General features: G+C 68.6%; 52 protein-coding genes, 3 tRNA genes and 4 pseudogenes (2 of these 59 only partly in view). 22 read left to right on the top strand and 37 right to left on the bottom strand.

Annotated features, from left to right (window positions below; all coding sequences use genetic code 11):
• The 5 genes from ACQEV8_RS26685 to ACQEV8_RS26665 all read right to left on the bottom strand — a co-directional run.
• A protein-coding gene (locus ACQEV8_RS26685) for a barstar family protein (RefSeq protein ID WP_432964932.1) crosses the window boundary here: on the bottom strand, nt 1–116 show its beginning. Its footprint begins 292 nt before the window's first position; only the first 116 of its 408 coding nucleotides appear in the window; its start codon is at nt 114–116; the stop codon falls past the left edge of the window.
• Between the two features lie 560 nt (nt 117–676).
• Nucleotides 677–1,300: a hypothetical protein gene (locus tag ACQEV8_RS26680; protein WP_432964929.1), complete on the bottom strand. Its 624-nt coding sequence runs from the start codon at nt 1,298–1,300 to the stop codon at nt 677–679.
• A gap of 14 nt (nt 1,301–1,314) precedes the next feature.
• On the bottom strand, nt 1,315–5,862 hold the full coding sequence (locus tag ACQEV8_RS26675; RefSeq protein WP_432964926.1) for a DUF6531 domain-containing protein: 4,548 nt from the start codon (nt 5,860–5,862) through the stop codon (nt 1,315–1,317).
• Between the two features lie 116 nt (nt 5,863–5,978).
• The gene (locus ACQEV8_RS26670) at nt 5,979–6,302 is read right to left on the bottom strand and encodes a hypothetical protein (protein ID WP_432964923.1); all 324 of its coding nucleotides are present in this window, start codon (nt 6,300–6,302) and stop codon (nt 5,979–5,981) included.
• A 142-nt stretch (nt 6,303–6,444) separates the two neighbouring features.
• Nucleotides 6,445–7,092, bottom strand: coding sequence for a hypothetical protein (locus ACQEV8_RS26665; RefSeq protein WP_432964920.1), 648 nt, complete (start codon nt 7,090–7,092; stop codon nt 6,445–6,447).
• Between the two features lie 207 nt (nt 7,093–7,299).
• On the opposite strand from ACQEV8_RS26665, the gene ACQEV8_RS26660 reads away from it, so the two are divergent.
• Entirely contained in the window at nt 7,300–7,512 is a 213-nt protein-coding gene (locus ACQEV8_RS26660) for a hypothetical protein (protein WP_432964917.1), read from the top strand.
• A gap of 26 nt (nt 7,513–7,538) precedes the next feature.
• Nucleotides 7,539–7,691, top strand: a complete 153-nt coding sequence (locus ACQEV8_RS26655) for a hypothetical protein (protein ID WP_432964914.1) — start codon at nt 7,539–7,541, stop codon at nt 7,689–7,691.
• A gap of 137 nt (nt 7,692–7,828) precedes the next feature.
• Here the strand turns inward: ACQEV8_RS26655 and ACQEV8_RS26650 are convergent, their stop codons facing one another.
• A complete protein-coding gene (locus ACQEV8_RS26650) occupies nt 7,829–8,002 on the bottom strand; it encodes a hypothetical protein (protein WP_432964911.1) in 174 nt (57 codons plus the stop codon).
• Between the two features lie 481 nt (nt 8,003–8,483).
• Between ACQEV8_RS26650 and ACQEV8_RS26645 the strand changes: the two genes are divergently transcribed.
• Both ACQEV8_RS26645 and ACQEV8_RS26640 read left to right on the top strand, forming a co-directional pair.
• Nucleotides 8,484–9,917 (top strand): S41 family peptidase, encoded by a 1,434-nt coding sequence (locus tag ACQEV8_RS26645; RefSeq protein WP_432964908.1) that lies wholly within the window; start codon nt 8,484–8,486, stop codon nt 9,915–9,917.
• A gap of 35 nt (nt 9,918–9,952) precedes the next feature.
• Nucleotides 9,953–10,608 (top strand): annotated as a pseudogene (locus ACQEV8_RS26640) (histidine phosphatase family protein).
• Here the strand turns inward: ACQEV8_RS26640 and ACQEV8_RS26635 are convergent.
• Complete coding sequence (locus ACQEV8_RS26635) at nt 10,605–10,802, bottom strand: DUF397 domain-containing protein (protein ID WP_432964905.1); 198 nt, start codon at nt 10,800–10,802, stop codon at nt 10,605–10,607. The pseudogene ACQEV8_RS26640 and the gene ACQEV8_RS26635 overlap by 4 nt on opposite strands.
• A complete protein-coding gene (locus ACQEV8_RS26630) occupies nt 10,799–11,677 on the bottom strand; it encodes a helix-turn-helix domain-containing protein (RefSeq protein ID WP_432964902.1) in 879 nt (292 codons plus the stop codon). The genes ACQEV8_RS26635 and ACQEV8_RS26630 overlap by 4 nt, the downstream gene beginning before the upstream one ends.
• 154 nt (nt 11,678–11,831) lie before the next feature.
• Between ACQEV8_RS26630 and ACQEV8_RS26625 the strand changes: the two genes are divergently transcribed.
• The 3 genes from ACQEV8_RS26625 to ACQEV8_RS26615 all read left to right on the top strand — a co-directional run bounded on the left by ACQEV8_RS26625 (nt 11,832) and on the right by ACQEV8_RS26615 (nt 13,978).
• Nucleotides 11,832–12,251 (top strand): ATP-binding protein, encoded by a 420-nt coding sequence (locus tag ACQEV8_RS26625; protein ID WP_432964899.1) that lies wholly within the window; start codon nt 11,832–11,834, stop codon nt 12,249–12,251.
• 202 nt (nt 12,252–12,453) lie between these two features.
• The gene (locus ACQEV8_RS26620; protein WP_432964896.1) at nt 12,454–13,311 is read left to right on the top strand and encodes a helix-turn-helix domain-containing protein; all 858 of its coding nucleotides are present in this window, start codon (nt 12,454–12,456) and stop codon (nt 13,309–13,311) included.
• 52 nt (nt 13,312–13,363) lie between these two features.
• Nucleotides 13,364–13,978 (top strand): Uma2 family endonuclease, encoded by a 615-nt coding sequence (locus ACQEV8_RS26615; RefSeq protein ID WP_432964893.1) that lies wholly within the window; start codon nt 13,364–13,366, stop codon nt 13,976–13,978.
• Between the two features lie 103 nt (nt 13,979–14,081).
• Here the strand turns inward: ACQEV8_RS26615 and tuf are convergent, their stop codons facing one another.
• From tuf to ACQEV8_RS26590, 5 genes are all read right to left on the bottom strand, one after another.
• Complete coding sequence (tuf, locus tag ACQEV8_RS26610; RefSeq protein ID WP_193482362.1) at nt 14,082–15,275, bottom strand: elongation factor Tu; 1,194 nt, start codon at nt 15,273–15,275, stop codon at nt 14,082–14,084.
• Between the two features lie 156 nt (nt 15,276–15,431).
• Complete coding sequence (gene fusA / locus ACQEV8_RS26605) at nt 15,432–17,558, bottom strand: elongation factor G (RefSeq protein WP_184591469.1); 2,127 nt, start codon at nt 17,556–17,558, stop codon at nt 15,432–15,434.
• Between the two features lie 39 nt (nt 17,559–17,597).
• The gene (rpsG, locus tag ACQEV8_RS26600) at nt 17,598–18,068 is read right to left on the bottom strand and encodes a 30S ribosomal protein S7 (RefSeq protein WP_003992340.1); all 471 of its coding nucleotides are present in this window, start codon (nt 18,066–18,068) and stop codon (nt 17,598–17,600) included.
• A 2-nt stretch (nt 18,069–18,070) separates the two neighbouring features.
• Nucleotides 18,071–18,442 carry a 30S ribosomal protein S12 gene (rpsL, locus tag ACQEV8_RS26595; protein WP_003948652.1) on the bottom strand — a complete coding sequence of 124 codons (372 nt, stop codon included), beginning with the start codon at nt 18,440–18,442 and terminating at the stop codon, nt 18,071–18,073.
• Between the two features lie 301 nt (nt 18,443–18,743).
• On the bottom strand, nt 18,744–19,265 hold the full coding sequence (locus tag ACQEV8_RS26590; RefSeq protein WP_432964889.1) for a DUF1707 and DUF4190 domain-containing protein: 522 nt from the start codon (nt 19,263–19,265) through the stop codon (nt 18,744–18,746).
• A gap of 203 nt (nt 19,266–19,468) precedes the next feature.
• Here ACQEV8_RS26590 and ACQEV8_RS26585 point away from each other — a divergent pair.
• A pseudogene (locus ACQEV8_RS26585) lies at nt 19,469–20,173 on the top strand (Crp/Fnr family transcriptional regulator).
• A gap of 177 nt (nt 20,174–20,350) precedes the next feature.
• Here ACQEV8_RS26585 and ACQEV8_RS26580 read toward each other — a convergent pair.
• Entirely contained in the window at nt 20,351–20,806 is a 456-nt protein-coding gene (locus ACQEV8_RS26580; protein ID WP_432964886.1) for a hypothetical protein, read from the bottom strand.
• 38 nt (nt 20,807–20,844) lie between these two features.
• Between ACQEV8_RS26580 and ACQEV8_RS26575 the strand changes: the two genes are divergently transcribed.
• The 5 genes from ACQEV8_RS26575 to ACQEV8_RS26555 are packed head-to-tail and all read left to right on the top strand — an operon-like array spanning nt 20,845 to nt 25,573.
• Nucleotides 20,845–21,039 (top strand): hypothetical protein, encoded by a 195-nt coding sequence (locus tag ACQEV8_RS26575; protein ID WP_432964883.1) that lies wholly within the window; start codon nt 20,845–20,847, stop codon nt 21,037–21,039.
• Nucleotides 21,036–23,147 carry a hypothetical protein gene (locus ACQEV8_RS26570; RefSeq protein ID WP_432964880.1) on the top strand — a complete coding sequence of 704 codons (2,112 nt, stop codon included), beginning with the start codon at nt 21,036–21,038 and terminating at the stop codon, nt 23,145–23,147. The genes ACQEV8_RS26575 and ACQEV8_RS26570 overlap by 4 nt, the downstream gene beginning before the upstream one ends.
• A 20-nt stretch (nt 23,148–23,167) precedes the next feature.
• The gene (locus tag ACQEV8_RS26565) at nt 23,168–24,076 is read left to right on the top strand and encodes a hypothetical protein (RefSeq protein WP_432964877.1); all 909 of its coding nucleotides are present in this window, start codon (nt 23,168–23,170) and stop codon (nt 24,074–24,076) included.
• Nucleotides 24,073–24,579 carry a Pycsar system effector family protein gene (locus ACQEV8_RS26560; RefSeq protein ID WP_432964874.1) on the top strand — a complete coding sequence of 169 codons (507 nt, stop codon included), beginning with the start codon at nt 24,073–24,075 and terminating at the stop codon, nt 24,577–24,579. Before ACQEV8_RS26565 ends, ACQEV8_RS26560 begins: the two co-directional genes overlap by 4 nt.
• Before the next feature lie 43 nt (nt 24,580–24,622).
• Nucleotides 24,623–25,573, top strand: coding sequence for a M48 family metalloprotease (locus ACQEV8_RS26555; protein WP_432964871.1), 951 nt, complete (start codon nt 24,623–24,625; stop codon nt 25,571–25,573).
• 54 nt (nt 25,574–25,627) lie between these two features.
• On the opposite strand, the gene ACQEV8_RS26550 is transcribed toward ACQEV8_RS26555, so the two are convergent.
• The 12 genes and pseudogenes from ACQEV8_RS26550 to ACQEV8_RS26495 all read right to left on the bottom strand — a co-directional run bounded on the left by ACQEV8_RS26550 (nt 25,628) and on the right by ACQEV8_RS26495 (nt 39,694).
• The gene (locus tag ACQEV8_RS26550; protein ID WP_432964868.1) at nt 25,628–29,527 is read right to left on the bottom strand and encodes a DNA-directed RNA polymerase subunit beta'; all 3,900 of its coding nucleotides are present in this window, start codon (nt 29,525–29,527) and stop codon (nt 25,628–25,630) included.
• Between the two features lie 94 nt (nt 29,528–29,621).
• Nucleotides 29,622–30,557, bottom strand: a complete 936-nt coding sequence (locus tag ACQEV8_RS26545) for a hypothetical protein (protein ID WP_432964865.1) — start codon at nt 30,555–30,557, stop codon at nt 29,622–29,624.
• A pseudogene (gene rpoB, locus ACQEV8_RS26540) lies at nt 30,554–33,135 on the bottom strand (DNA-directed RNA polymerase subunit beta). Before rpoB ends, ACQEV8_RS26545 begins: the two are co-directional and overlap by 4 nt.
• A gap of 543 nt (nt 33,136–33,678) precedes the next feature.
• A complete protein-coding gene (gene rplL / locus ACQEV8_RS26535; RefSeq protein ID WP_375913375.1) occupies nt 33,679–34,068 on the bottom strand; it encodes a 50S ribosomal protein L7/L12 in 390 nt (129 codons plus the stop codon).
• Between the two features lie 114 nt (nt 34,069–34,182).
• Nucleotides 34,183–34,713: a 50S ribosomal protein L10 gene (gene rplJ, locus ACQEV8_RS26530; protein ID WP_432964862.1), complete on the bottom strand. Its 531-nt coding sequence runs from the start codon at nt 34,711–34,713 to the stop codon at nt 34,183–34,185.
• Nucleotides 34,714–35,006: 293 nt separating this feature from the next.
• The gene (locus ACQEV8_RS26525; RefSeq protein WP_432964859.1) at nt 35,007–35,837 is read right to left on the bottom strand and encodes a DUF1396 domain-containing protein; all 831 of its coding nucleotides are present in this window, start codon (nt 35,835–35,837) and stop codon (nt 35,007–35,009) included.
• A 93-nt stretch (nt 35,838–35,930) separates the two neighbouring features.
• Entirely contained in the window at nt 35,931–36,797 is an 867-nt protein-coding gene (locus ACQEV8_RS26520; RefSeq protein ID WP_432964856.1) for a hypothetical protein, read from the bottom strand.
• 128 nt (nt 36,798–36,925) lie between these two features.
• Entirely contained in the window at nt 36,926–37,651 is a 726-nt protein-coding gene (gene rplA, locus ACQEV8_RS26515) for a 50S ribosomal protein L1 (protein ID WP_352389250.1), read from the bottom strand.
• A gap of 76 nt (nt 37,652–37,727) precedes the next feature.
• Nucleotides 37,728–38,162, bottom strand: a complete 435-nt coding sequence (gene rplK / locus ACQEV8_RS26510; RefSeq protein WP_031141270.1) for a 50S ribosomal protein L11 — start codon at nt 38,160–38,162, stop codon at nt 37,728–37,730.
• A gap of 161 nt (nt 38,163–38,323) precedes the next feature.
• Nucleotides 38,324–39,148 carry a transcription termination/antitermination protein NusG gene (gene nusG, locus ACQEV8_RS26505; RefSeq protein ID WP_432964851.1) on the bottom strand — a complete coding sequence of 275 codons (825 nt, stop codon included), beginning with the start codon at nt 39,146–39,148 and terminating at the stop codon, nt 38,324–38,326.
• A gap of 80 nt (nt 39,149–39,228) precedes the next feature.
• Nucleotides 39,229–39,513: a preprotein translocase subunit SecE gene (gene secE, locus ACQEV8_RS26500; RefSeq protein WP_104785540.1), complete on the bottom strand. Its 285-nt coding sequence runs from the start codon at nt 39,511–39,513 to the stop codon at nt 39,229–39,231.
• Between the two features lie 108 nt (nt 39,514–39,621).
• Nucleotides 39,622–39,694, bottom strand: a tRNA-Trp gene (locus ACQEV8_RS26495).
• A 306-nt stretch (nt 39,695–40,000) separates the two neighbouring features.
• On the opposite strand from ACQEV8_RS26495, the gene ACQEV8_RS26490 reads away from it, so the two are divergent.
• Complete coding sequence (locus tag ACQEV8_RS26490) at nt 40,001–41,227, top strand: pyridoxal phosphate-dependent aminotransferase (RefSeq protein ID WP_432964847.1); 1,227 nt, start codon at nt 40,001–40,003, stop codon at nt 41,225–41,227.
• A gap of 144 nt (nt 41,228–41,371) precedes the next feature.
• Entirely contained in the window at nt 41,372–42,403 is a 1,032-nt protein-coding gene (locus ACQEV8_RS26485) for an adenosine deaminase (RefSeq protein ID WP_432964844.1), read from the top strand.
• Between the two features lie 31 nt (nt 42,404–42,434).
• On the opposite strand, the gene ACQEV8_RS26480 is transcribed toward ACQEV8_RS26485, so the two are convergent.
• The 9 genes from ACQEV8_RS26480 to ACQEV8_RS26440 form a co-directional block, all read right to left on the bottom strand.
• Nucleotides 42,435–43,493 carry a UDP-N-acetylmuramate dehydrogenase gene (locus tag ACQEV8_RS26480; protein WP_432964841.1) on the bottom strand — a complete coding sequence of 353 codons (1,059 nt, stop codon included), beginning with the start codon at nt 43,491–43,493 and terminating at the stop codon, nt 42,435–42,437.
• A gap of 92 nt (nt 43,494–43,585) precedes the next feature.
• On the bottom strand, nt 43,586–43,966 hold the full coding sequence (locus ACQEV8_RS26475; RefSeq protein ID WP_432964838.1) for a DUF3291 domain-containing protein: 381 nt from the start codon (nt 43,964–43,966) through the stop codon (nt 43,586–43,588).
• Nucleotides 43,967–44,015: 49 nt separating this feature from the next.
• Entirely contained in the window at nt 44,016–45,452 is a 1,437-nt protein-coding gene (locus ACQEV8_RS26470; RefSeq protein ID WP_432964835.1) for an MFS transporter, read from the bottom strand.
• Between the two features lie 91 nt (nt 45,453–45,543).
• Nucleotides 45,544–46,098, bottom strand: coding sequence for a TetR/AcrR family transcriptional regulator (locus ACQEV8_RS26465; RefSeq protein ID WP_432964832.1), 555 nt, complete (start codon nt 46,096–46,098; stop codon nt 45,544–45,546).
• Nucleotides 46,099–46,232: 134 nt separating this feature from the next.
• A complete protein-coding gene (locus ACQEV8_RS26460; RefSeq protein WP_193482592.1) occupies nt 46,233–46,661 on the bottom strand; it encodes a MaoC family dehydratase in 429 nt (142 codons plus the stop codon).
• 8 nt (nt 46,662–46,669) lie between these two features.
• Nucleotides 46,670–47,122, bottom strand: coding sequence for a MaoC family dehydratase N-terminal domain-containing protein (locus tag ACQEV8_RS26455; protein WP_215119497.1), 453 nt, complete (start codon nt 47,120–47,122; stop codon nt 46,670–46,672).
• Between the two features lie 100 nt (nt 47,123–47,222).
• Nucleotides 47,223–47,387 carry a 50S ribosomal protein L33 gene (rpmG, locus tag ACQEV8_RS26450; RefSeq protein WP_003948671.1) on the bottom strand — a complete coding sequence of 55 codons (165 nt, stop codon included), beginning with the start codon at nt 47,385–47,387 and terminating at the stop codon, nt 47,223–47,225.
• Nucleotides 47,388–47,476: 89 nt separating this feature from the next.
• A tRNA-Met gene (locus ACQEV8_RS26445) sits at nt 47,477–47,549 on the bottom strand.
• 46 nt (nt 47,550–47,595) lie between these two features.
• A tRNA-Thr gene (locus ACQEV8_RS26440) sits at nt 47,596–47,668 on the bottom strand.
• Between the two features lie 282 nt (nt 47,669–47,950).
• Between ACQEV8_RS26440 and ACQEV8_RS26435 the strand changes: the two genes are divergently transcribed.
• Both ACQEV8_RS26435 and ACQEV8_RS26430 read left to right on the top strand, forming a co-directional pair.
• Complete coding sequence (locus ACQEV8_RS26435) at nt 47,951–49,204, top strand: amidohydrolase family protein (RefSeq protein ID WP_432964828.1); 1,254 nt, start codon at nt 47,951–47,953, stop codon at nt 49,202–49,204.
• A gap of 114 nt (nt 49,205–49,318) precedes the next feature.
• Nucleotides 49,319–49,975, top strand: a complete 657-nt coding sequence (locus tag ACQEV8_RS26430; RefSeq protein ID WP_432964825.1) for an NAD(P)H-binding protein — start codon at nt 49,319–49,321, stop codon at nt 49,973–49,975.
• Between the two features lie 21 nt (nt 49,976–49,996).
• Here the strand turns inward: ACQEV8_RS26430 and ACQEV8_RS26425 are convergent, their stop codons facing one another.
• Complete coding sequence (locus tag ACQEV8_RS26425) at nt 49,997–50,209, bottom strand: hypothetical protein (RefSeq protein ID WP_391103481.1); 213 nt, start codon at nt 50,207–50,209, stop codon at nt 49,997–49,999.
• A gap of 200 nt (nt 50,210–50,409) precedes the next feature.
• Here ACQEV8_RS26425 and ACQEV8_RS26420 point away from each other — a divergent pair, with 200 nt between their 5' ends.
• From ACQEV8_RS26420 to ACQEV8_RS26405, 4 genes are all read left to right on the top strand, one after another.
• Nucleotides 50,410–52,767 carry an MFS transporter gene (locus ACQEV8_RS26420; protein ID WP_432964821.1) on the top strand — a complete coding sequence of 786 codons (2,358 nt, stop codon included), beginning with the start codon at nt 50,410–50,412 and terminating at the stop codon, nt 52,765–52,767.
• A gap of 548 nt (nt 52,768–53,315) precedes the next feature.
• On the top strand, nt 53,316–53,444 hold the full coding sequence (locus tag ACQEV8_RS26415; protein ID WP_432964818.1) for a hypothetical protein: 129 nt from the start codon (nt 53,316–53,318) through the stop codon (nt 53,442–53,444).
• Nucleotides 53,445–53,556: 112 nt separating this feature from the next.
• Entirely contained in the window at nt 53,557–54,390 is an 834-nt protein-coding gene (locus ACQEV8_RS26410; protein WP_432964815.1) for an NmrA/HSCARG family protein, read from the top strand.
• A gap of 181 nt (nt 54,391–54,571) precedes the next feature.
• Nucleotides 54,572–54,925 carry a nuclear transport factor 2 family protein gene (locus tag ACQEV8_RS26405; protein ID WP_432973004.1) on the top strand — a complete coding sequence of 118 codons (354 nt, stop codon included), beginning with the start codon at nt 54,572–54,574 and terminating at the stop codon, nt 54,923–54,925.
• A 108-nt stretch (nt 54,926–55,033) separates the two neighbouring features.
• Here ACQEV8_RS26405 and ACQEV8_RS26400 read toward each other — a convergent pair whose 3' ends face one another.
• The gene (locus tag ACQEV8_RS26400; RefSeq protein WP_432964812.1) at nt 55,034–55,549 is read right to left on the bottom strand and encodes a transposase; all 516 of its coding nucleotides are present in this window, start codon (nt 55,547–55,549) and stop codon (nt 55,034–55,036) included.
• Between the two features lie 179 nt (nt 55,550–55,728).
• On the opposite strand from ACQEV8_RS26400, the pseudogene ACQEV8_RS26395 reads away from it, so the two are divergent.
• Nucleotides 55,729–56,223 (top strand): annotated as a pseudogene (locus ACQEV8_RS26395) (tyrosine-type recombinase/integrase); its annotated part runs 204 nt beyond the window's last position; the annotation flags it as partial.

The raw sequence follows: 56,223 nt of genomic DNA, 5'->3' as shown, positions 1-56,223 counted from the left end.
ACCTCAACGCACAGGTCGTCCAGGCAGTCCACCAAGGCGTCCCAGTTCCTGCCGAAATAGCCTGGAAAGCGCAGCCTGTCCGCGAATGAACGAAAAATCGCCTCCTCGGTCAGCAAGTCCCGGGAATCGAAGTGATGGACAAGCCCCCTTTCGTCTCGAGCTCTGACAACTGCCGCTGGACCTCCGCCTCTCCTCGCGGAACGAAGATGGCCCAGGGCGCCGAGGTCTCGGTGATGTCGAAAACCGTCATCGCTCGATCGTCCTGTGAATTCGCCGACGTAGTAGAACGTTCCATAGTGGTCCGGTGTGTAAGCCGCATGCCCTCCGGGGACGACCAGCGGTCTTGCCGTCGCCATGTTCGGTCGGGATGCGGGCCTTGAGCACGCGCATGGCGTCGGCGACCGCGCTGTCGCCGTCCTCGACATACCTGCCGTCGGTTCCCGGCGTGGACCCGGCCAGTGAGCCCGAGATGACGAATCGCGGCGTGTCGGGGATCCCGCCTCCCGGACGGAGACGGACGACTGCCGGTGTCGCCACTGGCGTACCGGTCTGTGTGGTCGTCTGCTCACAGAGGATCGTGCCGTCCCGACAGAAGCCGGTTCGTTCCTCCGCAAACACGCCGCCCTCGGCGAATCGCAGTGTCGCAGTGCGCCGCCCAGGTCTGGAAGGTGCTCTGTCACATGCCCCAGGGGTCAGGGTGCGGCTTGCGGTCCGGGTCCTGGGACCAGGTCAGACGCTTCTCGATCTGATCCCCGGTGAGGCTGACGAGCCGGTCGACCGCCCAGCCGTTCCACTGGATCGCACCAGGAAACTGCGGCAGCCGGAAGGCGGGCAGACGCGTCGGCAGCGCCTCGGCACGGTACACGGGCTTCTTGACTTCCCCGTCCAGCCTCTTCGGCTTCGACGACCTGCGCAGATCAAGGCAGTCGACCACCTGTTCCACCAGGTAGACGAAGTGCTCATCGCCCTTGGCACCCTTGATGTCGACCGGCACCAGACGACCGGCCGACAACAGCGCATCCCCCAGGCCGTCGGCGAGACGCCGGCTGAGCACGGGAGCGCCCGGCCTGCCGGAGGGGAACTCGCTCTTGGGCCAGCGCCGCTCGCCCATCCACTCGGCACTCAGCCGGGCGGGCGGTTCCGCACCGGCGCCGGCACTCTGCCAGCGCATGAGCTGACGCACACCGACGTTGTCGAGATGCAACTGCTGGTACTCACTGAGGCTCGGCAGGAGTCGGTACACCGACAGCGGCTCGCCGGGCACGTCGGTCATCGCGTCACCATCCTTGTCCGTCGTCACGTCGAAACAGTCCATCACGGTGCCGTCCACACCGCGTTCGCCGCCGGTTGCCCGCTCGCCAGCTCCCGCTCGACCTGCTGTCCGATGGACCGAAGTTCCGAACGCAGTGCGCCTCGGATGGCACGGGCTCCGTATCCGGCCGTCGTCATCCGGTCGACCGTGGTCTCGAGATGCGTGTTGAGGCGCAGCAGGAACGGCTTGCGGTGGGTGAAGTTGTGCGGCCGTGGATGTCCCAGCGGGATCCCGTTCACCGCGTCATTGATGTCGACCCCGTATTTCTCCAGCAGGGCCCGGCTCTCCGCCGCCCTGTTGCGCTTCATACCGGACGGCACAATGTGGGCGGCAGCCTCGCCAGCTCCCTTTGCGCGCCCCTCTCTCGCCAGGTTCTTCGCCAGCAGATCGGCGTTCTCCGCACAGGTCAGCAGCCCGAGGTAGTCGAGCCACGACAGCGGGTTCGGAACGTACGCCCTGGGGTTCGGGCCCGCGTCCAGCCCAAGTGGGTCCGAACTGATGTAGGCCGCGTTGATCGGGTCGTAGTACCGGAAGAAGTTGTAGTGGAGCTGCGTCTCGGGGTCGAAGTACTGACCGGGGAAGCGCAACGGGGTGGAGGTGTCGTACGCCCCGTCCGGGGCCGTGAGTCCCCAGAGTGTGGCGTCGGAGCGCCAGGCGATCTCGCCGGCCTCCGAGACCAGCTCGGTCGGGGTGCCGACCAGATCGGTCACGATGGCGAAGAACCGTTCGTCGACGATCTCCTGAGGTGCGTCGGCGACAGTGGTGCGCTCCGTCTGGGTCAGCGGGCGGGTGCCGTCTCGTTCCCAGGTCACTGTGGTCACCTCGGGTGCCCCTGCGCCCACGGTGGTCTGCTCCACAAGATGTGGGCCGTCCCAGGTGAAACGGGTCTCCTCAGCGACGCCTCGCCCGTCTGGGGTCAGTCGCTGCTTGGCAATCCGGCGCCCCAGCGGGTCGTACAGATACCGCCAGACCGTTCCGTCGGGGGTGATGACCGAGGTGAGACGATCGTCGGCGTCCCAGGTGTAGCGCCAGATGTCGGGCTTGCGTGACAGCCGTGTCCTGCGGCGCAGGACGACGCGTCCGGCGGCGTCGTACTCGTAGTGGACATCGCCCGCGCGCAGCACTCGGTTGCCCTGGTACAGGCGCTCGCCGCGGGCCTCCGGGGCACCATAGCGGTCCGGCCAAGCTGCCCGGGTCTGGTTGCCCCGTGCGTCGTAGGCGTAGGACTCCGTCCACTCCCCCGTGTGAACGCTGAGAACGCGTCCCGCCGGGTCGAGGCCGAAGGTACGGCGCCCGGTCGTGCGGTCCTCGTACGCGGTGACGTGGCCGTCGGGGCGGTACGTGTAGCTGCGCTGCGTGAGCGGTGACGCGCTGCCCATCGAGGTCAGCTGGTGCGTGCGGAGCCGGTCTCCCGCGTCCCAGGTCTGGGTGAGCGTAAGCGCCTCGTCGATCTCCCGGGTCGTCTCACGGCCGAGGCCGTCGTGGTCGAAGGCGAGGGTGTGGCCGACGGAGGTGAGCCGGGTACGGTGCCCGGCGGCGTCGTACGAGTACGTCGTGACGGCACCGCTCGGCGTGGTCCGGCGGGTCGGCCGGCCGAGGACGTCGTAAGTTGTGGCGAGGACCCGCCCGTCGATGGTCTCGGTGGTGATGCGCCCCCCGAGGTCGTAGTCGTACGCGAGCGTGGCGTCCGGCCCTCCGGCCCGCACGAGTCGGCCTGAGCGGTCATGGAGGTACGTCGTCGCCCGGCCGTCCAGTACCGCCCGGATCCGGTTGCCGACCTCGTCGTAGGAGAACGCGGCTGTCTGCCCGACTGCGTTGACGCGGCTGAGCAGTTGGCGGGCGGGGTCGTAGGCATAGGTGAGCGTGCGCCCGTCGAAGTCCGTCTCCGCCACCAGGTTGCCGACCGCGTCATAACGGTAATCCCAGGTCAGGCCACGTGCGTCGGTCACGTGGAGGAGCCGCAGCTCCTTGTCGTGGGTGAAGGTGTGACGGACGCCGTCCGGTGTCGTGCGCGAGGTGAGCAGGTCGAAGGCACCATAGGTGCAGGAGGTGGTACGGCCGAGCGCGTCGGTGTGGGTGAGCTGGTTGCCCTCGCCGTCGTACGTCCATCGCTGGACGCTGCCATCGGAGTCGTGCCGGGAGGTGAGGAGACCTTCCACCGACCAGGTCCGTCTGGTCCGGCCGCCCAAGGGGTCGACGACGGTGACGCACCGGCCGAACGGGTCGTACGTGTACATCGAGACGGCACCGCGCGGATCGGTGGCCGAAGTCGCCAGCCCGGCGGGGTTGTTGATGAAACGGTAGACCGCGCCCGTCGCATCCGTCAGGGAGATCAGCGCGCCGGTCGACTCGCGGGTGAATACAGTGGTGGCTCCGTCGGCGGTCGTCAGCGACGTGCAGTTGCCGCGTTCGTCCCACTCCTGACGGAGAACGCCGCCGTCGTACTCGGTGATCTCCACCGGCAGCCCGAGCTCGTTGTAGCGGGTGGCCGAGACTGAGCCGTCGGGCAGCCTCACAGCGGTGGGGCGTCCCGCGTCGTCCCACTCCACACGGAGCTCACGACCCAGTTGGTCGGTGCGACTGAGCAGTCGGTTCCGGTCGTCCCACTCCTGGGTGACCGTGTGGCCGAGCGCGTCGGTCTCCGCGATCAGCTGGTAGGCGCCGTTGAACTGGTAGAGCGTGGCATGCCCCAGCGAGTCGACGGCGACAGTGCGCCGGGCCTCGTCGTCGTAAGCGAAGGTGTAGGAGAGGAACCCGTCCTGGCCGTGACCGGCCACACAGCGGCCCTGCCCGTCGTACTCGAAGCGGTACCGGACTTCGTTGCGGTCCTCCCATCCCGTGATGCGCCGGTTGTCGTCGTAGGCGAAGCGCAGGGGCAGGCCGGAGGAGTTGCGGACGGCTGCAAGGTTGCCGCGCGCGTCGTAGTCGTAGCGGACCAGCGTCGGCCGGTCAGGATGGCTGCCCAGGGCCAGCTCCGTGATCCTGCCGTTCTCGCAGGTGACGCCGATGCGGTAGCCGCCGTGGTGGACAACCTCCTCGGGCGTCCCGTCCGGCCGGTAGGTCACGTCGATCGCGTTGCCATTGCGGTCGCGGATCTCCGCCAGCGGAAGTACGTCGGGCGCTCGGCCGAGCAACGGCCGAAAACGCAGGGTGTGACCGGTTTCGGGCTGGTGCACGACCAGCTCACCCTCGGCGCTCCCGTCCCAGCTCAGCGGCCAGGCTGGGCCTGTCACCGGCAGGACCGGGGCATCCGCTTCGGGAACCGGGTAATGCAGCACCATGCCATCGACCGCGGTGAACCGCACACCACTCGCGTCGAGCAGGAGGCGCTGGTCGAGCGTGCAGGTCCAGCTCACCCCCAATAGTCGGCCGCTGCGGACACAGCTACGGTGATGGCGCTCAAGGACGAGCGGGAGTACACCGTCCAGTGTCACGTCCGTGGCGGACATGACCATCTCCCCTGTCGCCAGGTCGATGGGGTCGCCACGAGTGATGAGCTTCTTCATCTGCCGGCCGAAGGCGCTTGCCCCCTTGCCGAGGCCCTTGACTCCCATGGCCATGCCTTTGAGCCCGGTCTTGCCGAAAGCCTTCAGCCCCTTGGCGAGACCGCCGAGGGTGGTCAGCCCCTTCATCCCCGGTATGCAGTCCAGCGCGGCCAGACCCACGTCCCATAGAGACGCCTGCCCCTTGGAGTACTTATAGAGGGTGTCGGCGAGCACGACGAGGGCGGCGACCAGCACGATCGCGCCCAGGATCGGCCCGCCGATGATCATCGCGACGATGCCGACGACCGCGACGACGACTTTGCAGACCGCGACGATGGTGTCCCAGTTGTCGGTGAACCAGTCGCCGACCTCCTCCCACCACGACCGGTTCTGGATGCCGGCGTCCGAGGCCTCGTCGATCTTCGACTTCGCCTCACGGGCCGCCTCATCACGCATCGTGCGGGCGTCCGCGGCCATCTTCTTCGCCGCCGCCAGGGCATCCTGGGCGTCGGAGACGTCCGACTGCGCCTTGGACTGGGCCGACTTGGCGTGCTGCACATCACGGGTGGCGGCGCGGACCTTCGCCTCGTCCGGCTTGTCTGCATCCGACTTGCTGCCCGTCGGGTCGTCCTTGTACTTGTCCGCCTCCTTGCCGGCCCGCGTCACCCACGAGTCGGCCGAGGTCAGCTTCGACTGAGCCGAGGAGAGGGTGTCACGGGCCTCGCGGCCCTTGACCAGCGCCTTGTCCGCCAGCGACTGCGCACGCTCCAGCTTCGGCCAGAAGTCCGCCAGCGCGTCACCGCACATCTCGTACGACTTCTTCAGCTTCCTGAGGTTCTTCGGGACATCCGCGAAGTCCTCCTTGAAGACATCCGCCGACTTGCCTGCCCACTCCAGGAGCGTGCCCTCACCCGCCATGCCCTTGACCAGACGCAGAGCATCGGAGACATCGTCGGCGAAGTCGTGCAGATGCTTCGCAAGCGAACGCACCCGCTGCGGATCACCAGGGGTCGGGTCCTTGTCCAAGTCCAGGACATGCCAGTCCGTCGGCCTGTGTCCCGCCATACCGCAACCCCCGTCACGCGCACATCAACGTCAACAGCCGTATGCACACGTGAACTTACAAGGCACAAGCGTTCGACGGAAAGGCGGGCGTCGAAGCGGCAGCAGCAAGGCGGAGATCAGGAACCGCGACGGCGGACGGCCTGCCAGGCGTTTTCGACGACGGACAGACACCGCAGCGACCAGGCGTCCAGCCTGTCCCGTACTCCCACAAACACCCACCGCCACTGGAACCAGGGCGGAAGCTTCCGGAACGGTACGAAGGTGAGTGTGTCCCTGATGGGGTGCTCCGCGACTCCGCCGGGGCCTTCCGCGCGCAGGGCCGCATACAGCTCCGGGGTCAACTCCCCGTTGAGGCGGGCGGCGTGCCCCGCCGCCGTGAAAGCGAACCCCCGCTGCTCCGCGTCCCGCAGCCGCATCGCCCGGACGATCCGTGGAGACACCTCTGGCAGCGAACAGTGGAATGTCAAGCCGATCACCGCCGTCCCGAGAAGGGCCTCGCCACGCGAGAACGCAGCGTCCCACTCCTCCGGGTCGTCGAGCCCCAGCAGACCCTGGCCGCTCTCCCAGTCCCGCCCAGGGACATCAGCCCATGAACCGGAACGTCGACGTGATCGCGTCGAAGATGTCGAAGAACGAGTCCGCGAGGTCGAGGACCTGGCTGCTGCCGGCGACCAGGGCCACCTTGCCCTCCTGGCCCGGTACGGGGATGTACGTCTGCATCAGCACAGCCCGGATCGTGCGGTTCAGGGCGTCGCCGGGTACGGCGATGTCCTCGATGCCGTGCGTGCGGGCGGCGGGGCCGACCCCTGGGATGTCGACCGTCGTCACCTTGCGCCAGGAGTCGCCCTCGCGCTTGGCCTCCTTCACCGCGAGCTGGCTCGCGATGACAGAGGGGTCGTTCGAGAGCGGCTCGCCCTGCTCGTTGCGTCCGCCGACCAGGGAGACGGTCACCGAGCCGGTTATCGGCGTATCACCGCCGAAGTTCTCCGCCATGCAACCGCAGTACAGCGCGCCCGACTTCCAGGCATCGGCGGCGGCCTTCTGGAGGAAGTCGACGTAGCTGCCGCGGTACTGCTCCAGCTCGGGGCGCTGCTGCACCCGTTCGCTCACCATCCGCCGGATCGAGTCGTCCCGCGACTCCGGCCGTACGTCGAACTCCCACCACGACTCCGGCACCTTGATCCGGAAACCGCCCCGCTCGACGGTCAGTGTCTCCATGTAGCGGGCCATGTAGCAGGCCTCCCCGTTCGTGCGATCACTCGATCAGTCGACCACTCCTGCGCTTATCGTCCCATTGCGCGAAGGCGGGATGCGCTTTCGGTCAATCAGGCGCCAGCCCAACAGGCCTTCGGTATCCCTCTCGCGCCTTGAAGGCCACGAATGCCACTACTTGTGGTCTTGTGCCCCGGCCTCAACCGGAAGGGGCGGGGAGAGGCAGTGTCGCGCTTCAATCGTGAGGTGTACGGTTCCCGCTCCGCCATGCGCCGAAATGCCGCCGGGGCCATCGCGGCGGGGGGATGCGCGATCGTCGTGGGGTTGGTCGTCGTGGCCGGAGGAAACGACGGCGGGTGGGTCGTCGCCGCGATCGGTACGGCCGCGGTGCTGCTGGTAACCCTGCTCCCCCGTGTCGCGGGACGACGCCGTGACTGACCTGACCACGTGAGTCGAGGAGAACCATGCATCAGCTGAGCATCGCGGGCCCGAACGGCGGCTCCTGGTACCTGGCTCGTGGCGGAAGCCTTCCGGGCGGGATGACGACGGCCCTGGTGCTCGCCGTCATCGCCGTCGTCTGCCTCACCGCCGCTTACCTCATGAAACGAAAGCGGTGACGAGACGTCGTCACCTTGGCCTCCGAGGGCTCGGGACGGCTCCCCGACCGGGCGTTCCCGGGTCGTGGTCCGGTGCTGTCGGGCCCCATGGCGGGCAGAGCCACTGCCGCTCCTGGGCCCTCGGCCGACTCACTGAGCTACTCCACCGTCCAGAAGGGCGAGTCCTTCGGCGGGGCCGGGCGCACGGGAAGCCTGCCGAGATCGATGCCCGCGTCCGCGACCGGGTCCCCGACCGGGCTCCGGAACGGGGCGTCCGGGTCCGGGCCGTAGTACAGGCCGTATGCCCAGTACTCAGGGAGCTCGTGGCCCATGAGCCGGAGGTCGAGGGCGACCCACTCCCGCGTCCCGTATGCCGCGTTGACCCTGGCGACCGCTCCGTCCGGGGGACACCGACGCGCTCCACCAGCACCTCCACCATCTCGCGGAAGTAGCGGAGCATCTCCTCGTCGAGCGGCAGAACGAACTCCGTGCCGGTCATGCCGGCCGTGGGACACGCCCCGTACTCGGCGAGCCACCGTAGGCGCCTGACCTCCGCCACGAGTCGCGGCACCACCTCCCTGGCCCTGGTGGCCAGTACCGGGTCCGGGGTCGAGGCCGAGCACCATTCCTCGATCGCGTCCAGTCGAGGTGATCATCATGAGTCGGTTCTGAAGTCATGCTCAAGTGTCACGGCCTGGCAGTGGGCAACCGGCCGGGGGCTGCCCCACCCCCGTCCACCAGCCCGCCGGATGGCCCACCCCCGCTGCCCCGGGCACCGTAGAAACATACGACCACGCAACGGGGGAACCGATCATGCGAACCGCCACAGCCACCGCCCTCACCCTGGCCCTCGCCGCGGCAGCGGCAGCACCCGCCACTGCCACCTCCACCCCCGGCGGGTCCAGCACCGACGGCCTCTGGCGCATGGACGGCTACGGCACCGTCCTCTCCCTCGACGGCGACACCCTCCAGGAGTTCCAGACGACATCCGTCAGCTGCGTCGAGGGCGACACCGCCCGGCGCACCGGCCCGGGCGCGTACACGACCGACGACGGCACCGCCCTGACCGTCCGCCCCGACCCGGGCCGGGACCGTGCCACCCTCGGTGCGGACAGTTCGGTCGGGCACCGCGCGCTCCGGCGGATCAAGGAACTGCCCGCAGACTGCACCCGCCCCACCCCCAAGGACCCCCGCACCTCCTTCGACGTCTTCTGGCACTCCTTCGCCGAGAACTACCCCTTCTTCGCCGCGAAGGACGTCGACTGGCAGGACATGCGGGACCGCTACCGACCCAAGGTGCAGAAGGACACGACCCGCAAGGAGCTCTTCGGGATCTTCAGCGACATGGTGCGACCTCTCTACGACGCCCATGTCGCCGTCGAGGACGAGGACGAGGACAGTGTCTTCGCCCAGGTCCGCCCGGGCACCGAGATGCCCACGGAGGCGCTGGACACCAAGGTCAAGAAGTTCGTCGTCGAACGAGACCTCAAGGGCTCCCCGTACCGCCAGGACTTCGCGAACGGCCGCATCACCTACGCGGACCTGCCCCGCGGCACCGGCCGCGCCGACCTGGGCTACCTCCGCATCTCCGGCTTCGGCGGCTACACCTCCGAGGACGCCCCCTACACCGCCCACGTCGCCGAACTCGACAAGGCTCTGGACACCATCCTGACCAAGGACCGCACCCGGCGGCTCAAAGGCCTGATCATCGACCTGCGCATCAACGGCGGCGGCTCCGACGCCCTCGGCATCCGCATCGCCGAGCGCCTCACCGACAAGCCCTACGTCGCCTACGCCAAACGCGCCCGGAACCACCCCATCGACCCCACCCGTCACACCCGCCCCGAGCCCATCCCTGTCACACCTGCCGACGGGCGGCCCCGCTACACCGGCCCCATCGCCGTACTCACCGGAGGCTCCACCGTCAGCGCGGGCGAGACCTTCACCCAGGCCCTCATCGACCGCCCCGGCGGCACCATCCGCGTCGGTCAGCCCACCCAGGGCGTCTTCTCCGACGTCATGGAACGCAACCTGCCCAACGGCATGACGGCGATCCTCCCGAACGAGGAGTTCCTGAACAGGTCGGGCCGGACCTACGACGGCTCCGGCATCCCGCCCCACCTGACCGAACCGGTGTTCACCAAGGAGGAGTTCGCGAAGAAGCGCGACTCGGCGTTCGACCGCGCGGTCGATGTTCTGCGGGACCGTGGCGCCGCAGCACCCGCACCTACACCCACAGCCCACTGATTCTGACGAAGTCCAGGAGTGCCAGAGTGGGAAGCATGCGTCTGCTCCTCATTCGCCATGGCCAGACCCCTTCCAACCTCAAGCACCTCCTGGACACCGCGGCGCCGGGACCGGCGCTGACCCCGCTGGGGCAGCAGCAGGCAGCGGCCCTTCCGGCAGCGCTCGCCGACGAGGAGATCGGCGCCCTCTACGCCTCCACCCTGCTCCGCACGCAGCTCACCGCCGCGCCACTGGCGACCCGGACCGGGCTTGAGGTCCGCGTACGGGACGGCATCCGGGAACTGTCCGCCGGCGACCTGGAGATGCGGGGCGACGACCTCGCCATCGAGACGTACCTGAGCACCGCCTTCGCCTGGTCCGCGGGGAACACCGAGCCGCGCATGCCGGGCGGGGAGAACGGAGTGGAGGCCCTACGACGTTTCGACGCCGTGGTCGAGGAGGCCTCGGGTACGGGTGCCGAGACAGTGGCCCTGGTCAGCCATGGTGCCGTCATCCGTATGTGGGTGGCGGCACGGGCCGGGAACATCGACGTCGACTTCGCGGCCGCGCACGCACTGCAGAACACCGGAGTCGTCATCCTCACCGGCACCCCACCGAGGGCTGGCGAGTGCGGGAGTGGGCCGGCCGTTCCATCGGCCCCGAGGCCGGTGCCCCTGAAGAGAGCGGGCCTGCGGGAGAAGCCGTCGACTAACGTCCCGGTTCGGGGACGCCGGACACGAATCCCGCCCACGCGGTGAGGGAGAGTGCGAGTCGGGGGCCCTGGTTCTGCTTGGAGTCCCGGACGTGGATGGTGTGGGGGGCTATGGCGATCTCGACGCAGGAGTCGCCGTCAGGGCCACTGCTGTAGCTGCTCTTGAACCACGCCAGTTCAGCGTTGCGGATCATGTCTCTCCCAGCAGTTGCTCGATAAGAGCCAGCGACTCCCGTGGAGGAAGGGCCTGAGCTCGGATGGTGCCATAGCGCAGTTCGAGGACCCGGATGTGCCTCGGATCAGTGGTCGGCCTACCGATGAAGGCGCCGTCGGACCTGCCCACCGCAGTGCCGTCCCCGAATTTCAGCACCTCGATCCTCCCGTTCAGACCGGGATGGGCCTCGCTGCTCGTCGGCATCACCTGAAGCCTGACATTACGCAACCGCCCCACCTCCAGCAGACGCTCAAGCTGCTGACGCCAAACCATTGTGCCCCCAACCGGGCGGCGCAGCGTCGCCTCCTCCTGGACGAAGCTCAGCGAAGGGGCGGGCGACCGCTCGAACACGCACTGCCTGGCCACGCGCGCGGCCACCAAGCGCTCCACTTCATCTGGTGAGTACGCGGGCTGCCAGGACTCGAACAGTGCTCGCGCGTGCTCCGGGGTCTGCAACAGGCCGTTGACGCTGATGCTTTCGTACACCCCGATCTCAACCGCCTGCCCCTCCAACTTGGCCAGCTCCCGCACCTTCTTGGGATACCGAACCCTCTTCACGTCCTCCCAAGCCGCCGCAATCAGCCCACCCGCCCCCAACACCTCATCAGCCCTGTTCAGATAGTCCTGCCGAGGAATCCGCTTCCCACCCTCGATCTTGTAGACCATGTCCTCGCCATAACCCACCGCCGTCCCGAACTCCGCGGCCCGCATCCCCACCGCCTCCCGCCGCAGCTTCAGCTGCCGCCCGACGGTCGCGATGACGGCGACACCCCACTCATCGTCGGGATCCACCTCCCAACCCGGCTCGTCCGCCTCGCCCATGAGCCGCCCCGAGTCCGCCTCGACCGCCGTCATCCCGCACCCTTCGCCGTCGTACGACCGTGCCCAGCGCCCTACCCGTACGCCCGGCCCCGACAGCCCGGACACCACCGGACAAGCTCCGGACAGTCACCGTACGCACCCGCTGAGTCACTGTTCACGATAGCCACGGGCCGCCACGCTGCGTGACGTGAAGCAGAACTCCCCCGAACTCACCACCCGCATCCTCCACTTCAGCATCCAGCTGTCCCCCACCCCACGCGGCGCCCGCCTGGCCCGCCTCCTTGCCGCCGAACAACTGCGCTCCTGGGGACTGCCGTTGGACCCGGCCCGGCAGGTCATCGCGGAACTGTCGGCCAACGCGGTGACACACGGCCGCGACCCCGGCCGCGACTTCCGCCTGCTCCTCTACGTCGTCGCCGACACCCTCCGCGTCGAGGTGACGGACACCCGCGACGACCGTCTGCCGGTGCTGTCCGATTCCGGCAGTGGCCTGCTCCCAGGGCTCCCGCCCCGCAAGACCGTCTGGGCCGAAATCGACCTCGCACCGGAGCCCAAGAACATGGACTTCGGTGGCGCGGGCGGCCTCCCAGAAGGACCACATAGATGAAAGGACCCGACCAAGCCCCACCCCTCCTCCCGCCCGGCCTGTCGGCCTCACCCGCGCGGGTGAACATCACCAACTCGACTAGCTTCGGGAGCCGTTGCCTGCCCTACGCTCAGCGCAGCGAACCGCAGACATGCGACGGCCCCCGCCGGGACGGCAATCCCAGTGCGAGGGCCTGACCACCGAGGAAGAAAAGGCCTTCCCGATGGATACGCAGAACCCTAACGTGCCCCCGCACGCCCACACCCGGGTTGCCGCAAAGAAGCACCCGAACCGGCGGCACCCCCACTCCGGCCTGGTGCACGACAACACCCGCCACACCACCCGCTTCACGGTGATCGGCAACCACCTCGCCCAGCACCCGGAGCTGTCGCTGCTCGCGATCGGGCTCGGCACGCACATCCAGTCCCTCCCCGTCGGCGCCCGCATCGACATCAAGTCGCTCGCCGCCCGCTTCCCCGAGGGCACGGCCCGTATCGCCGCAGCCCTGCGCGAGCTGGAAGCTCACGGCTACCTGCGCCGCGAGCGCGTACGCGTCCCCGACGGCCGCATCATCACCCGCACGACCTCCTGCAACCAGCCAGGTCACAGCGATACGGAGGCCCCTCGCCCAGCCGCCCCGAGGAAGCGGACAAGGCCACCTGGCGGCAAGCCCCTCCCTGCCGTACCGCAACCGGCCTACCCCGCCCCGGCCCTCATCCAGCAGGCCACGGACCTCCTCACCGGCCTCCGCCGCGAGGACCCCCGCCTCCTGTTCTCCGCGTGCGACACCGCCCACCTCGCCCCCGGCGTCGCCGCCTGGCTCGAACGAGACGTCACCCCGGCCGCCGTACGCCGCGCCCTGACGGCCGAGCTCCCACCGGAGCCCCTCCGTCGCCCAGCCGCCCTCCTGGCCCACCGCCTCACAGCTCAGCTACCGCCCCCGCCGCCCCTCGCCCGGCCAGCGACACCACCGCCCACCCGGCACCCACTCCAGACCTGCGACGGCTGCGACCGGGCGTTCCGCGCACCAGCCCCTGGCCACTGCCGCGCTTGCCGATCAAGTCTCCTGGAGGCCGCTTAGCATGAGAGCGACGATCCTTGCCCCTGGGCACAGACGACGAGGAGCGAGCGCCATGACCATCGCGTCGGAGGACGAGCAGCAGGGCGGCGCCTCCCACCGGTATCGGGCCATGCGGGACTTCGTGCAGACCACGGACGACTCATTGCCCGGCAAGTTCGAGGTCACCAAGGAAGGAATCGTCCACGACATGATGGCGCCCGTGGGTCCGCACGAGCTGACCACCCTGCATCTCCGGAGACGGCTCGAAAAGCTGATGCCGGAGGCAATCGTGGCCCACACGGGCGAACCCGATGTGGAGGACGAGTCGGAGGGCATCATGCGCCGCCCCGACGTGATGGTGATCGCCATGGAGGACATGGACGTCCCGGGTTCATTCGACCCCCGGACGCTGGTCGCCGCCATCGAGGTCGTCTCCCGCTCCAACCCCGACAACGACTGGGTAGCGAAGATGCGCGACTACCCCCTCATCGGCATCCCCGTCTACGCCGTCTTCGACCCCCGCACCGGCACGGGCACCGTCCTCACCGACATCCACCCCACACCGGACGGCCCCCGGTATGCCACGCGCAAGGACTTCGTCTACGGCGAGGACGTGACCATCGCCGACTGGACCATCACGACAGACGGCCTGCCCCTGTACCGGGACAGCGACGCCCCGCGGAACTGAGCGGCAGGAGGCGACCGACACAGCAAAAGGACCCGCACGACCGAAGTCGTACGGGCCCCTTCGAGCCACTCAGGTCAGTTGACCATCAAGCCAGTCCGAAGACTCACTTGTTGATCTTGGTGACCTGGCCGGCGCCCACGGTCCGGCCACCCTCACGGATGGCGAACTTCAGGCCCTCCTCCATGGCGACGGGCTGGATGAGCTCCACCTTCATCTCGGTGTTGTCACCCGGCATGACCATCTCGGTGCCCTCGGGGAGGGTCACCACGCCGGTCACGTCCGTCGTACGGAAGTAGAACTGCGGGCGGTAGTTGTTGAAGAACGGCGTGTGGCGGCCACCCTCGTCCTTGGACAGGATGTAGGCCTGCGCCTCGAACTCGGTGTGCGGGGTGACCGAGCCCGGCTTGATGATGACCTGGCCGCGCTCGACGTCCTCGCGCTTGATGCCGCGGAGCAGCAGACCGACGTTCTCACCGGCCTGGCCCTCGTCGAGCAGCTTGCGGAACATCTCGATGCCGGTGACCGTGGTGGTGGTCTTCTCGGTCTTGATGCCGATGATGTCGACGGTCTCGTTGACCTTGAGGACACCACGCTCGATACGGCCGGTGACGACCGTACCGCGACCGGTGATCGTGAAGACGTCCTCGATCGGCATCAGGAACGGCTTGTCGACGTCGCGCTCCGGCTCCGGAATCGCGGTGTCGACGGCGCTCATGAGCTCCAGGACCGAGTTGCCCCACTCCTTGTCGCCCTCGAGGGCCTTCAGAGCGGAGACCTTGACGACGGGAACGTCGTCGCCCGGGAACTCGTACTCGGAGAGGAGCTCACGGACCTCGAGCTCGACGAGCTCCAGGATCTCCTCGTCGTCCACCATGTCGGCCTTGTTCAGGGCGACGACGATGTACGGAACGCCGACCTGGCGGGCCAGGAGCACGTGCTCCTTGGTCTGCGGCATCGGGCCGTCGGTCGCGGCGACCACGAGGATGGCGCCGTCCATCTGCGCCGCACCCGTGATCATGTTCTTGATGTAGTCCGCGTGACCGGGGCAGTCGACGTGCGCGTAGTGACGCGTCTCGGTCTGGTACTCGACGTGCGCGATCGAGATCGTGATACCGCGCTGGCGCTCCTCGGGAGCCTTGTCGATCTGGTCGAAGGCCGAGGCCTCGTTCAGCTCGGGGTACGCGTCGTGCAGCACCTTGGTAATGGCGGCCGTGAGGGTCGTCTTACCGTGGTCGATGTGACCGATGGTGCCGATGTTGACGTGCGGCTTAGTCCGCTCGAACTTCGCCTTCGCCACTGGGGTCCTCCTGTGGAGTGGTTCTGGTACGCCTTACTCATCGGCGCCAGGATGATCTTTGCTGGAATGCCCGGGCCCGGGGCATTCTCGCCACAATCGTGACGGAATGCCCCTCAAGGCTCCGGAGTCAAGCCTACGGCGTGTAGACGCGGTGCGTTACTCGCCCTTGGCCTTCGCGATGATCTCCTCGGCGACGTTCCGGGGAACCTCGGCGTAGGAGTCGAACTGCATCGAGTAGCTTGCGCGACCCGACGTCTTGCTGCGGAGGTCTCCGACGTAGCCGAACATCTCCGAGAGGGGCACCAGGCCCTTCACGAGGCGGGCACCGGCCCGCTCCTCCATGGCCTGGATCTGGCCACGGCGGGAGTTGATGTCGCCGATGACCTCACCCATGTAGTCCTCGGGCGTGGTGACCTCGACGGCCATCATCGGCTCGAGCAGCACGGGGCTGGCCTTGCGCGCGGCCTCCTTGAAGGCCTGCGAACCGGCGATCTTGAAGGCGAGCTCGGAGGAGTCGACCTCGTGGTAGCCACCGTCGATGAGCGTGACGCGGACGCCCGTCATCTCGTAGCCGGCGAGGATGCCGAACTGCATGGCCTCCTGCGCACCGGCGTCCACCGAAGGGATGTACTCCTTCGGGATGCGGCCACCGGTGACCTTGTTCACGAACTCGTACGCGGCGTCGCCGCCCTCGATCGGCTCGATCGCGATCTGCACCTTGGCGAACTGGCCGGTACCACCAGTCTGCTTCTTGTGCGTGTAGTCGACGCGCTCGACGGCCTTGCGGATCGTCTCGCGGTAGGCGACCTGCGGCTTGCCGACGTTGGCCTCGACCTTGAACTCGCGCTTCATCCGGTCGACCAGCACCTCGAGGTGAAGCTCGCCCATACCACCGATGATGGTCTGGCCGGTCTCCTCGTTGGTGTGGACCTGGAAGGACGGGTCCTCCTCGGCCAGGCGCTGGATCGCGACGCCCAGCTTCTCCTGGTCACCCTTCGACTTGGGCTCGATGGCGACCTGGATGACCGGCGCCGGGAAGTCCATGGACTCCAGGATGACCGGGTTCTTGTCGTCGCTCAGCGTCTCACCGGTGGTGGTCTGCTTGAGGCCCATGACGGCGACGATGTCGCCGGCGCCCACCGACTCGATCTCCTCACGCTTGTTCGCGTGCATGCGGTAGATCTTGCCGATGCGCTCCTTCTTGCCCTTCACGGAGTTCAGCACGGCGGTGCCGGACACCAGACGGCCGGAGTACACGCGGACGAAGGTGAGCTTGCCGAGGTGCGGGTCGCTCATGATCTTGAACGCCAGCGCGGCGAGGGGCTCGTCCTCCGACGGCTTGCGCGCGATGACCTGCTCCGGGTCCTTGACGTCGTGGCCCTCGATGGCCTCGACGTCGAGCGGGGTGGGCAGGTAGCGCACGACCGCGTCGAGCAGGGGCTGAACGCCCTTGTTCTTGAACGCGGTGCCGCAGAACACGGGGGTGACGGTGGTGCCGTCGCTCTTGCCGGACGCGATGGTGATACGACGGATCGCGGCGTAGAGCTGCTCCACGGTGGGCTCGGTGCCCTCCAGGTACAGCTCCATCAGCTCTTCGTCGTTCTCGGCGACGGCCTCGAGCAGCTTGCCGCGGTACTCCTCGGCAGCCTCGGCGTGGGTGTCCGGGATGTCGACAGTGTCGTACATCTCGCCCTTGGTCGCCTCGGCCGACCAGACCAGGGCCTTCATCGTCACGAGGTCGATGACGCCCTTGAAGTCCGCCTCGGCACCGATCGGCAGCTGCATGACCAGCGGCTGCGCACCAAGGCGGTCCGAGATCATGTCGACGCAGCGGTGGAACTCCGCGCCGGTCCGGTCGAGCTTGTTGACGAAGCAGATACGCGGAACGCCGTAACGGTCGGCCTGACGCCACACCGTCTCGGACTGCGGCTCGACACCGGCGACACCGTCGAACACCGTCACGGCACCGTCGAGCACACGCAGGGAGCGCTCCACCTCGACGGTGAAGTCGACGTGCCCCGGGGTGTCGATAATGTTGATGGTGTAGTCGTTGTCCTCGAGCGGCCAGTGACAGGTGGTCGCAGCAGACGTGATCGTGATGCCACGCTCCTGCTCCTGCTCCATCCAGTCCATCGTGGCGGCGCCGTCGTGGACCTCACCGATCTTGTACGAAACGCCGGTGTAGAACAGGATCCGCTCGGTGGTGGTCGTCTTGCCCGCGTCGATGTGGGCCATGATCCCGATGTTGCGGACCTTGGCCAGGTCAAGTGAAGTGGTAGCCATAAGGCTTCAGTCTTCTCTCGGTCTCGATGTGGGTAGCGACTACCAGCGGTAGTGCGCGAAGGCCTTGTTGGACTCGGCCATCTTGTGGGTGTCCTCGCGCTTCTTCACAGCGGCACCAAGGCCGTTGGAGGCGTCGAGAAGCTCGTTGAGCAGACGCTCGGTCATGGTCTTCTCGCGACGGGCGCGGGAGTAACCGACCAGCCAGCGCAGCGCGAGCGTGTTGGCACGACCGGGCTTGACCTCGATCGGAACCTGGTACGTCGCACCACCGACACGGCGGGACTTGACCTCGAGGGTCGGCTTGATGTTTTCCAGTGCGCGCTTCAGCGTGATGATCGGGTCGTTGCCCGTCTTCTCACGCAGACCCTCCATGGCGCCGTAGACGATGCGCTCGGCGGTGGAGCGCTTGCCGTTCAGCAGCACCTTGTTGATGAGGGAGGTCACCAGAGGAGAACCGTAGACCGGGTCGATGATGACCGGGCGCTTCGGGGCGGGGCCCTTACGAGGCATTCTTACTTCTCCTTCTTGGCGCCGTAGCGGCTGCGGGCCTGCTTGCGGTTCTTGACACCCTGGGTGTCGAGCGAACCTCGGATGATCTTGTAGCGAACACCCGGCAGGTCCTTCACACGGCCGCCGCGCACGAGCACGATGGAGTGCTCCTGCAGGTTGTGTCCCTCACCCGGAATGTAAGCGGTGACCTCGATCCCGCTGGTCAGACGCACACGCGCGACCTTACGCAGGGCCGAGTTCGGCTTCTTCGGGGTGGTCGTGAACACACGCGTGCAGACGCCACGACGCTGAGGGGAACCCTCGAGTGCGGGCGTCTTGTTCTTCTCGACCTTGTCCTGCCGGCCCTTCCGGACCAGCTGCTGGATCGTAGGCACTACTTCTCCGGTTTCTGTGTGCCGAATGGTGAAGCTAACCTGGAACGTCACCGACCCACGCGGTCGGGTGTGTCGAATCCGGCGGACTTCCGCCGCGAGGCAGGAAGAAGCGCAGATTGCGGTGGCCGGTAACAGCTCGCGATGCGGTTGATGGCACGCACGAGAGCCAGGGCACACCCCAGGCACAAGGTCTGAGCGTACCTATCGCATTCGCTGCGGTCAAAACAAATGGGTGCCGCCCGCATGGTTATGCGGAGCATGTCAAGACCCCAGGCCGTTCAGCCCGCGCTCGGCCGACCCCTCAGCCTGCCGCGATGGACACCACCGTGAGCAACACCAGGACGAGTGCCCAGCCTGCCGTGGACAACCATCCGAGCACCAGTCCGGTCAGTGCGAGCCCGTCCCCCAGCTCGCCCCGGCTGCGGATCTCGGCCCGTGCCACGTGCCCCAGCACGACGGCCGGAATGCCGGTCAGCCCCATCGTCGGCACACACAGCAGACCGCACACGCCCGCCGCGACCGCCTTCCCGTTCGTCGCCGGCCGCGGCACCGGCAGGAACGTCCGCGCCACGGGCACGGCACCGGCCGACTGCGGCACAGGCCCCTGCGGCAAGTCGGCCACGAGCAGCGCCAGCTCCCCCACGGTCCGGGCCCCGTACGCCCGCGCCACCCGCTTCTCGAACTCGTCCCGCTCCATCCGCCCCTCGCCGTACCCGGCTCTGAGCACGTCCACGGCCCGCTCCCGATCGGCGTGCGAGGCGAGCATCGAGGGGGCGCCGGGGCCTTGCCAGGGGTGCCAGGACGGGTAGGGGGGCTGGGACACGGAGCACCTCCGCGGGAGGCTGAGTTCTTCCATGATGCGCCGAAGGGACGCTTCCGGCATCGGTGCGCCCGGGGCGAGGCGCCGTTCGTCAGCCACGCGGCCGAATCACGCCCGTTTCCTCCATGGTCGTTTCCAGTACGTTGACGCCAGGACGACGCTTGTACAGGGCAGGCATCGGCACAGGTGAACGCGGGGGCGGCGGGATGACCGGGGGGCAGGCACGCGCGTGGGACGACGACGGCGTCCCGTTCCTCGCCCGGCTGGAGCGGGAGGACCGCGCCGCCCTGCTCGCCATCGGCCGCCCCCTCGGCTACCGGGCGCGCGGCGTCCTCCTGCACCAGGACGAGCCCTCGGCCCACGTCCTGCTCCTCCTGCACGGCTGGACCAAGGTCACGGCGATCGCCGCCAACGGCTACGAGGCTCTGCTCGCCCTGCGCGGCCCGGGCGACATCATCGGCGAGGGCGCGGCCCTCAGCGGCCGCGGCCGCTCGGCGACCGTGACGGCCCTGGAGCCGGTCTAGGCGGTCGTCGTCGACCAGAACCGTTTCACCCTGTTCGTCTCGGACAATCCCCGGGTGGCGCTGCACCTGCTGAGCCTGTCCACGGACCGGCAGCGGTCGACCGACCGTCGCCGGCTGGAATGGGCCGCGCTGACCGTGCGCGAGCGGCTGGCCGTCCTGCTGCTCGAACTGGTGCGCACACACGGCAGCCGGACGGACGAGGGGATCGAACTCACCATCGGGCTCAGCCAGCAGGAGTTCGCCGGTTCCGTGGGTTCCTCGCGCGAGGCGGTGGCCCGGCTCCTCAAGGAGCTGCGGGACCGGCAGGTCGTCGCCACCCGGCGCCGTCGCATCGTCGTACTCCGCCCCGACGTGCTGCGCCGCATCGCCGGCGACGCCTCCGCCTGACGCACATCCCCGCGCGCCGTTCCATGCACACGGTCACATTCCGTCCGTGTCATCGGCCCTCCGGCGCTCGCCCGCGACCCGCCATCGTGCTGGACGACGGACACCGACGTGCGAGAGGCAGCCATGACCGACCCCATGTACCGCACGATTCTCCTCTTCGACATCGAGCAGTACGGCTCACGCGACGACGTGGAACAGGCGTTCCTGCGCCGCGTCCTCTACGACGTCGTCGACGCGACCCTGCTCGACGCCGCCGTCGACGAGACGGCCCGGCTGCGCGCCGACCGCGGCGACTCCGTCATGGAGCTGATCGACACCGCGGTCCCCGTACCCGCGCTGATCAAGACCCTCCTGACCGAGACCCCCGCCCTCCTCCACAACAAAAACCGCCTCCTGGCCGCCAGCGCCCGCATGCGGCTGCGCATCGTCCTGTCCTCCGGCTACGTCGCCGTCGACGAACTCGACGGCTGGGTCGGCTCCGACCTCAACCACGCGGTCCGCCTGCTGAACTCCGACCCCCTGCGCGACGCCCTGAAGCAGCGCGACTCCGACTGCGTGCTGTGCGTGTCGGAAGGGATCTACCAGGGGGTCGTACGGCACGGTCCGCTGGGCGTGCGCCCGGAGGAGTTCCACCGGGTGACGGTGGGGACGAAGGAGGGGCCTACGGTGGCTTGGGTGCACGGGGAGCCGGGCAGCAGCATGCCGAACCCCCGGATGCTCCCGCCGACGCCTCGGGCCCGGAGGCGCCCGCCTCCCCGCGCTCCGACATCCGGATCTACGGCGATCAGTACGGCCAGGCGGGCGGCACCCACTACGGCGACCAGCGCTTCGACTTCACCCGTCCTGCTCGGGACGAGCGCCGATGAGCCAGGAGGAGAAGGCGGCCGACACGGCGCATCCGGCCGAAGCGCAGGACGGCGAGAAGCAGCAGCGGGACGAGGCGGCCGAGGAACAGCCGAGGCAGGAGGCGTGGGCCGCGCGCCGGGACCTGATCGCGCACGCCCCGGACTTCGTCTCCACCCTCGTCAACCGCGACCAGTACGGCCAGGCGGGCGGCACGCACTACGGCGACCAGCACCAGCACTTCCACATCGGAGGCCGGGCCGAGGCATCCCTCCCCCTGTCCGGGCCGATACCGCACACGGAGATCGAAGAACTGAAGGTCGTCTTCCGGGGCTGCCAGAGCTTCGACGAGGCCTTGGAGAGCCTGCGGGAGGACAGGCTCGTCATCCTGTCCGGCGGACGCGAGACGGGCCGCCGTACCGCCGCGCTGATGCTGCTGCACCGGTCGGGCGCGGAGCGGTTGCGCTCCCTCGATCCGCCCGCGTCGTTCCCGGAGCTGGCCGACCAGGTGGACGCCTCGGCCGGCTACGTCCTGTGTGATCTGCCTGTCAGCCGGCAGCGTCCCCTGAGCGAGGCCCAACTGTTCTCTCTTCGCGAGCGGTTGGAGCGCGCCCAGGCCCGGCTGGTGATCACCGTCGAGCCTTCGGCGGCGCTGGGCGCCCTGCCCTCCGTACGGTGGGAGCCGCCTTCGGCCGAGGACCTGCTGCACGCCCATGTCACCCCGGCGACCGGTGAGTCCGTCTGGCCCGGCCTGCTGGGCCTGACAGCGGTGAAGGAGTTCCTCGCCCGGCAACACCGGCCGGAGGAGATCAGGCAGTTCGCACTGCAACTCGTCGAACACCACCACGGCGTGATCGACGAGGCCCGGCTCGCCGCCTTCGGCGAGACGGCCGCGGCGACCCAGGTGACCCGCTGGCTCACCGAGGAGAAGCCCGAGCTGCGCGACAAGGCGTTCCTCGTCTCCCTCGCCGTCTTCGACAAGGCGCCGTACGCGGTGACGGCCGAACTCGCCGACGGTCTCTTCGTACGCCTGCACGACATCCAGGATCCGAACGCCCGGCCGTCCATCCCCGTCTTCGGCAGCTCCCGCGAGGAGCGGCTCCGGCTCGCGCACGCCGACGGCTATGTGACTGCGGAGGCCACCGAGTGGGGTCCCCTGGAGGGCAGCTTCTGCGCCGCCTTCCGGGACGAGCGGACGGCTCCGATGCTGCTGAAGGAGGTGTGGAACCTCCACCCGTCCGCGCGCCCGGCCTTCGCGGAGTGGATCCGCAAGCTGGCCGACGACCGCCGCCCTCTGGTGCGGACCCGGGCGGCGTCGGCCGCCGCGCTGCTGGCCAAGGCCGATCTGTCGTCGGCCATGGCCCACCTCGTCGAGCCGTGGGCGGACGGCCGTAAGCCGCATGCCTGGCTGACCGCGGCCAACGCCCTCACCATGACCCAGCTGCTGGATGTGCCGGCGGTCTCCCGGATCCTGCACGACTGGTGCGTCGGGGACGTCGAGAGCCGCCGCTGGACGGCCATCCGCGCCTACGGCCTCCTGGGGCCGGTGCACCACGTGGAGACCCTGGCAGCACTCGTGGACGCCATGCACCGGCCACCGCCCGCCGAGGCCTCCGGTGTCCAGGAGGACGGGGAGCTGTCGGAGGAGGCCCGGCAGCTCGCCGACGCCCTCGAACTCCTCCTCCTCGCCGTACGAAACCCCGTACTGGCCGCCCTGACCGAACTCCGCCGCACCGACCGCGCGGTCCGCCCGCACGCCCTGCTCGCCTTCTTCCAAGCCTGCAAGCAGACGAAGGACGACGACAGCGACCGCCCGCCCGTCCTCGCCTGGTACGCGCGGGCCGCGGCAGCCGAGGACCCGACGGCCGCCCGGCAGCTGGCCGATTTCTGGGACGCGCTGCTCACCGACCGGACGCACAACCCGAAGGCCCTCGGCGTCCTGCGCGGCTGGGTGCGCGGGGCCGACGAGGACACGGAGACCGAGTCGGCCCTCGCCTCGCTGCTCGGCGCCCTCGTCAGCACGCCCACCAACCGCCGGCGCGTCAGCCATCTGCTGGGCACGGTCCGCGACTCCGGGGGAGCCGTCACACCGGCCGCGGACCGGCTGCGCAAGCGCCTCGCCCTCGACTGACCCGCCTACGGAGGCCGACCATGGAACACGAGACCGACCCCGTCCGCACCGTCTGGCAGCTACCGCGCTTCCACCTCGGCGGTCGGCGCTTCACGGGCCGCATCGACCACGCCCTGGTGTGTGTGACCCGAAAGGGCGCGTACGAGACCTTCCCGCCGCCCGACCGTCCCGCGTCCATGCGGCGGTACGTCGCCGTGTACGAGGTGGACACGGACCCGCACGCCTTCCAACTGGACGTGCCCCTGCCCAGCCTGGTCGACAGCTTCGAGTTCGAGGTCACGGCCGACGTCGGCTGGCGGGTCAGCCACCCGGCGCTCTTCGTCCGCAGCCAGGAGCGGGACGTGCCCGGCCTGCTCACCCGGGAGCTGCTGCCCCTGATGCGGGACGCCGGCCGCCGTCACCCCATCGACGCGAGCGCCGAGGCGGAGCGGTCCGTGCAGCGGGCGGTGCAGGCCGCGACCTCACTCGGCCGCGCCCAGGGCCTGCACGTCACCTGCACGATACGCCTGCGCCGCGACGCCACCGAGCGATCCCACCAGGCCCGCCTGCGGACCGCCCGGCACGAGGTGGAGGCCGCGCAGCCGGAGCACGAGGCGACCCGGCTCCGCGACACCTACGAGGCCGAGCGCAGGGCCGAACAGATCAGGTTCTACGAACTCACCCTGGACAAGGGCGGCACCGCCGCACTCGCCCTGCACCTGGCGGCACACCCCGACGAGACCCGGCTCGTCCTGGAACACCTCCAGTCAGGCCAGAACAGGCTGCTGGACACCCAGGTGAACCTGATCAACCAGGCCTTGGACAACAAGCAGTTGGAGGGCTACCAGCTCGACGAGCCCCACAAGCTCATCGCCGAGCGAATGAAGGTCATCCTGCGGACCACGGACCCGTCCGCCCCGCCCGAGGACGATCCGGAGCCCGGCACATGACCTCCTCGGACGATTCCGGCGTGCGGGCGGGCACCCAGCTGCTCGCCGACCTCCGCGGCGAGATCGCCCGCGCCGACGCCAAGGCCACCGTGCTGGTCGGCGCCCTGGGCATCTCGGGGGGCATGCTCGCCGCGCTCCTGGCCGACCGCGACTGGACTCCCGACCGGCTTCCGGCGCCCGCCGCCGTGCTGTGGTGGGCCGGGGCGACGTCCCTGGTCGTCGCGCTGTTCGCTCTCCTGCTCGCGGTCGTGCCCCGCTACCGGAGCAGCCGATGGACGCCCGGCAGCCCGCTCACCTACTTCGGCGACGTACGACGAGCCGCACGGGAGGGCCTGCTCACCACGGCCCTGACGGACACCGCCCGCGACCCCGCTCGTGGCCTTCTGCTCGCCCTCGCCGAGACCAGCGGCATCGCCGCCCGCAAGCACTTCTGGATCCGGACCGGACTGCTCTCGTTCGGCTGCTCAGCGGTCCTGCTGCCCGGATCGATGCTCCTCGCCTGAACCTCGCCACTCTGTCCCCCGCACGGGAAGGAACGCCATGCCCATGTCCGCACCGGTCCCCGACGACGACCTCCCCCGCCGCCCCGGCCGTGTCCACATAGCCGCCCGCCGGCGCGGGGCGGATCTCACCGCCCTCGGCTCGCTGGCGCTGCACCTCCCCCACGTCACCGCCAGCCTGGCCGTGGTCTTCGTCGTGTCCTACGCCCTGAGCCACCTGAGCGATCTGCCCTGGTGGCTTCTCTTCGGCTGCTGGGTCCTGAGCGGAGCCCTGGTCTTCCACCAGCCGTGCGAGCGGCTCCTGGCCCGGTGGCTGTTCGGCTTGCGCTACCCCACACCGGACGAGGACCGGCGACTGCGGCCCGTCTGGCGCGAGGTGACCGCCCGGGCCGGAGTGGACGCAGGCGCCTACCAGCTCTGGATGGAGGAGAGCGACGAGATCAACGCCCTGGCGGCAGCCGGTCATATCGTCGGCGTGACCAGTCACTCGCTGCGGACCCTGACGTCCGCCCAGCTCGCCGGGGTCCTCGCCCACGAACTGGGACATCACACACGCGGACACGCGTGGGCCTCGCTGCTGTCCCTCTGGTACGCGCTGCCGGCCCGGCTCACCTGGCGGCTGCTGCTCCTGCTGTGCACCCGGCTGGGACGGCTCCCGACGGGTGCGGCCGCCGTGGTGATCGGCGTGGCCGGGGCCGGTCTGATCGCGCTGGCGACCGCCACGTACGGGCTGATCTTCCTGCCGTTGGCGACGCCCTACCTGGTGGCCGCAGTCGCCCGGCGGTCCGAGCTGCGGGCCGACGAGCACGCGGCGGGGCTCGGCTTCGCGCCCCAGCTCATGGCCGTACTGCACCAGGAGCGCGAACGGGAGGTCACGGCCACCGCCCCGGGCCTCGCCTTCGACAAGGGCGGAATGTTCGCGCGACTGCTCGACTCGCACCCCGATGTACACACCCGGCTGCACCGCTTGCAGGCCCATCTGGACAGCCGGCGCTGACACGCCGGAGGGCGGCCACCCCAAGGTGACCGCCCTCCGGTTCAAGCGACTCGCTTACTGGTTGTACGGCCCGTAGTCGTAGTCCTCCAGCGGCACGGCCTGCCCAGAGCCCGTACCGAACGGCGAGTAGTCGATGTCGTCGTAGCCGACGGCCGAGTACATCGCGGCCTTGGCCTCCTCGGTCGGCTCGACCCGGATGTTCCGGTAGCGGGACAGACCCGTACCGGCCGGGATGAGCTTACCGATGATGACGTTCTCCTTGAGGCCGATGAGGCTGTCGGACTTGGCGTTGATCGCCGCGTCCGTCAGGACTCGGGTCGTCTCCTGGAAGGAGGCGGCCGACAGCCAGGATTCCGTCGCCAGCGAGGCCTTGGTGATACCCATCAGCTGCGGACGACCGGAGGCCGGGTGACCGCCCTCCTGGACCACACGACGGTTCTCGGTCTCGAACTTCGAGCGCTCGACCAGCTCGCCGGGCAGCAGCTCGGCGTCGCCCGACTCGATGATCGTCACACGGCGGAGCATCTGCCGGATGATGATCTCGATGTGCTTGTCGTGGATCGACACACCCTGCGAGTTGTAGACCTTCTGGACCTCGCCGACCAGGTGGACCTGGACGGCACGCTGACCCAGGATGCGCAGCACGTCGTGCGGGTTGGTGGCACCCACGGTGAGCTTCTGGCCCACCTCGACGTGCTCGCCCTCGCTGACCAGGAGACGGGCACGCTTCGAGATCGGGAACGCCGTCTCGTCGCTGCCGTCGTCCGGGGTGACGACGAGCTTCTTGGTCTTCTCGGTCTCCTCGATCCGCACGCGGCCGGAGGCCTCGGAGATCGGGGCGACACCCTTCGGGGTACGGGCCTCGAAGAGCTCGACGACACGCGGCAGACCCTGGGTGATGTCGTCACCGGCCACACCACCGGTGTGGAAGGTACGCATCGTCAGCTGGGTGCCGGGCTCACCGATGGACTGGGCGGCGATGATGCCGACCGCCTCACCGATGTCGACCAGCTTGCCGGTGGCCAGCGAACGGCCGTAGCACATGGCACAGGTGCCGACGTGCGACTCGCAGGTCAGGATCGAGCGGGTCTTGACCTCCTCGACACCGTGGTGCACGAGCTGGTCGATGAGCACGTCGCCCAGGTCCACGTTGGCCGGCGCGATCACCTTGCCGTCGATGACGACGTCCTGGGCGAGCATGCGGGCGTAGACGCTGGTCTCGACGTCCTCGGCCTTGCGCAGGACACCGGCCTCGTCCTTCGAGGCGATCCGCAGCTTCAGACCGCGCTCGGTGCCGCAGTCCTCCTCGCGGATGATGACGTCCTGGGAGACGTCGACCAGACGACGGGTGAGGTAACCCGAGTCGGCGGTACGCAGAGCGGTGTCCGCCAGACCCTTACGGGCACCGTGCGTGGAGATGAAGTACTCCAGCACGGACAGACCCTCACGGAACGAGGCCTTGATCGGACGCGGGATCGTCTCGTTCTTCGCGTTCGACACCAGACCACGCATACCGGCGATCTGACGCATCTGCATCATGTTGCCTCGTGCACCCGAGTTCACCATCATGAAGATCGGGTTGGTCTTCGGGAAGTTCTCGTTCATCGCCTCGGCAACCTCGTTGGTCGCCTTGGTCCAGATCGCGATGAGCTCCTGCGTGCGCTCGTCCTTGGTGATCAGACCGCGCTCGTACTGCTTCTGGACCTTCTCGTCCTGCGCCTCGTAGCCCTTGACGATCTCCTTCTTCGCCTCGGGAACGACGACGTCGGAGATGGCCACGGTGACACCGGAACGGGTCGCCCAGAAGAAGCCCGACGCCTTCAGGTTGTCGAGCGTCGCCGCCACGATGACCTTGGGGTAGCGCTCGGCGAGGTCGTTGACGATCTCGGAGAGCTGCTTCTTGCCGACCTCGTAGTCGACGAACGGGTAGTCCTCGGGCAGCAGCTCGTTGAAGAGCGCACGGCCCAGGGTGGTGTTCAGCCGGAAGCTGTCACCCTGCTGCCACTCGGGCTCGCCCTCCTCACGCGCCGGCGGCATCCAGCCACGCGGCGGGATGGTGCCGACCGGGAAGCGGACGTCGATCCTCGACTGGAGCGACAGCTCGCCCGCGTCGAAGGCCATGATCGCCTCGGCGACCGAGGCGAAGGAACGGCCCTCGCCCTTGAGGTCGCGCATCTCGCCGTCGGTGGTGAGGAAGAACAGACCGAGGACCATGTCCTGGGTGGGCATCGTCACCGGACGGCCGTCGGCGGGCTTGAGGATGTTGTTCGAGGACAGCATCAGGATGCGGGCCTCGGCCTGCGCCTCCGCGGAGAGCGGCAGGTGCACGGCCATCTGGTCACCGTCGAAGTCCGCGTTGAACGCGGTGCAGACGAGCGGGTGGATCTGGATGGCCTTGCCCTCGACCAGCTGCGGCTCGAAGGCCTGGATGCCGAGGCGGTGCAGCGTGGGCGCACGGTTCAGCAGAACCGGGTGCTCCGCGATGACCTCTTCCAGCACGTCGTACACGACCGTGCGGCCGCGCTCCACCATGCGCTTGGCGCTCTTGATGTTCTGCGCGTGGTTCAGGTCGACCAGGCGCTTCATCACGAACGGCTTGAAGAGCTCCAGCGCCATCGCCTTCGGCAGACCGCACTGGTGCAGCTTCAGCTGCGGACCGACGACGATCACGGAACGCGCGGAGTAGTCCACACGCTTACCGAGCAGGTTCTGACGGAAACGACCCTGCTTGCCCTTCAGCATGTCGCTGAGGGACTTCAGCGGGCGGTTACCGGGACCGGTGACCGGACGACCACGACGACCGTTGTCGAACAGCGCGTCGACGGCCTCCTGGAGCATGCGCTTCTCGTTGTTCACGATGATCTCGGGCGCACCGAGGTCGAGAAGGCGCTTCAGTCGGTTGTTCCGGTTGATCACACGGCGGTACAGGTCGTTCAGGTCGGAGGTCGCGAAGCGGCCACCGTCCAGCTGCACCATCGGGCGAAGGTCCGGCGGGATGACCGGCACGCAGTCGAGCACCATGCCCTTGGGGCTGTTGCTGGTCTGCAGGAACGCGGAGACGACCTTGAGGCGCTTGAGCGCACGGGTCTTCTTCTGGCCCTTGCCGGTACGGATGATCTCGCGGAGACGCTCGGCCTCCTCGTCGAGGTCGAAGGACTCCAGGCGCTTCTGCAGCGCCGCGGCACCCATCGAACCGTCGAAGTACGTGCCGAAGCGGTCACGCAGCTCGCGGTAGAGCAGCTCGTCGCCCTCGAGGTCCTGGACCTTGAGGTTCTTGAAGCGGTTCCACACCTCGTCGAGACGGTCGATCTCGCGCTGCGCACGGTCGCGCAGCTGCTTCATCTCGCGCTCGGCACCCTCGCGCACCTTGCGGCGCACGTCGGCCTTGGCGCCCTCGGCCTCCAGCTCGGCCAGGTCGGTCTCGAGCTTCTTGGCGCGGGCCTCCAGGTCGGCGTCGCGGCGCTGCTCGATCTGCTGGCGCTCGACGGAGACGTGGGCCTCCAGCGAGGGCAGGTCGCGCGTACGGCGCTCCTCGTCGACGTACGTGATCATGTACGCCGCGAAGTAGATGACCTTCTCGAGGTCCTTCGGGGCCAGGTCGAGCAGGTAGCCCAGACGCGACGGGACGCCCTTGAAGTACCAGATGTGCGTGACGGGCGCGGCCAGCTCGATGTGGCCCATCCGCTCACGGCGCACCTTGGCGCGGGTGACCTCGACGCCACAGCGCTCACAGATGATGCCCTTGAAGCGGACACGCTTGTACTTGCCGCAGTAGCACTCCCAGTCCCGGGTCGGACCGAAGATCTTCTCGCAGAAGAGTCCGTCCTTTTCGGGCTTGAGCGTGCGGTAGTTGATCGTCTCGGGCTTCTTGACCTCGCCGTGGCTCCACTGACGGATGTCGTCAGCGGTAGCCAGACCGATCCGGAGCTCGTCGAAGAAGTTGACGTCGAGCACTATGCGTCAATCCCTCTCAGGGTTGTAAGTCATGGGGTCTGATACGGGGGTCCTGGGGCCGGCGGCCTTCATGACGAAGGCCGCCGAACTCCCGTCAGACCTCTTCGACGCTGCTCGGCTCGCGCCGGGACAGGTCGATGCCAAGCTCCTCCGCAGCGCGGAAGACGTCCTCGTCGGTGTCGCGCATCTCGATGGACATGCCGTCCGAGGACAGCACCTCCACGTTGAGGCACAGGGACTGCATCTCCTTGATGAGCACCTTGAAGGACTCGGGGATGCCGGGCTCGGGAATGTTCTCGCCCTTGACGATGGCCTCGTAGACCTTCACGCGGCCGGTGACGTCGTCGGACTTGATGGTCAGCAGCTCCTGGAGGGCGTACGCGGCGCCATAAGCCTCCAGCGCCCACACCTCCATCTCACCGAAGCGCTGGCCACCGAACTGGGCCTTACCACCCAGCGGCTGCTGGGTGATCATCGAGTACGGACCGGTCGAACGGGCGTGCAGCTTGTCGTCGACCAGGTGGTGCAGCTTCAGGATGTACATGTAGCCGACCGAGATCGGCTCCGGGAACGGCTCGCCGGAGCGGCCGTCGAACAGCGGCGCCTTACCGGTCGGGAGCACCATGCGCTCGCCGTCGCGGTTCGGGATCGTGTGGTTCAGCAGACCCGCCAGCTCGTCCTCACGCGCACCGTCGAAGACGGGGGTGGCGACGTTGGTGCCGGGCTCGACCTTGTCGGCCTCGATGGCCTGGAGGCGCTGCGCCCAGTCGTCCGCGAGACCGGAGACGTCCCAGCCACGGCTGGCGAGCCAGCCGAGGTGGATCTCCAGGACCTGTCCCGGGTTCATTCGGGACGGCACACCGAGCGGGTTGAGGATGATGTCGACCGGGGTGCCGTCCTCCAGGAACGGCATGTCCTCGATCGGCAGGATCTTCGAGATGACGCCCTTGTTGCCGTGACGGCCGGCGAGCTTGTCACCGTCGGTGATCTTGCGCTTCTGCGCGACGTAGACGCGCACCAGCTGGTTCACACCGGGGGAAGCTCGTCGCCCTCCTCGCGGTCGAAGACGCGGACGCCGATGACCTTGCCGATCTCGCCGTGCGGCACCTTCAGCGAGGTGTCACGGACCTCACGGGCCTTCTCACCGAAGATCGCGCGCAGCAGGCGCTCCTCGGGCGTCAGCTCGGTCTCACCCTTGGGCGTGACCTTGCCGACGAGGATGTCGCCGGCGACGACCTCGGCACCGATGCGGATGATGCCGCGCTCGTCGAGGTCGGCGAGGACCTCCTCGGAGACGTTCGGGATGTCCCGGGTGATCTCCTCGGGGCCGAGCTTGGTGTCACGGGCGTCGACCTCGTGCTCCTCGATGTGGATCGAGGAGAGGACGTCGTCCTGCACGAGGCGCTGCGACAGGATGATCGCGTCCTCGTAGTTGTGACCCTCCCACGGCATGAACGCCACGAGCAGGTTCTTGCCCAGCGCCATCTCGCCCTGCTGGGTGGCCGGACCGTCCGCGAGGATCTGGCCCTCGATGATCCGGTCGCCCTCGCCGACGATGACCTTCTGGTTGACCGAGGTGCCCTGGTTGGAACGGGCGAACTTGGCCAGGCGGTACGTGATGTACGTGCCGTCGTCGTTGGCGGTGGTGATGTAGTCCGCGGAGACCTCCTGGACCACACCCGGCTTCTCGGCCTTGACCACGTCGCCGGCGTCGGCCGCGGAGCGGTACTCCATGCCGGTGCCGACGAGCGGAGCCTCGGACTTAATCAGCGGCACGGCCTGACGCATCATGTTCGCGCCCATGAGGGCACGGTTGGCGTCGTCGTGCTCGAGGAAGGGGATCATGGCGGTCGCGACCGACACCATCTGGCGCGGCGAGACGTCCATGTAGTCCACGTCTTCGCCGGTGACGTAGTCGACCTCGCCGCCCTTACGGCGGACCAGCACGCGGGCCTCGGCGAAGCGGAGCTCGTCGGTGAGCGGCGCGTTGGCCTGCGCGATGACGAAGCGGTCTTCCTCGTCGGCGGTCAGGTAGTCGACCTCGTCGGTGACCTGGCCCTCGAACACCTTGCGGTAGGGGGTCTCGACGAAACCGAACGCGTTGACCCGGCCGTAGGAGGCGAGCGAGCCGATCAGACCGATGTTCGGGCCTTCGGGCGTCTCGATCGGGCACATGCGGCCGTAGTGCGAGGGGTGCACGTCACGGACCTCGAAGCCGGCCCGCTCACGGGACAGACCACCCGGGCCGAGCGCGGAAAGACGCCGCTTGTGCGTCAGACCCGACAGCGGGTTGTTCTGGTCCATGAACTGCGACAGCTGGCTGGTGCCGAAGAACTCCTTGATGGAGGCGACGACCGGCCGGATGTTGATCAGGGTCTGCGGCGTGATCGCCTCGACGTCCTGGGTCGTCATCCGCTCGCGGACGACACGCTCCATACGCGCCAGACCCGTACGGACCTGGTTCTGGATGAGCTCGCCGACGCTGCGCAGACGGCGGTTGCCGAAGTGGTCGATGTCGTCGGTCTCGACGACGATCGAGGTGCCACTGTCGCCGACCGTCTCGGTCTCGCCCGCGTGCAGCTTCACCAGGTACTTGATCGTCGAGATGACGTCCTCGACGGTCAGGATCCCGGCGTCGAGCGGAGCGTCCGCGCCCAGCTTCTTGTTGACCTTGTAGCGGCCGACCTTGGCGAGGTCGTAGCGCTTGGGGTTGAAGTAAAGGTTCTCAAGAAGCGTCTGCGCGGCCTCACGCGTGGGGGCTCGCCCGGACGCAGCTTGCGGTAGATGTCGAGCAGCGCGTCGTCCTGGCCCTGGGTGTGGTCCTTCTCCAGGGTGGCGCGCATGGACTCGTACTCGCCGAACTCCTCCAGGATCTGCTCGGTCGTCCAACCGAGAGCCTTGAGCAGGACGGTGACGGACTGCTTGCGCTTGCGGTCGATGCGGACACCGACCATGTCGCGCTTGTCGATCTCCATCTCCAGCCAGGCACCCCGGGACGGGATGATCTTGGCGGAGAAGATGTCCTTGTCGGACGTCTTGTCGATGGAGGAGTCGAAGTAGACACCGGGCGAACGGACAAGCTGCGACACCACGACACGCTCGGTGCCGTTGATGACGAAGGTGCCCTTGTTCGTCATGAGCGGGAAATCGCCCATGAAGACCGTCTGAGACTTGATCTCACCGGTCTCGTTGTTCGTGAACTCGGCGGTGACGAAGAGCGGGGCCGCGTACGTGAAGTCGCGCTCCTTGCACTCGTCGATCGAGTTCTTCGGCGGCTCGAAGCGGTGGTCGCGGAAGGTCAGCGACATCGACCCGCTGAAGTCCTCGATCGGGGAGATCTCCTCGAAGATCTCCTCCAGACCGGACTTGGTGGGGACGTCCTGACCGTTGTCCAGAGCCTCCTCGACCCGACTCTGCCAAGCGGTGTTGCCGAGCAGCCAGTCGAAGCTCTCGGTCTGCAGCGCGAGCAGGTTCGGAACCTCAAGAGGCTCCTTGATCTTTGCAAAAGAGATGCGCAGCGGGGCAGTGCTGGCGGCGTTGTTCGTATTCGCGGTCGAGGCGTTGCGCGAGGCGGCCAAGAGGGGGTCCTTCCGAGGGCTCGGACTCACTACGCGCGTACCGGCCCCTCTCCCGTACACAGAGACAAGCAGTGTCCATGAGGCCGAAAGGCCAGGTCGGACAGTTCTTGTCGTCGATGCTCGGGTGAGGGCAGACCCCTGGTGACGGGCAGGGGACAGCTAACAGGCAGCGCAAAGGGTCAGTGTAGCCACTTGGCACACTGATGTCCAGTGCGGGTTCTGGAACCCGTGTTCACCCTCGTTGTTCCACTCCTGCGACAAGGCGCTGCCCTCAACGCACGTTGATACTGCCCTCTTCGTCGTCGATCCATGCCTCGGATACGGATCCTTGTGACGACGCGTCCTGAGAATTGCGCGCTGCGTGCGGTTCGTCAAGGCCCCCCTGCCCGAACCGGGGCCGCCCGGAGACACGACGAAGATCACCATACCTCCCGTCACAGAGGGTTCAAGGCAACCGTGGCCGGACCCCCGGAACGCCGAAGAGCGACCACCCGGATGGATGATCGCTCTTCCGCGCTTACGCGTTACACGCCCAGGGGGACGTGTCGTGGATCCTGGCGGATCCGAGAGGTCTTACTTGACCTCGACGGAGGCGCCGGCGCCCTTGAGGGACTCGGCGGCCTTCTCGGCGGCGTCCTTGGCGACCTTCTCGAGAACGGGCTTCGGGGCGCCGTCCACGAGGTCCTTGGCCTCCTTCAGACCCAGGGAGGTCAGCTCACGCACGACCTTGATGACCTGGATCTTCTTGTCGCCGGCGCCCGTGAGGATGACGTCGAACTCGTCCTGCTCCTCGGCGGCCTCGGCGGCGGCGCCACCAGCGGCACCACCGGCGACGACGACCGGCGCGGCAGCGGCGGCGGTGACGTCGAACTTGTCCTCGAAGGCCTTCACGAACTCGGAGAGCTCGATGAGGGTCATCTCTTCGAACTGGGCGAGCAGGTCGTCCTGGCTGAGCTTCGCCATGATGGCGGTCCTTCCACTAAATCGGCAGGTGCCGGATGTACATGTGAGGCGGGCGTACGTTTGGCCCGCGACGGCCTCCGCGGTCAGGCAGCGGGGGCCGGGATGCGAGCCGAGTTACTCGGCACCGCCCTGCTCGTCCTGCTTGGCACGGAGCGCGTCCACAGTGCGGACGAGCTTCGACGGCAGCGCCTGGAAGACAGAGGCAGCCTGGGACTGCTTGCCCTTCATGGCACCGGCCAGCTTGGAGAGCAGAACCTCGCGGGACTCGAGGTCCGCAAGCTTCTTGATGTCGTCGGCGGACAGCGCCTTGCCGTCAAGGACACCGCCCTTGATGACGAGGTTGGGGTTGTCCTTGGCGAAGTCACGGAGACCCTTCGCCGCCTCGACCGGGTCACCGGTCACGAAGGCGACGGCCGACGAACCCGTGAAGAGGTCGTCGATCGTGTTGATCCCGGCCTCATTGGCCGCAATCTTGGTCAGCGTGTTCTTCGCCACACGGTAGTTGGCGTTCTCACCGAGTGAACGACGCAGCTGCTGCAGCTGCGCCACGGTGAGACCGGTGTACGCGGTGACGACGACACCGTTGGAGCTGCGGAACTTGTCCCGCATCTCCACGACGGCATCGACCTTGTCAGGCCTCGCCATGAGCCTCGGCCTCCTTCCGGGTGATTCGGACCGCGCGGACCCGAAGGAGGACTGGGGAAAACGAAACGCCCCGGCGCAAGCGCACGGGGCGTAGCTCGACCGGTTCTCCATCCGCACGGGGCGGCGAGATCCAGGAGCTCTTCCAGTGTCACCTGCGCGGGTCGTCCGCCGTTCAGCGGATCCTTCGGCCACCGCACCCTCTTCCGAGCGCGCGGTAACGACCAGCGGTCTTTGGCTTCTACAGGAGAATACGGGAACGGATCGCCGTCAGGCAAATCCGCCCGTACGCAGGATCAGCTCGCCTCGAGTTCCTTGAACATCTCGCCCAGGTCCGCGACGTCCTTGGCGGGCGGCGCCTTGACGTCCACCGGCTTGTTGTAGTCGAGGAAGGTGATGGTCATGTCGAGCGGGCCCTTGTCGGCCTCGCCCTTCATGCGGAACTGCTTGGTGTGGTCGTCGCCGTCGATCCACATGTCCATCGTGAGCTTGTCGACGCCGAGCTTCTCGTACTGCTTGATGCTCTTCTCGCGCTGCTTGCGGGTGTCCGCCTTGGCATCCTTGAGGGAGGCGTGCAGGCCGGCCAGCGTGACCGTGCCCGAGTAGTGGGTCGTCTCGACGCCGTCGACCTTCTCGGAGCCGACCTCCTTCACGTCCTTGGCGCCCGTGAGGAAGGCGGACTCGGCCGCCGGGTTCTGCTCGGCCTGGCTCGTGCTGCTGCCCATCTGGTCGAGTTCCTTGCCGGCCTCGGACCCGGACAGGTCGAACTTGATCCAGCGCTTTCCGTCCATCTCCTTGGCCATGTCGGCTCCCCCACCGAGGTACATGGCCTTGTCGACGAGGCGGATCTCCACGGCCTCGGTGGCTCCCTTGTCGGGTGCCGTCATCTTCATGCTCATGGCGATCGTGGGCTTCAGGCGCATCGACGCCTCGCCCTTGACCCGGCCCTCGCCCGGGCTCGTGCCGCTCAGGCGGTACCGGAGGGACGTGATGTCCTCCGTGTTCTTCGCGGCCTTGGCGACGGCGGCCGCGGGCGTCATCTCCGGCGACTGCTCGGATCCGCAGCCGACCGCGCCGGCGGCGAGAAGCAGCGCGCCCAGGCCCGCGACGGGTATGGATGTCTTCATTGATTCCCCCCAAGGAATGCAGACTTGCTTCACAGCAAGGCCGTGAGCCTACCCCAGGGGGCACAAGTGATCTAACCGAAATTCACGGCAACCTCAGGGCTTACCGGCTGTACCGGCCTTCTTCCGCATCAGGTCCTCGAAGTCACCGGTGTCGGACAGCGGGGGCCGCTGGGGCCGGACCTGCGCGCCGTAGTCGCGGTAGTGCGCGGTCTGGGTCATCCGGCCCGTGGTCATCCGCGCCTTCTCCACCTTCTTGACCAGGAGATTCCGCTCGTCGATCCAGATGTCGACGGTCTCGGTGGTGACGCCGGCCTCGGTGAGCTGCTTCCTCAGGCCCTTGTCGGTGACGTCCGCCGCGGCCACGGTGCCGGAGTAGTGCGTGGCGGCCCGGCCGCGCACGGTCTCCTCGCCGACCTTTCTGACTTCCCCGGAGGCCAGCAGGAGTTTCACGGACTGGTTGGGCGTGGTGGTGCGCATCTGGTCGCCGAGGTGGGCCCCGGAGCCGCCGGTGAGGGCCTCGAGATCGTCGTACGCGTACCGGATCCAGTGTCTGCCGTCGGCCTGCTCGGCGAACTTGTCACCCATGCGCGCGTAGTAGGCGTCGGGCAGGTAGCGGGCCTCCATCGAGGTGGTACCGAGCCTGCGCATGGTGTCGGCGATCGTGCCGCCGGTGTAGGTGATGGTGAGGGTGCCGGTGATGCCGCCCCTCCAGCCGAGGGTGCCGTCGGCGGTCATGGACATCAGCGAGCCCATGGTGGTCGTGGACTCGACCCGGGCGGACTCGGCCCGTGCGGTGGCCCGTTCGGCGGAGCGCAGGGCCGCCAGAGGGGTGCCGCGCTCGGCCCGGTCGTCCTTGCCGGGCCGGTCGGAGGAGTCCGAGAAGGTACAGGCGGCCACCCCCGTCAGCGCGGTCACCATGGCGAACACCAGGCCCACGCGGCGCACGGTCGTGCCCTGCATACGTCCCCCCGTTCGTATCCGGTTCCCGCACGTTAACCCAGGCCACCGGCGTACGTACCGGAAAAGGGAACGGGCCCCGCACCTGTAGAAGGTGCGGGGCCCGTGACCGGTTGGGCGAGCCGTCAGGCTCAGACCGCGGCCGGGTCCTCCTCGACGAGGAGGTTGCGGGTGCGGTTCGAGTCCAGCGGAATGCCGGGGCCCATCGTGGTGCTGATGGCGGCCTTCTTGATGTAACGACCCTTGGCGGCGGACGGCTTCAGACGGAGGATCTCCTCCAGCGCCGCGCCGTAGTTCTCCACCAGCTTGGTGTCGTCGAACGACGTCTTGCCGATGATGAAGTGCAGGTTCGAGTGCTTGTCGACGCGGAACTCGATCTTGCCGCCCTTGATGTCGTTGACAGCCTTGGTGACATCCGGGGTGACGGTGCCGGTCTTCGGGTTCGGCATCAGACCACGCGGGCCGAGCACGCGGCCGAGGCGGCCGACCTTGCCCATGAGGTCCGGGGTGGCGACGACGGCGTCGAAGTCCAGACGGCCCTTCGACACCTCGTCGATGAGCTCGTCGGCGCCGACGATGTCGGCGCCCGCGGCACGAGCGGCCTCGGCACGGTCACCGGTCGCGAAGACCAGGACCCGGGCGGTCTTACCGGTGCCGTGCGGGAGGTTCACGGTGCCACGGACCATCTGGTCGGCCTTGCGCGGGTCGACACCCAGACGGAAGGCGACCTCGACGGTGCCGTCGAACTTGGACGTGGAGGTCTCCTTGGCGAGACGGACGGCCTCGAGCGGGGCGTAGAGCTTCTCCCGGTCGATCTTGGCGTCCGCAGCGCGAAGGGACTTGCTGCGCTTGCTCACTACTGCTCCTGTGGATTCTTAGGAGTCGTGGTCCGGGCCGAGCCGGCCCTGCCACTTCTGCTGATGGAGTTGGGGCTCAGTCCTCGACCGTGACGCCCATGGAACGGGCGGTGCCGGCGATGATCTTCGCGGCGGCGTCCAGGTCGTTGGCGTTGAGGTCGGGCATCTTGGTCGTGGCGATCTCACGGACCTGGTCACGCGTGATCTTCGCGACCTTGGTCTTGTGCGGCTCGCCCGAGCCCTTCTCGATGCCCGCGGCCTTCAGGATCATCTTGGCGGCCGGCGGGGTCTTGGTGATGAAGGTGAAGGAACGGTCCTCGTAGACCGTGATCTCCACCGGGATGACCCAGCCACGCTGCGACTCGGTCGCGGCGTTGTACGCCTTGCAGAACTCCATGATGTTGACGCCGTGCTGGCCCAGCGCGGGGCCGACCGGCGGAGCCGGGTTGGCCGCACCGGCCTGGATCTGGAGCTTGATGAGCCCCGTGACCTTCTTCTTCTTGGGAGGCATTGCTCTCTCCGGGTCCTAGTGAGAGTTTTCCAGCCTCCGAACCGGATCATCCGGCTGGAGGCATACCGCACAACGATAACGGGTATCCATGTGCGGCCAAAAACCGAGCAGGTCAGGCAGGCTCCAGGAGCCCATCTGACCTGCTCGGAAGCTGGTGTCCGCTAGTTCTTCTGGATCTGGTCGAAGGAGAGCTCGACCGGCGTCTCGCGGCCGAAGATCTCGACGAGGCCCTTGACCTTCTTCGAGTCCGGGTTGATCTCGTTGATGGTCGCCTGCAGCGTGGCGAACGGGCCGTCGGTGACGGTGACCGAGTCGCCGACCTCGAAGTCCAGCACCTGGACCTCGACCTTGCGGGCCGGAGCCGGCTTGCCCTCGGCCTCGGCGGCCTCGCGGGCGGCCTTCTCCTCGGCCTCCGGGGCGAGCATCTTGACGATCTCGTCCAGCGTCAGCGGGTACGGGTCGTAGGCGTTGCCCACGAAGCCGGTGACGCCGGGTGTGTTGCGGACGACGCCCCAGGACTCGTTCGTCAGGTCCATGCGGACGAGGACGTAGCCCGGGAGCTTGTTCTGCTTGATCGTCTTGCGCTCGCCGTTCTTGATCTGCGCGACCTCTTCCTGCGGCACCTCGGCCTGGAAGATGAAGTCCTCGACGTTCAGCGAGACGGCACGCTGCTCGAGGTTGGTCTTCACGCGGTTCTCGTAGCCGGCGTAGGTGTGGATGACGTACCACTCGCCGGGCAGGACGCGCAGTTCCTCGCGGAGCTTCTCGATCGGGTCGCGGTCGTCCTCGGGCTCTTCCTCGGAGTCTTCCGCGACCTCTTCGGCGTCCTCGGTCTCCGCCTCGGCGGCGTCGTCCGCGACGGCGTCGGCAGCCTCGACCTCGGCGGAGGTCTCGGTGTCCTCGCTGTCCGCGCCCTCGACGGTGTCGAGCTCGTCCTCGACGGACTCGACAGGCTCGATGGCGTCGTTCACGTTCGGGTCAGACACGGTGGCTGCTTCTTCCTGGATACATAGGGGTGGAACATGCGAAAGGAGCGCCGGGTACCTCGGCGCTCTTCGCGGGCTGCTCAGCCGAACACGTACTTGGCGGCGTTGCTGAGTCCATAGTCAATCACGGTGACCAGGCCGATCATGATGACGACAAAGATGATCACCACGGTCGTGTACGTCGTCAGCTGGTTGCGCGTCGGCCAGACGACCTTGCGCAGCTCCGCGACGATCTGGCGGTAGAAGAGGGCCAGGCGCTTCAGCGGGCCCTTCTTGCCGCGCTTACCGCCCTTGCGGGCCTTCTTGGACTCCGGCGCCTCATCCTGGGCATCAGGCATGTCGATGGAGCCCACGGCGTCCGTCACTCGTCCTCACCTGATTCCGGGTCGTGGCCGTGCCGCGCCCGGTCTGAGCCGCACGGCGGTGCATTGCTGTACGTACATGCGCACACATCCTGGCGAAGGAGTGTGTAGCAGGGCCGGAGGGACTTGAACCCCCAACCGCTGGTTTTGGAGACCAGTGCTCTACCAATTGAGCTACGACCCTTTGTGTGTCCCCCAACGTACCGCATCCATCCGGATGCTTGGTGTGCACCGAACGGGCGCGGCCTGCTGAAGGCCAACGAGGTGAGAGTGTACGTGCTCCGCGGCCGGTCGTCGAACAGAAAGGGCCCGCGGGAGGGCTTGTTGGCGCAAGATCGCCCCCGGGACAGGAAGCGGGCGAAGGACCTCGGGCTGAAGATCGCCCAGGCCGGGCGGTCGATCCGTACTGTTGTTCAAGGGTTTGCCCGACGTTGTTCAGTCTGTGAAACCCCCGTGCCGCGAGCGTTTCCGGTCTGAAACGATGGGGCCCATGAGCCCTGCAACCCCTCCCACCGAGCGCCGGGTCTCCGCCCGAGTCGGCGCGATCTCCGAGTCCGCCACCCTCGCCGTGGACGCCAAGGCCAAGGCACTCAAGGCAGCCGGGCGGCCGGTGATCGGCTTCGGCGCCGGTGAGCCCGACTTCCCGACCCCGGACTACATCGTCGAGGCCGCGATCGAGGCCTGCAAGAACCCGAAGTTCCACCGCTACACGCCGGCCGGCGGTCTGCCCGAGCTGAAGGCCGCGATCGCCGCGAAGACGCTGCGCGACTCGGGCTACGAGGTCGACGCGTCGCAGATCCTCGTCACCAACGGTGGCAAGCAGGCCATCTACGAGGCCTTCGCCGCGATCCTCGACCCGGGCGACGAGGTCATCGTGCCCGCGCCGTACTGGACGACGTACCCGGAGTCGATCCGGCTGGCCGGGGGTGTCCCGGTGGAGGTCGTCGCCGACGAGACGACCGGCTACCGGGTGTCCGTGGAGCAGCTGGAGGCGGCCCGTACGGAGAAGACCAAGGTGGTCCTCTTCGTGTCGCCCTCCAACCCGACGGGCGCGGTCTACAGCGAGACCGAGACCGAGGCGATCGGCCGCTGGGCCGCCGAGCACGGTCTGTGGGTGCTGACCGACGAGATCTACGAGCACCTGGTCTATGGCGACGCTTCCGCCGTGTCGCTGCCGGCCGTGGTGCCCGAGCTGCGCGACAAGTGCGTCGTGGTCAACGGTGTCGCGAAGACGTACGCGATGACCGGCTGGCGGGTCGGGTGGATCATCGGCCCGAAGGATGTGGTCAAGGCCGCGACGAACCTTCAGTCCCACGCCACGTCGAACGTGTCGAACGTGGCGCAGGTCGCGGCGCTGGCCGCCGTCTCGGGTGACCTGGACGCCGTCGCGACGATGCGTGAGGCGTTCGACCGGCGCCGCAAGACCATCGTGCGGATGCTGAACGAGATCGACGGCGTGGTGTGCCCGGAGCCGGAGGGCGCGTTCTACGCGTACCCGTCGGTGAAGGGTCTGGTCGGCAAGGAGATCCGGGGGCGCCGGCCCAAGGACACGGTCGAGCTGGCCGCGCTGATCCTGGAGGAGTCCGAGGTCGCGGTGGTGCCGGGCGAGGCGTTCGGCACGCCCGGGTACCTGCGGCTGTCCTACGCGCTGGGTGACGAGGATCTCGTCGAGGGCGTCAGCCGCATCCAGAAGCTGCTGGCGGAGGCCAGGGACTGAGGTCAGCTCCTCACGTGAGCAGCTGGTAGCGGGTCGTTCCCCTTGTGCTGGGGAGCGGCCCGCTTTCTCGTGTGCGCGTGCGAGCAAGACCACGTTCGGGGAAAACGCTGTCGGGACGGCTGAGGCATACGGCAGGATCCTGGGATGGAGCGTGTACGTGATGTCTCTGAACTGCCGAAGGCCCATCTGCACCTGCACTTCACCGGATCGATGCGGCCCTCGACCGTGCTGGAACTGGCCGACAAGTACGGGGTGCGCCTGCCCGACGCGCTGAGCGAGGCGCTGGTCAGCGGGGAGCCGCCGAGACTGCGGGCGACGGACGAGCGGGGCTGGTTCCGCTTTCAGCGGCTGTACGACGCGGCGCGCTCGTGCCTTCGGGAGCCGGAGGACATCCAGCGGCTGGTGCGGGAGGCCGCGGAGGAGGATCTGCGGGACGGCTCGGGGTGGCTGGAGATCCAGGTCGACCCGACGTCGTACGCACCGCGGCTGGGAGGTCTGATCCCGGCGCTGGAGGTCATCCTCGACGCGGTGGAGACGACGTCGCGTGAGACGGGGCTCGGTATGCGGGTCCTGGTCGCGGCGAACCGGATGAAGCACCCGCTGGACGCGCGCACACTGGCCCGGCTCGCCGTGCGGTACGCGGACCGGGGCGTGGTCGGCTTCGGGCTCTCCAACGACGAACGCCGGGGGATGGCACGGGACTTCGACCGGGCGTTCGCCATCGCGCGGGAGGCCGGGCTGCTGTCGGCGCCGCACGGGGGCGAGCTGACGGGGCCGTCGTCGGTACGGGACTGTCTGGACGATTTGGATGCGAACCGGGTGGGGCACGGGGTCCGGGCGGCGGAGGACCCGCGGCTGCTGAAGCGTCTGGCCGACCGGGGTGTGACGTGTGAGGTGTGCCCGGCGTCGAACGTGGCGCTCGGTGTCTACGAGAAGCCGGAGGACGTCCCCCTGCGGACTCTGTTCGAGGCGGGTGTCCCGATGGCTCTGGGCGCGGACGACCCGCTGCTGTTCGGGTCCCGGCTGGCGGCGCAGTACGAGATCGCCCGGCAGCATCACGGGTTCACGGACGCGGAGCTGGCGGAGGTGGCCCGGCAGTCGGTGCGGGGGTCGGCGGCACCGGAGGACGTGAAGGAGAAGCTGCTGGCGGGCGTGGACGGCTGGCTGCTGTCCTAGCGCCCGGCCTCTCCTACCGGAGGCGGACCTTTCACAGGAGGCTGACCCCGACCGTCACCGGCTCGTTGACCAGTGTGATGCCGAAGGCCTCGTGGACACCGGCCACGACCTCGCGGGCCAGAGTGAGGAGGTCCTCCGTGGTCGCACTTCCCCGGTTGGTGAGGGCCAGGGTGTGCTTCGTGGAGATGCGGGCGGGGCCGTCGCCGTAGCCCTTGGTGAAGCCCGCCTTGTCGATCAGCCAGGCGGCGGAGGTCTTGGTGTGCCCGTCCCCCGCCGGGTAGGCGGGGGGCTCGGCTTCGTCGCCCAGGCGCTGCTTCACGCGCGCGCGGAACGTCGCGAAGTGGATGTCCGTGAGGATCGGGTTGGTGAAGAAGGAGCCGGCCGACCAGGTGTCGTGGTCCTCGGCGTCCAGGACCATGCCCTTGCCGGCGCGCAGCTTGAGCACCGTGTCCCGGGCAGATGCGAGCGGGACGCGGTCGCCCGCCTCTACGCCGAGGGCGCGGGCCGTCTCGGCGTACCGGAGGGGAGCGGAGAGGCCGCCCGCGTCCGCCAGGGCGAAGCGCACGCGCAGCACCACGAATCGCTCCGGGTCGGACTTGAAGCGGCTGTGGCGGTAGGAGAAGGCGCAGTCCTCGTTGGCCAGGGTGACCGTCTCGCCGGTGCGGCGGTCGTACGCGACGACCTCGGTGATCGTCGAGGAGACCTCCTGGCCGTACGCCCCCACGTTCTGGATGGGGGTCGCGCCCGCCGAGCCGGGGATGCCGGCCAGGCACTCGATGCCGGCCAGGCCCGCCTCTACCGTGCGGGCGACGGCGTCGGTCCACACCTCGCCGGCGGCCAGCTCCAGCCGCGTGCCGTCGAGGGAGAAGCCCTGGGTGGCGATGACGAGGGCGGTGCCCTCGAAGCCCTTGTCGCCGATGACCAGGTTCGAGCCGCCGCCGATGAGCAGCAGGGGGGTGCCCGCCTCGTCGGCTTCGCGGACGGCGGCGATCACCTCGTCGTCCGTCGTCGCGGTGATCAGCCGGGTCGCGGGACCGCCCAGCCGGAAGGTGGTCAGCGGGGCGAGGGGGGCGTCGTGGAGTTCCTGCACGGGCTCAAGAGTACGAGACGGCACTGACAGGCTCGGGCACGCGTACGTGCGGCCGCCTTCGCGAGGAAGTGGGCCGCACGAGCGCGTGGCTGTCAGGACAGTCGTCTCAGTGCCTCGGACCAGGAGAGCGGGAGTTCGTCACTCTTCGCCTGCCAGGTGGTGAACGCCGCGTCCGCCATCTGCGGGGCGAGGCTCCGTGCGGCCGGCCCGTGGGCGCCCGAGCGGACGAAGTCGTTGAGCGCGTCCTTCGATTCCCAGGCGGACAGCGTCCAGAAGGTCCGCTTGAGGGGCTGCGCCTTCAGGGTGGCCCCGTAGGCGCCCGGGCTGCTGCGCACCTGCCGCCAGACGGCGGGGGTTCCGGCGAAGAACTTGAGCGCTCCCCACAGGGTGCGGGTCTGGAATCGGGAGGCGAAGACGTGCACCTCGGTGCCCGGGGGCGGGGTGTTCGGGACGGTCCAGGGAAGGGTGGGCATGACTGTTCCTCCTTCGGGTCGTCGGACCTTGTGGTCAGGCCTTCTGGTCTCAGTGGGAAGCGGTCTCCAGGACGGGCGCCGGTTCGGCAGCGTCCGCCTGTCGCTCGGTGTGCCGCCGGGTCGGGATCAGCAGGGCCGCGATGCCGGCGAGGCCGACCACAGCCGAGCCCGTCACCAGGGCCGGCCGCATACCGTCGACGAAGGCCTGGCCGGATTCGTAGCCGCCCTGGGCCGCGAAGATCGACGCCATGACGGCGATGCCGAGCGCTCCGCCCACCTCGCGCAGGGCGTTGTTCGCGCCGGAGGCGATGCCCTGCTCCTGGGGCCGGACGCTGGACATCACCAGGTGCGCGGCGGGGGCGAAGTACAGGGCCATGCCGATACCGCTGACGATCAGGGCGGGCAGCTGGGCGGTGTAGGAGGCGTCCGCCGTGGCCACGACGGACATGTAGCCGAGGCCCAGGGCCTGCAGGAACAGGCCGGCGGCGACGACCGGGCGGCCGCCGATGCGGTCGGCGAGGATGCCAGCGATCGGGGCGATCAGCATCGGCATGCCGGTCCAGGGCAGCATCCTGAGGCCCGCCTCGGTGGGCGAGTAGCCGAGGACGCCCTGCATGTACTGGCTGAGCAGGAAGATCGAGCCGAACATGCCGAGGAACATCAGCAGGCTCGCCGCGTTGATGCCGGCGAAGGCACGGGAGCGGAACAGCCGCATCGGGAGCATGGGGTTCTTGGCGCGGGTGCTGTAGAGGACGAAGCCCGCGAGCAGTGCGGTGCCCGCGAACAGGCCCGTCAGGACCAGCGAGCCGGTCCAGCCGTCGACGGGGCCGCGGACCAGGCCGTAGACGATCCCGAAGAGACCGCCGCTGGCGAGCAGGGTGCCGGGGACGTCGAGCGGGGAGCCGGTGCCGTGCGACTCGGCGAGGCGCAGCCGGGCCAGCGGCAGCAGGGCCAGGCCCAGCGGGACGTTCAGCCAGAAGATCCACTGCCAGGAGAGGTGTTCGGTGAGGGTGCCGCCGACCAGCGGCCCCGACGCGACGGCCAGTCCGTTGACGGCGCCCCAGATGCCGTACGCCATACCCCGCTTGGCCGCGGGTACGGCGGCGGTCAGCAGGGTGAGCGTCAGCGGCATCATGACGGCCGCGCCGGCGCCCTGGACCGCGCGGGCGGCGATGAGGGAGTCGATGCCGGGTGCCATGGCCGCCGCGGCGGAGGCCCCGGTGAAGACGGTGAGTCCCACGATGAAGAGCCGGCGGCGGCCGAAGCGGTCGCCGAGGGCCGCGCCGAACATCAGCAGGACGGCGAAGGTGAGCGTGTAGGCGCTCACGGTCCATTCCAGGTCGTGCAGGGCACCGCCGAGGTCCTCGCGAATGGAGGGCAGAGCGGTGGTGACGACGAGGTTGTCGAGAGCCGCCATGAATCCGGCGACGCTGGTGATGACGAGGGCCCAGGCGGCTCCCCCGCGGCGTGCGGTCTGCTGTGACATCGCTTCCCCAAGGTGATTCGCTTGATCGATTAGTTATTGATTACTAACTTTCGCGCTCATGAAAAAGGCCGGACATCCTCGCCTTTTCGTGTCAGTTGCCGGGCTCCGGCGGGGCCAGTCCCGCCCAAGCCCGGTGATCGGCCGGGAAACCCATGGCCACCAGGCAGTTGATGAGCATGCCCTGGGCCAGGAAGGTCGTCGTCTCGTGAGCGTCGGCACCCAGGGGCAGGTGAACGGTGTCCCACAGCCGCATCCAGCCCTTGCGCACGGCCTCACCGAACTCGTGATCCCCCTCTTCCTCGGCGGCCGCCACGGCGAGGTACATCTGCATCTGCATCATCAGCCGTTCGGGCTGTTCGGAGATGGTCTCGATGTACACACCGCCCATGGCATGGCGGGCCTCTTCGCCCTCCAGCCCCTCGGCCGCCTCCGCGAACATCCGGATGGTCTCCTCGACACACCGCTCGGCCGCCGCCAGGAAGATCGCCTTCTTGCCGGGAAAGAGCCGGAAGAGATACGGCTGCGAGACACCGACCCGCCGGGCGATCGCCTCGGTCGACGTGCCGTGGTAGCCGCCGCGGGCGAACTCGGTCATCGCCGCACGGATGACGCTCTCGCGCCTCTCTTCCGCACTCATCCTTGCCATGAAATTAAGTTAGTACGCAATCACTAACTAAGTCAAGGGGAGCCGAGGGCTACTCACGCGGGGCCCGGGACTGGTCGCGCGTAAGGGGCGCCCCGCAATGAGAGCACCCCTTACGCTTCACTCGCCTCACCAGGTCAGGCCAGCCGTACGACCGCCCGTGACATGCCCAGCACCTTCTGCCCCGCGCTGGTCGCCGTCAGGTCCACGCGCACGGTGTTGTCGTCGAGCTTGGCCGCGACCTTGCCGGCGACCTCGATCACGGCGCCCTCGTCGTCGTTCGGGACGACGACCGGCTTGGTGAAGCGGACGCCGTACTCGACGACCGCGCCCGGGTCGCCGGCCCAGTCGGTGACCACGCGGATCGCCTCGGCCATCGTGAACATGCCGTGCGCGATGACGTCCGGCAGGCCGACCTCCTTGGCGAACTTCTCGTTCCAGTGGATCGGGTTGAAGTCGCCGGAGGCGCCCGCGTACTGGACGAGATTCGCCCGGGTCACGGGGAAGGTCTGCGCGGGCAGTTCGGTGCCGACCTCGACGTCGGAGTAGGAGATCTTCGCCGTCATGGGATCGCTCACGCCTCCTCGGCCGCGCGGGCCACGAGCTTGGTCCAGGCGGTCACGACGTGCTCGCCGGCCTCGTCGTGGACCTCGCCGCGGATGTCCAGGATGTCGTTGCCCGCGAGGGACTTGACGGCCTCGATGGTCGAGGTGACCGTGAGCCGGTCGCCGGCGCGGACCGGGCGGCGGTAGGCGAACTTCTGGTCGCCGTGCACCACCCGGCTGTAGTCCAGGCCGAGCTGGGGGTCCTGAACGACCTGGCCGGCGGCCTTGAAGGTGATCGAGAAGACGAAGGTCGGCGGCGCGATCACGTCGGGGTGGCCGAGTTCCTTGGCCGCCTCCGCGTCCGTGTACGCCGGGTTGGCGTCCCCGACCGCCTCGGCGAACTCACGGATCTTCTCCCGGCCCACCTCGTAGGGCGCGGTGGGCGGGTACGTCCGCCCCACGAAGGACTGGTCGAGCGCCATGGCTCGGCACCTCCTGGTTGCTCTACTGACCGGTACGGGTCGTTCAACGACGCGAGGCCGCCCCCGATCACTCGGGAGCGGCCTCGTGTACGAGCCTGTTTTATCGCGTTTCGCGGTGCGCGGTGTGCGCATTGCAACGCGGGCAGTGCTTCTTCATCTCAAGACGGTCCGGGTTGTTACGCCGGTTCTTCTTGGTGATGTAGTTCCGCTCCTTGCACTCCACGCAGGCCAGCGTGATCTTCGGGCGGACGTCGGTGGCAGCCACGTGAGTGCTCCTTGACGAACGGATAGGACGGTTTAACGCATAGAAGAGTAGCCGATCGAAGGACCGACCCCGCAATCGGCTACTGTCAGTAGCGGTGACCGGACTTGAACCGGTGACACAGCGATTATGAGCCGCTTGCTCTACCGACTGAGCTACACCGCTGCGATGCGATCGGGCCCCGCCTCGCGACGGGAACCTCACACACCAGAGCCCCAAAACGGAATCGAACCGTTGACCTTCTCCTTACCATGGAGACGCTCTGCCGACTGAGCTATTGGGGCGAGCGATGAAGACATTACACGGTCTGCAGCCGTTCACCCAAATCCGTTTCGGGGTACCCGCCGCGGGCGCTCGGACCGTCCTGCCGACGGCCTCGCAAGCGCCTTCCTTTCCGCTTCCCTTCCGCTTCCCTTCCGCTTCTCTCGGCTTCGCCTCCGCGCAGCGGGCCACACCGGTACGACTATTGCGCTCCTCCCCGCCATGAGCGGGAGGCCGTCCTAGGCTCGACTCACTCTGCGTGATCATGCGTCCTCCCGTGCGCAAGCCCGAGCCCCTGGAGCACGATGCCCGACAGCCAGCCGCAGCCGCCGCCCCCTTCTTCCTCGCCGGGTCCGGCCGATCCGTCGTCGCTGCTGCTGTCCGGGGCACGGCTCACCGACGGCCGGACCGTGGACGTACGGCTGGGCCGCGGGCACATCGAGGCGGTCGGGACGGCCGGCAGCCTGGCGGGCGGCACGCGCGCGTGCGGGGCGCGAGTGGACCTCGGCGGCTATCTGCTCCTGCCGGCCCCGGCCGAACCGCACGCCCACGCCGACACGGCCCTGTCGGCCGACATCGAGGGACCCGTCTCGTACGAGCCGCAGGACGTGCAGCGCCGGGCCACCGAGGCCGCGCTGCTCCAGCTCGGGCACGGGGCGACGGCGCTGCGTGCCCACGTGCGAGTGGGGGACGTCCAGGGACTGGGTGCGTTGGAGGCGGTGTTGCAGGCACGGCGGGCCCTGCGGGGGCTGGCCGAACTGACCACGGTGGCCATGCCCCGGGTACTGACCGGAGTGGCCGGGGCGGACGGGTTGGCGGTGCTGCGGGACGCGGTGAAGATGGGCGCCTCGGTGGTGGGCGGCCGGCCCGATCTGGACCCGGATCCGACGGGGTACGTGGAGGCGGTCCTGGAGGTGGCCTCCGAGCACGGCTGTCCCGTCGACCTGCACACGGACGCCGGGGATCCGGCGCGACTGGCCCGGCTCGCAGCGATGGCGGGCGGACTGCGTCCCGGAGTGACCCTGAGCCCGTGCGGCGACCTCGGACGGCTGCCCACCGATGTGGCCTCGCGGACCGCCGACCAGCTCGCGGCGGCGGGGGTGGCTGTGGTGTGCCTGCCGCAGGGCGGCTGCGGCGGCGTGGACCGGCGGGGGGCGGCTCCGGTACGGCTGCTGCGCGCGGCCGGCGTGCGGGTGGCCGCCGGGAGCGGGGCGCTGCGGGACGTGTCGAACCCGGTAGGGCGCGGCGACCCGCTGGAGGCGGCGTTCCTGCTGGCCTCGCGCTACGGGCTGGCACCCGAGGAGGCGTACGACACGGTGAGCGGGTCGGCGCGGGCGGTGCTGGGGCTGCCCGAGGTACGCGTGGAGGCGGGCTTCCCGGCCGAACTGCTCGCGGTGCGCGGGGACCGGCTGGCGGGGGTGCTCTCGCTGGCGTACAGCCGGGTGGTCGTGCACCGGGGGCGTGTGGTGGCGCGGACCAGCGCGGTCCGGGAGTACTGCGATTCGGTGGCTTCGGCGGAACTGGGGCTGCCGCGGCAGGGGCGGGGAGAGGTGTCGTAACACCCTCGGACGGGTGGGGCGGTGGGGGCGTAAACCTGTCGTGGAGCCTGGGGCGGTGGCGGCGTGGTCGAAGTCGTGCGGCGGATGGGGGCGTCCGGGCGTACGGTCGGAGGCATGCGCATTGTCATCGCTGGTGGTCATGGTCAGATCGCGTTGCGGCTGGAGCGGCTGCTCGCCGCGCGCGGGGACGAAGTAGCGGGGATCATCCGTAAGGCCGAACAGGCCGACGATCTGCGGGAAGCCGGTGCCGAACCGGTCGTGCTCGACCTGGAGTCGGCGTCCGTGGACGAGGTCGCGGAGCGGCTGCGAGGTGCCGACGCGGCGGTCTTCGCGGCGGGCGCGGGCCCGGGCAGCGGGTCGGCCCGCAAGGACACGGTGGACAAGGCCGCGGCGGTCCTCTTCGCGGACGCGGCGGTGAAGGCGGGCGTACGGCGCCTGGTGGTCGTGTCGTCCATGGGCGCCGACCCACGGCACGAGGGCGACGAGATCTTCGACGTGTACCTGCGCGCCAAGGGCGAGGCGGACGCGTACGTGCGCGGTCTGAACGCCCTGGACTGGACGATCCTGCGGCCGGGTCAGCTCACCGACGACGCCGGCACCGGCCTCGTCCGCCTGGAGGCGCGTACGGGCCGCGGGCCGATCCCGCGTGACGACGTGGCCGCCGTACTGGCGGAGTTGGTGGACACCGCCGCGACGGCCGGGCTCACCCTGGAGCTGATCAGCGGACCTGCTCCGGTGTCCGTGGCGGTGAAGTCGGTGGCCGGGAACTGACGACTCCCTGGCGGAGTTTCCCTAGAACAGGGGCAGTTGGCCGGGGAAGTCCGGCACCGCGTAGCCGTCCAGGGCCGGCTGCTCCGCGCCGGGCCTGGCCTGTCGACGGGAGCCCGGGCACGAGGTGAGTTCGCCGTGTTCCCGGGCGCCGGGCGGGTCGTGGCGCGCGTACCGCCCGGCGACGACGGCGATCTCGCGGCGGCACTCGGGGCAGTTTCTGCGGCGGGAGGACATGGGGCCAGTGTGCCGCGTGCGCGGCGCGAGTATGCCTGCCCTCCCCTGCTCCGCGCCTTCTCCCTTCGATCACCGCACCTTCGATCACCGCACCTTCGATCACCGCACCCCACCGAGCTTCTGGTTGCTTAAGTCAATCAATGGACCTAGTTTTGACGGGTCGCGTTGTCCCTGACTGACGCCCCTACGGAGGCCCGGCCATGCCCCATGCCCTCACCCGACCCGCCGACGTCGGGAAGCCCGCAGCACCACGGGCCAACGCAGTCGTCGCGGTCCTGGCCTTCGGCGGGATCGTGGTCTCGCTGATGCAGACCCTGGTCATCCCGATCGTCCCGGAACTCCCCCGACTGCTGAACGCCCCGGCGTCGGACGCGGCCTGGGCCGTCACCGCGACACTGCTCGCCGCGGCCGTCGCCACCCCGATGACGGGCCGGCTCGGCGACATGTACGGCAAGCGCCGGATGCTCCTGATCAGCCTCGTCATGCTGGTGGCCGGCTCGGTGACCGCCGGACTCAGCGACACTCTCGCGCCGATGATCGTCGGACGGGCCCTGCAGGGCCTCGCGTCCGGCGTGATCCCGCTCGGCATCAGCATCATGCGGGACGAACTGCCCACCGAACGGCTCGGTTCCGCCACGGCGTTGATGAGCGCCTCCCTCGGCGTCGGCGGCGCCCTCGGACTGCCGGCCGCCGCGCTGATCGCGGACAACTTCGACTGGCACGTCCTGTTCTGGGCCTCGGCCGGACTGGGCGTCGTCGCCCTCGTGCTGGTGCCGGCCATCGTGCCGGAGTCACAGGTGCGCACCGGCGGGCGCTTCGACCTGGTCGGCGGCATCGGCATGGCGGCGGGGCTGGTGTCCCTGCTGCTGGCGATCTCCAAGGGCGCCGACTGGGGCTGGAGCAGCGGCACGACCCTCGGCCTGTTCGCGGCGGCCGTCGTCGTACTGCTGGTGTGGGCCTGGTGGGAGCTGCGGGTCAGGGAGCCGCTGGTCGACCTGCGCACCACCGCACGCCGCCAGGTGCTGGTCACCAACCTCGCCTCGATCGCCGTCGGGTTCGCGATGTTCGCGATGTCCCTCGTCATTCCGCAGCTCCTGCAGTTGCCTGAGGCGACCGGCTACGGACTGGGCGAGTCCCTGCTCGTCGCCGGCCTCACGATGGCCCCGTCCGGCCTGGTCATGATGGCCACGGCCCCGGTCTCCGCCGCCCTGTCCAAGGCCAAGGGCCCGAAGATCACCCTGATGGTCGGGGCCCTCATCGTGGCCGCCGGGTACGGGCTGAACATCGCACTGATGTCCCAGCTCTGGCACTTCGTGCTCGTCACCTGCGTCATCGGTGCGGGCATCGGCTTCACCTACGGTTCGATGCCCGCCCTCATCATGAGCGCGGTACCGGCCTCGGAGACGGGCGCGGCGAACAGCCTCAACACGCTGATGCGGTCCATCGGTACGTCGACGGCCAGCGCGGTGGCCGGGGTGATCCTGGCTCAGATGACGACGCCCTTCGGGCAGACCGCACTGCCGTCCCAGAACGGGTTCAAGGTCGTCCTGGCCATCGGGGCCGGGGCCGCGCTGCTCGCCTTCGTGGTCGCGTCGTTCATTCCGCGGCAGCGGGTGGGGGGTACGGAGGAGCCGGGGGGCGAGGGGGTGGCTTCGGGTGCGTCGGGCACCGAAGGGACCGCTTCGAGTGAACCGGGCGCCGAAGGGACTGCTTCGGGCGAGCCGGGCGCCGAAGGGACTGCTTCGGGCGAGCCGGCCGACGCGGAGGCCGAGGCGGTCGGGTCCGCCGATGCCAGGGCTGGGATTCCCGTGCAGGGGCGTGTCCTGGGAGCCGAGCGGGCGCCGGTCGGCGGGGCCGCGGTGACGTTGGTCTCGCTCGGCGGCAGGCAGCTCGGGCGGTCGGTCTCCCGTGGCGACGGGTCGTACGGCGTGGACGCTCCCGACGCCGGTTCCTACGTCCTGATTGCCTCGTCGGAGGGCTACCAGCCGCAGGCCTCCACGATCATCGTGGCCGGTGAGCCGGTGGCGTACGACGTGCTGCTGAGCGGCACCAGCGGGCTCGCCGGTGTGGTGCGGTCGGCGGACAGCGGGACGCCTGTCGCCGAGGCCGTGGTCATCGTGACGGACGTGCGCGGGGACGTACTGGCCTCCGGACGGACGGATGTGCTGGGCGAGTTCACCGTCACGGACCTGGTGCCGGGCCCGGTGACCCTCGCGGTCAACTCCCCCAAGCATCGGCCGCTGGCCCAGGTCGTCGAGATCGGCGGGGCCGGGATCACGAGGGTCGAGCTCGAACTGCGGCCCGGCGCGCAAGTGCGGGGCACGGTGCGCGGGGGGGGCGCGCCGTTGAGCGACACGCGAGTGACGCTGGTGGACGCTGCGGGCAACGTGATCGCCACGACCCGGACCGGCCTCGACGGGGCGTACGCCTTCTCCGACCTGGACACCGGCGCGTACACGGTGATCGCAACCGGGTACCCGCCCCGGGCGGCGTCGGTGTCGGTCTCGGGCGCCGGCGTGGACGACCATGACATCGAACTCGCGCACGGGGGCGAGTAGGCGGCTGAGTGGTGGGGCACGCGGGGCGCTCCTCGGGGGCGCGCTCGGCCGGTTGCCGTACTACCGGCTGGGCCGCCGCGGCTCGTGTCAGGTCGCTCAGGACGTTCCGGCTCGTCCGGCTGACGCACCGAACTTCCATAACCACCGCAGGCGTTCGCTACCTCCGTACCGTAGCTGCCGGGTGAGAGACGCATCACGCTGCTCAGAGGGCGCGCGGCCTCTGTGGCCACCGCATACGAAAACCCCCTTCTTCTGCGTCTCCGCAGAGGAAGGGGGTTCTCCCAGTGTGGCGGCGCCAGGATTCGAACCTGGGAAGGCTGAGCCGGCAGATTTACAGTCCCCCCAAGATCAGCTCGTTGCACTGCGTCTGACCTGGGGTTTTCCCATGCATCGGAGAGGGGTAGCCGCATCCCGTCCACGTCTCGTCCTGATCTTGGAAACCCGGTCGCCGAGACCGGGTAGGCGTTCATCGCCGCATCTTCCTGTGGTCGGCTCCGTCAATCATCCGCACGCGGTCACGCTCCGCTGGACGGGCCACCCACTCCAGCATGGCCCTTAAGACCGTGTCCTACGTGGTGAGGCGGATGCGGACGAGCACCCACGATGCCCGTGCCGCCCTCGCGGCCGAGCCCGGACCGGACGTGATCGTCCCCCGGCTCGAAGCCCTCACCAAGTGACGCAACCCATCGTGCTTGACCTCAATTGCGCTTGAGGTTCAAGACTCATCCATGGCGATCCATCGCGAACCCACCCGCGCATGCCTGCGAACGACCCGATAAGGAGCACGCGTTGACCGACAACAAGATCGTCCTCGTCCTCGGTGGCACCGGCAACCAGGGCGGTGCCACCGCTCGTGAACTGCTGTCCCGCGGCTGGACGGTGCACGCGCTCGTCCGGAACCCCGACAAGCCCGAGGCCCAGACGCTCAAGGAGCAGGGCGCGGTGCTCGTCAAGGGCGACCTCGAGGACGTCGGCTCGCTGCGCGAGGCCGTGGCCGGGGTGTACGGCGTGTTCAGCGTGCAGGCGCTGGCCTACGAGCCGGAGACGCTCGCCGCCGAGGTGCGCCACGGCAAGACCGTCGCTGATGCCGCGAAGGCGGCCGGGGTCGCGCACTTCGTCTACAGCTCCGTGGGCGGTGCCGAGCGCAACACGGGCATCGACCACTTCGAGAGCAAGGCCGAGATCGAGGAGCACATCAAGAAGCTCGGTCTGCCGACCACCGTTCTGCGGCCGGTGTTCTTCATGAACAACCTGCTCCACTTCGCCGACGCCGAGGGCGAGCGCGTGATGTCGCTGCCGGTCAAGCCGGACAAGCCGATGCAGTTCATCGCCTCCGACGACATCGGCGTCTTCGCGGCCAACGCGTTCGACAACCCGGCCGAGTTCATCGGCAAGGAGATCGAGCTCGCGGGTGACGAGATCACCTTCCCGCGGGTGGCCGAGATCTACGAGCGGATCACCGGCACCCCGACCCGCCTGGAGGCCACACCCATCGAGGAGCGCATGTTCGAGTGGTTCGCCGAGGACGGCTACCAGGCGGACATCCCTGCCCTGCGCAAGCTCCACCCAGGCCTGCTGACGTTCGAGCAGTTCCTGACCCAGCGCCTCGGCGCCGCCTCCTGAAGGCGGACGGGTAAGCCCTGTGGGGCTCCGGCGAAGGTCGCCGGAGCCCCACAGGGCGTGTGGGACACGGAGCGCCGTGACCCCATGCCACGTAGGACACGCTCTTAAAACTCGGCCGCCTCGCGGGGAACAAGAGAAAAGCGAACCGTCGAGTCACCTACAGGAAGCACGGTGACACGCACTGGCGGAACTGATCGAGACGGGCAGCGTCGACGCGCTCGAACCGTTGCTGAGCGATGACTTCGTCCATCACAGGCCGGACTCGACCTCCTCGACCAAAGCAGAGTGGCTCGCCGCCGTACAGGCGGCACTCACCCCGCTCGCCAATATGCGGGTCGAGGTCCACCACCTGCTGGCCGACAGTGATCACGTCGTGATGCACTCGCGGCGACAACTCCCCGATGCCGGGCCGGAGATCGCGGTCGTCGATATCTGGCGGATCGACGAGGGGCGGAGCGCCGAGGGTTGGGAGATCATCGAGCCGGTGGCCCAGGCGGCCGCCAATCTCGTGTGGTGGGAGCCCGCTGGGCGCTGACCAGTCGTGTCGCTTCCGCTCTCGAACGACAAGCGGGGAGAGTGCGACTCCTTCTCAAGGACGACACGTATCCGCCCAGCTCACCGGGTCCCTCCAAAAGAGCCTGGCTCATACAAGATTTTCGTAGCCGTTGATCGTCCATAGATCGTCGACGGGATCGCGGCGGGGGCGGCGGGAGTGTGCGACCAAGAGGACGCGCTTGCGGAGGAGGGGGATCTTCGCTCGTCCTGCCATCTGGCGCTTGATCAGTTTCAGGTCCGTGACGCGGCCCTCGGCGACGCCGGAGCTGTGGGGGAGGGTCACGGCGGCACGGACGGCGTCGAGGTCATTGAGCAGCCCGTTCGTGTAGCTGACCAGTTGGGGAATGCCGTCGCGGCGGACCTGGGAGATCCAGTTGTCGAGGCGTTTGGTGTTCTGCGAGGCGAAGACGTCGGCGAAGGTGCCGATGCGTTCGTGCACAGTCTTCAGCTCCGGGCAGCGCCCGTGCAGGCTCTTGAGGAAGACGCGCTGATCCTCGTGGAGACGTTCCGGGCGGGTCATCAGCAGTCGGGAGACCTCGAAGGGGCTGCGCTCCGGGGCGGGCGGGGGAAGACCCAGGTCCAGGACCTCTTGATGATCGGTCACGTAGAGGCGGACCGTTCCCTCGCTGCCCGAGAAGCCCTGCCCGGCGATCTCGCGGTGCAGGGCGGCGATGTTGTGCTGCCCCTCGGCCCAGCGGCGGTGCAGGAAGCTCTGGTACGGGGCGATGATGCCGGTGCGCTTGGGCCAGGTCGGCGCGGCCTGCTGCCAGGTCGGCGCGCGGGCGTAGCGTCGAGCAGGTGGAAGAGGAGGTGGACCCGGCCTGTGTGCCGGACCCCGAGCAGGCCGCCAAGCTCTTGGCCGCCGTGCGAGACCAGAGCCCCCGCGGTCGCCGTCTGGTGGGGTTCTTCGGCTGCATGTATTACGCCGCGGCGCGGCCGGCGGAAGTCATCGGTCTACGGCTCCAGGACTGCGATCTACCGCGTCGTGGGTGGGGCACACTGCGGCTCAGAGAGACGCGGCCCCGGTCGGGCTCAGCGTGGACGGACAGCGGGGAAGCCCACGACACGCGTGGGTTGAAGCACCGTCCGCGAAAGGCGGTCCGACCGGTCCCAGTCCCGCCCGAACTGGTCGCGCTGCTGCGGTGGCACGTCATGGCGTACGGCGTGGCCCCGGACGGCCGTCTGTTCCGCACACAACGCGGTGGGCTGATCCAGGACACCGGTTATGGCGAAGTCTGGGCTGTAGCGCGATCGCGGGCCCTGACACCCTCACAGTGC

Source organism: Streptomyces sp. CA-179760, assembly GCF_050937045.1.
Taxonomy (GTDB): Bacteria; Actinomycetota; Actinomycetes; order Streptomycetales; family Streptomycetaceae; genus Streptomyces.
This window is presented reverse-complemented; position numbering and strand designations above follow the sequence as displayed.

What these genes read in the sequence shown, in the direction of transcription:
- rplL (WP_375913375.1), bottom strand. Translation starts at nt 34,068, where the DNA reads ATGGCGAAGCTCAGCCAGGACGACCTGCTCGCCCAGTTCGAAGAGATG.
- ACQEV8_RS26470 (WP_432964835.1), bottom strand. Translation starts at nt 45,452, where the DNA reads ATGTCACAGCAGACCGCACGCCGCGGGGGAGCCGCCTGGGCCCTCGTC.
- ACQEV8_RS26645 (WP_432964908.1), top strand. Translation starts at nt 8,484, where the DNA reads ATGCGAACCGCCACAGCCACCGCCCTCACCCTGGCCCTCGCCGCGGCA.
- ACQEV8_RS26655 (WP_432964914.1), top strand. Translation starts at nt 7,539, where the DNA reads ATGCATCAGCTGAGCATCGCGGGCCCGAACGGCGGCTCCTGGTACCTG.
- ACQEV8_RS26430 (WP_432964825.1), top strand. Translation starts at nt 49,319, where the DNA reads ATGCGCATTGTCATCGCTGGTGGTCATGGTCAGATCGCGTTGCGGCTG.
- ACQEV8_RS26675 (WP_432964926.1), bottom strand. Translation starts at nt 5,862, where the DNA reads ATGGCGGGACACAGGCCGACGGACTGGCATGTCCTGGACTTGGACAAG.
- ACQEV8_RS26435 (WP_432964828.1), top strand. Translation starts at nt 47,951, where the DNA reads ATGCCCGACAGCCAGCCGCAGCCGCCGCCCCCTTCTTCCTCGCCGGGT.
- ACQEV8_RS26620 (WP_432964896.1), top strand. Translation starts at nt 12,454, where the DNA reads ATGGATACGCAGAACCCTAACGTGCCCCCGCACGCCCACACCCGGGTT.
- ACQEV8_RS26490 (WP_432964847.1), top strand. Translation starts at nt 40,001, where the DNA reads ATGAGCCCTGCAACCCCTCCCACCGAGCGCCGGGTCTCCGCCCGAGTC.
- ACQEV8_RS26455 (WP_215119497.1), bottom strand. Translation starts at nt 47,122, where the DNA reads ATGGCGCTCGACCAGTCCTTCGTGGGGCGGACGTACCCGCCCACCGCG.
- ACQEV8_RS26630 (WP_432964902.1), bottom strand. Translation starts at nt 11,677, where the DNA reads ATGACGGCGGTCGAGGCGGACTCGGGGCGGCTCATGGGCGAGGCGGAC.
- ACQEV8_RS26665 (WP_432964920.1), bottom strand. Translation starts at nt 7,092, where the DNA reads ATGGCCCGCTACATGGAGACACTGACCGTCGAGCGGGGCGGTTTCCGG.
- ACQEV8_RS26570 (WP_432964880.1), top strand. Translation starts at nt 21,036, where the DNA reads ATGAGCCAGGAGGAGAAGGCGGCCGACACGGCGCATCCGGCCGAAGCG.
- ACQEV8_RS26615 (WP_432964893.1), top strand. Translation starts at nt 13,364, where the DNA reads ATGACCATCGCGTCGGAGGACGAGCAGCAGGGCGGCGCCTCCCACCGG.
- rpsG (WP_003992340.1), bottom strand. Translation starts at nt 18,068, where the DNA reads ATGCCTCGTAAGGGCCCCGCCCCGAAGCGCCCGGTCATCATCGACCCG.
- ACQEV8_RS26525 (WP_432964859.1), bottom strand. Translation starts at nt 35,837, where the DNA reads ATGAAGACATCCATACCCGTCGCGGGCCTGGGCGCGCTGCTTCTCGCC.
- ACQEV8_RS26475 (WP_432964838.1), bottom strand. Translation starts at nt 43,966, where the DNA reads ATGCCCACCCTTCCCTGGACCGTCCCGAACACCCCGCCCCCGGGCACC.
- ACQEV8_RS26650 (WP_432964911.1), bottom strand. Translation starts at nt 8,002, where the DNA reads ATGGGCCACGAGCTCCCTGAGTACTGGGCATACGGCCTGTACTACGGC.
- rplK (WP_031141270.1), bottom strand. Translation starts at nt 38,162, where the DNA reads ATGCCTCCCAAGAAGAAGAAGGTCACGGGGCTCATCAAGCTCCAGATC.
- ACQEV8_RS26425 (WP_391103481.1), bottom strand. Translation starts at nt 50,209, where the DNA reads ATGTCCTCCCGCCGCAGAAACTGCCCCGAGTGCCGCCGCGAGATCGCC.
- ACQEV8_RS26485 (WP_432964844.1), top strand. Translation starts at nt 41,372, where the DNA reads ATGGAGCGTGTACGTGATGTCTCTGAACTGCCGAAGGCCCATCTGCAC.
- ACQEV8_RS26555 (WP_432964871.1), top strand. Translation starts at nt 24,623, where the DNA reads ATGTCCGCACCGGTCCCCGACGACGACCTCCCCCGCCGCCCCGGCCGT.
- ACQEV8_RS26415 (WP_432964818.1), top strand. Translation starts at nt 53,316, where the DNA reads ATGGCCCTTAAGACCGTGTCCTACGTGGTGAGGCGGATGCGGACGAGC.
- fusA (WP_184591469.1), bottom strand. Translation starts at nt 17,558, where the DNA reads ATGGCTACCACTTCACTTGACCTGGCCAAGGTCCGCAACATCGGGATC.
- rplJ (WP_432964862.1), bottom strand. Translation starts at nt 34,713, where the DNA reads ATGGCGAGGCCTGACAAGGTCGATGCCGTCGTGGAGATGCGGGACAAG.
- ACQEV8_RS26635 (WP_432964905.1), bottom strand. Translation starts at nt 10,802, where the DNA reads ATGATCCGCAACGCTGAACTGGCGTGGTTCAAGAGCAGCTACAGCAGT.
- ACQEV8_RS26420 (WP_432964821.1), top strand. Translation starts at nt 50,410, where the DNA reads ATGCCCCATGCCCTCACCCGACCCGCCGACGTCGGGAAGCCCGCAGCA.
- ACQEV8_RS26465 (WP_432964832.1), bottom strand. Translation starts at nt 46,098, where the DNA reads ATGGCAAGGATGAGTGCGGAAGAGAGGCGCGAGAGCGTCATCCGTGCG.
- ACQEV8_RS26520 (WP_432964856.1), bottom strand. Translation starts at nt 36,797, where the DNA reads ATGCAGGGCACGACCGTGCGCCGCGTGGGCCTGGTGTTCGCCATGGTG.
- ACQEV8_RS26565 (WP_432964877.1), top strand. Translation starts at nt 23,168, where the DNA reads ATGGAACACGAGACCGACCCCGTCCGCACCGTCTGGCAGCTACCGCGC.
- ACQEV8_RS26460 (WP_193482592.1), bottom strand. Translation starts at nt 46,661, where the DNA reads ATGACGGCGAAGATCTCCTACTCCGACGTCGAGGTCGGCACCGAACTG.
- ACQEV8_RS26560 (WP_432964874.1), top strand. Translation starts at nt 24,073, where the DNA reads ATGACCTCCTCGGACGATTCCGGCGTGCGGGCGGGCACCCAGCTGCTC.